The 57,671-nt window shown below is 36.0% G+C and carries 51 protein-coding genes and 1 riboswitch (2 of these 52 cut by a window edge); of the genes, 7 read left to right on the forward strand and 44 right to left on the reverse strand.

What is annotated here, in order from left to right:
* From A9178_RS15085 to A9178_RS15140, 13 genes are all read right to left on the reverse strand, one after another.
* On the reverse strand, positions 1–59 hold the 5' end (the start) of the coding sequence (locus A9178_RS15085) for a glycine cleavage system H family protein (protein WP_068676763.1). Its footprint begins 298 nt before the window's first position; 59 of the gene's 357 nt are visible here — the first part of the coding sequence; its start codon is at positions 57–59; its stop codon lies off the left edge, out of view.
* Positions 60–142: 83 nt separating this feature from the next.
* On the reverse strand, positions 143–1,849 hold the full coding sequence (locus A9178_RS15090) for a GMC family oxidoreductase N-terminal domain-containing protein (protein ID WP_068676765.1): 1,707 nt from the start codon (positions 1,847–1,849) through the stop codon (positions 143–145).
* A complete protein-coding gene (locus tag A9178_RS15095) occupies positions 1,846–2,442 on the reverse strand; it encodes a hypothetical protein (protein WP_082918225.1) in 597 nt (198 codons plus the stop codon). The genes A9178_RS15090 and A9178_RS15095 overlap by 4 nt, the downstream gene beginning before the upstream one ends.
* A 272-nt stretch (positions 2,443–2,714) precedes the next feature.
* Entirely contained in the window at positions 2,715–3,542 is an 828-nt protein-coding gene (locus tag A9178_RS15100) for a hypothetical protein (protein ID WP_068676769.1), read from the reverse strand.
* A gap of 341 nt (positions 3,543–3,883) precedes the next feature.
* On the reverse strand, positions 3,884–5,086 hold the full coding sequence (locus A9178_RS15105; RefSeq protein WP_068676771.1) for a M20 family metallopeptidase: 1,203 nt from the start codon (positions 5,084–5,086) through the stop codon (positions 3,884–3,886).
* Positions 5,087–5,131: 45 nt separating this feature from the next.
* Positions 5,132–6,649, reverse strand: coding sequence for a sodium:solute symporter family protein (locus tag A9178_RS15110; protein WP_068676773.1), 1,518 nt, complete (start codon positions 6,647–6,649; stop codon positions 5,132–5,134).
* A 17-nt stretch (positions 6,650–6,666) separates the two neighbouring features.
* Positions 6,667–6,900 carry a DUF3311 domain-containing protein gene (locus A9178_RS15115; protein ID WP_068676774.1) on the reverse strand — a complete coding sequence of 78 codons (234 nt, stop codon included), beginning with the start codon at positions 6,898–6,900 and terminating at the stop codon, positions 6,667–6,669.
* Positions 6,901–6,976: 76 nt separating this feature from the next.
* A complete protein-coding gene (locus A9178_RS15120) occupies positions 6,977–7,471 on the reverse strand; it encodes a hypothetical protein (protein WP_068676775.1) in 495 nt (164 codons plus the stop codon).
* Positions 7,468–9,030, reverse strand: a complete 1,563-nt coding sequence (locus A9178_RS15125) for a sodium/proline symporter (protein ID WP_068676776.1) — start codon at positions 9,028–9,030, stop codon at positions 7,468–7,470. Before A9178_RS15125 ends, A9178_RS15120 begins: the two co-directional genes overlap by 4 nt.
* A 35-nt stretch (positions 9,031–9,065) precedes the next feature.
* The gene (locus A9178_RS19515) at positions 9,066–9,191 is read right to left on the reverse strand and encodes a hypothetical protein (protein ID WP_255376726.1); all 126 of its coding nucleotides are present in this window, start codon (positions 9,189–9,191) and stop codon (positions 9,066–9,068) included.
* A gap of 95 nt (positions 9,192–9,286) precedes the next feature.
* Entirely contained in the window at positions 9,287–10,798 is a 1,512-nt protein-coding gene (locus A9178_RS15130; RefSeq protein ID WP_068676777.1) for a CoA-acylating methylmalonate-semialdehyde dehydrogenase, read from the reverse strand.
* A 57-nt stretch (positions 10,799–10,855) separates the two neighbouring features.
* On the reverse strand, positions 10,856–11,995 hold the full coding sequence (gene ald / locus A9178_RS15135) for an alanine dehydrogenase (protein WP_068676778.1): 1,140 nt from the start codon (positions 11,993–11,995) through the stop codon (positions 10,856–10,858).
* Between the two features lie 215 nt (positions 11,996–12,210).
* Positions 12,211–13,566, reverse strand: a complete 1,356-nt coding sequence (locus A9178_RS15140) for an aspartate aminotransferase family protein (protein ID WP_068676779.1) — start codon at positions 13,564–13,566, stop codon at positions 12,211–12,213.
* Between the two features lie 188 nt (positions 13,567–13,754).
* On the opposite strand from A9178_RS15140, the gene A9178_RS15145 reads away from it, so the two are divergent.
* Complete coding sequence (locus A9178_RS15145) at positions 13,755–15,416, forward strand: PucR family transcriptional regulator (RefSeq protein ID WP_068676781.1); 1,662 nt, start codon at positions 13,755–13,757, stop codon at positions 15,414–15,416.
* A gap of 87 nt (positions 15,417–15,503) precedes the next feature.
* Here the strand turns inward: A9178_RS15145 and A9178_RS15150 are convergent, their stop codons facing one another.
* The 7 genes from A9178_RS15150 to A9178_RS15180 form a co-directional block, all read right to left on the reverse strand.
* Positions 15,504–16,502 (reverse strand): zinc-dependent alcohol dehydrogenase family protein, encoded by a 999-nt coding sequence (locus A9178_RS15150; protein WP_068676783.1) that lies wholly within the window; start codon positions 16,500–16,502, stop codon positions 15,504–15,506.
* 136 nt (positions 16,503–16,638) lie between these two features.
* Positions 16,639–17,877: a Zn-dependent hydrolase gene (locus A9178_RS15155; protein ID WP_068676784.1), complete on the reverse strand. Its 1,239-nt coding sequence runs from the start codon at positions 17,875–17,877 to the stop codon at positions 16,639–16,641.
* A 37-nt stretch (positions 17,878–17,914) separates the two neighbouring features.
* The gene (locus tag A9178_RS15160) at positions 17,915–18,127 is read right to left on the reverse strand and encodes a hypothetical protein (RefSeq protein ID WP_082918226.1); all 213 of its coding nucleotides are present in this window, start codon (positions 18,125–18,127) and stop codon (positions 17,915–17,917) included.
* Between the two features lie 36 nt (positions 18,128–18,163).
* Entirely contained in the window at positions 18,164–19,639 is a 1,476-nt protein-coding gene (locus tag A9178_RS15165) for an NCS1 family transporter (RefSeq protein WP_082918227.1), read from the reverse strand.
* A gap of 237 nt (positions 19,640–19,876) precedes the next feature.
* Entirely contained in the window at positions 19,877–21,298 is a 1,422-nt protein-coding gene (gene hydA, locus A9178_RS15170; protein WP_068676786.1) for a dihydropyrimidinase, read from the reverse strand.
* A 46-nt stretch (positions 21,299–21,344) separates the two neighbouring features.
* Positions 21,345–22,619, reverse strand: a complete 1,275-nt coding sequence (gene preA / locus A9178_RS15175; protein ID WP_068676787.1) for an NAD-dependent dihydropyrimidine dehydrogenase subunit PreA — start codon at positions 22,617–22,619, stop codon at positions 21,345–21,347.
* A 39-nt stretch (positions 22,620–22,658) separates the two neighbouring features.
* Positions 22,659–24,026, reverse strand: coding sequence for an NAD(P)-dependent oxidoreductase (locus tag A9178_RS15180; protein ID WP_231889863.1), 1,368 nt, complete (start codon positions 24,024–24,026; stop codon positions 22,659–22,661).
* Positions 24,027–24,636: 610 nt separating this feature from the next.
* On the opposite strand from A9178_RS15180, the gene A9178_RS15185 reads away from it, so the two are divergent.
* Positions 24,637–24,951, forward strand: coding sequence for a hypothetical protein (locus A9178_RS15185; RefSeq protein WP_068676788.1), 315 nt, complete (start codon positions 24,637–24,639; stop codon positions 24,949–24,951).
* Positions 24,952–25,136: 185 nt separating this feature from the next.
* Here A9178_RS15185 and A9178_RS15190 read toward each other — a convergent pair whose 3' ends face one another.
* From A9178_RS15190 to A9178_RS15200, 4 genes are all read right to left on the reverse strand, one after another.
* Entirely contained in the window at positions 25,137–27,005 is a 1,869-nt protein-coding gene (locus A9178_RS15190; protein ID WP_068676789.1) for a serine hydrolase domain-containing protein, read from the reverse strand.
* 88 nt (positions 27,006–27,093) lie between these two features.
* Positions 27,094–27,552 (reverse strand): hypothetical protein, encoded by a 459-nt coding sequence (locus tag A9178_RS15195; RefSeq protein ID WP_068676790.1) that lies wholly within the window; start codon positions 27,550–27,552, stop codon positions 27,094–27,096.
* Between the two features lie 191 nt (positions 27,553–27,743).
* Entirely contained in the window at positions 27,744–27,869 is a 126-nt protein-coding gene (locus tag A9178_RS19410) for a DUF6254 family protein (RefSeq protein ID WP_231889864.1), read from the reverse strand.
* A 167-nt stretch (positions 27,870–28,036) separates the two neighbouring features.
* Positions 28,037–29,296: a cation:dicarboxylate symporter family transporter gene (locus A9178_RS15200; protein WP_068676791.1), complete on the reverse strand. Its 1,260-nt coding sequence runs from the start codon at positions 29,294–29,296 to the stop codon at positions 28,037–28,039.
* Positions 29,297–29,438: 142 nt separating this feature from the next.
* Positions 29,439–29,585: riboswitch (cyclic di-AMP (ydaO/yuaA leader) on the reverse strand.
* A gap of 226 nt (positions 29,586–29,811) precedes the next feature.
* On the opposite strand from A9178_RS15200, the gene A9178_RS15205 reads away from it, so the two are divergent.
* Complete coding sequence (locus A9178_RS15205; protein ID WP_068676792.1) at positions 29,812–31,260, forward strand: carbon starvation CstA family protein; 1,449 nt, start codon at positions 29,812–29,814, stop codon at positions 31,258–31,260.
* Positions 31,261–31,522: 262 nt separating this feature from the next.
* Here A9178_RS15205 and A9178_RS15210 read toward each other — a convergent pair whose 3' ends face one another.
* The 7 genes from A9178_RS15210 to A9178_RS15240 all read right to left on the reverse strand — a co-directional run bounded on the left by A9178_RS15210 (position 31,523) and on the right by A9178_RS15240 (position 38,005).
* The gene (locus A9178_RS15210) at positions 31,523–32,380 is read right to left on the reverse strand and encodes an ABC transporter permease (protein WP_068676802.1); all 858 of its coding nucleotides are present in this window, start codon (positions 32,378–32,380) and stop codon (positions 31,523–31,525) included.
* A gap of 38 nt (positions 32,381–32,418) precedes the next feature.
* Positions 32,419–33,456: an ABC transporter substrate-binding protein gene (locus A9178_RS15215; protein WP_068676803.1), complete on the reverse strand. Its 1,038-nt coding sequence runs from the start codon at positions 33,454–33,456 to the stop codon at positions 32,419–32,421.
* Between the two features lie 252 nt (positions 33,457–33,708).
* Entirely contained in the window at positions 33,709–34,722 is a 1,014-nt protein-coding gene (locus A9178_RS15220; protein WP_068676804.1) for an LLM class flavin-dependent oxidoreductase, read from the reverse strand.
* A gap of 188 nt (positions 34,723–34,910) precedes the next feature.
* On the reverse strand, positions 34,911–35,948 hold the full coding sequence (gene lplA, locus A9178_RS15225) for a lipoate--protein ligase (protein WP_068676805.1): 1,038 nt from the start codon (positions 35,946–35,948) through the stop codon (positions 34,911–34,913).
* Between the two features lie 18 nt (positions 35,949–35,966).
* On the reverse strand, positions 35,967–36,848 hold the full coding sequence (locus A9178_RS15230; RefSeq protein ID WP_068676809.1) for an SIR2 family NAD-dependent protein deacylase: 882 nt from the start codon (positions 36,846–36,848) through the stop codon (positions 35,967–35,969).
* Between the two features lie 14 nt (positions 36,849–36,862).
* Positions 36,863–37,645 (reverse strand): protein-ADP-ribose hydrolase, encoded by a 783-nt coding sequence (locus A9178_RS15235; RefSeq protein WP_068676811.1) that lies wholly within the window; start codon positions 37,643–37,645, stop codon positions 36,863–36,865.
* Between the two features lie 27 nt (positions 37,646–37,672).
* On the reverse strand, positions 37,673–38,005 hold the full coding sequence (locus tag A9178_RS15240; RefSeq protein WP_068676813.1) for a glycine cleavage system H family protein: 333 nt from the start codon (positions 38,003–38,005) through the stop codon (positions 37,673–37,675).
* A gap of 231 nt (positions 38,006–38,236) precedes the next feature.
* Here A9178_RS15240 and A9178_RS15245 point away from each other — a divergent pair, with 231 nt between their 5' ends.
* A complete protein-coding gene (locus A9178_RS15245) occupies positions 38,237–39,421 on the forward strand; it encodes an NADH-dependent flavin oxidoreductase (protein ID WP_068676818.1) in 1,185 nt (394 codons plus the stop codon).
* Between the two features lie 841 nt (positions 39,422–40,262).
* On the opposite strand, the gene A9178_RS15250 is transcribed toward A9178_RS15245, so the two are convergent.
* The 8 genes from A9178_RS15250 to A9178_RS15285 form a co-directional block, all read right to left on the reverse strand.
* Positions 40,263–41,267 (reverse strand): hypothetical protein, encoded by a 1,005-nt coding sequence (locus A9178_RS15250; protein ID WP_068676824.1) that lies wholly within the window; start codon positions 41,265–41,267, stop codon positions 40,263–40,265.
* Positions 41,268–41,327: 60 nt separating this feature from the next.
* Positions 41,328–44,030 carry a DEAD/DEAH box helicase family protein gene (locus A9178_RS15255; protein WP_082918228.1) on the reverse strand — a complete coding sequence of 901 codons (2,703 nt, stop codon included), beginning with the start codon at positions 44,028–44,030 and terminating at the stop codon, positions 41,328–41,330.
* 2 nt (positions 44,031–44,032) lie between these two features.
* Positions 44,033–45,904: a site-specific DNA-methyltransferase gene (locus A9178_RS15260; protein ID WP_068676834.1), complete on the reverse strand. Its 1,872-nt coding sequence runs from the start codon at positions 45,902–45,904 to the stop codon at positions 44,033–44,035.
* Positions 45,905–46,319: 415 nt separating this feature from the next.
* Positions 46,320–46,880 (reverse strand): hypothetical protein, encoded by a 561-nt coding sequence (locus A9178_RS15265; protein ID WP_156520780.1) that lies wholly within the window; start codon positions 46,878–46,880, stop codon positions 46,320–46,322.
* A gap of 158 nt (positions 46,881–47,038) precedes the next feature.
* Positions 47,039–47,692 carry a hypothetical protein gene (locus A9178_RS15270; protein ID WP_068676838.1) on the reverse strand — a complete coding sequence of 218 codons (654 nt, stop codon included), beginning with the start codon at positions 47,690–47,692 and terminating at the stop codon, positions 47,039–47,041.
* A gap of 941 nt (positions 47,693–48,633) precedes the next feature.
* A complete protein-coding gene (locus A9178_RS15280; RefSeq protein WP_068676841.1) occupies positions 48,634–48,834 on the reverse strand; it encodes a hypothetical protein in 201 nt (66 codons plus the stop codon).
* Between the two features lie 487 nt (positions 48,835–49,321).
* A complete protein-coding gene (locus A9178_RS19520; protein WP_255376727.1) occupies positions 49,322–49,453 on the reverse strand; it encodes an AbrB/MazE/SpoVT family DNA-binding domain-containing protein in 132 nt (43 codons plus the stop codon).
* Between the two features lie 452 nt (positions 49,454–49,905).
* Positions 49,906–50,208 carry a hypothetical protein gene (locus tag A9178_RS15285; protein ID WP_068676842.1) on the reverse strand — a complete coding sequence of 101 codons (303 nt, stop codon included), beginning with the start codon at positions 50,206–50,208 and terminating at the stop codon, positions 49,906–49,908.
* A 478-nt stretch (positions 50,209–50,686) separates the two neighbouring features.
* On the opposite strand from A9178_RS15285, the gene A9178_RS15290 reads away from it, so the two are divergent.
* The gene (locus A9178_RS15290; RefSeq protein WP_068676848.1) at positions 50,687–52,507 is read left to right on the forward strand and encodes a DNA methyltransferase; all 1,821 of its coding nucleotides are present in this window, start codon (positions 50,687–50,689) and stop codon (positions 52,505–52,507) included.
* 156 nt (positions 52,508–52,663) lie between these two features.
* Here the strand turns inward: A9178_RS15290 and A9178_RS19025 are convergent, their stop codons facing one another.
* From A9178_RS19025 to A9178_RS15310, 5 genes are all read right to left on the reverse strand, one after another.
* A complete protein-coding gene (locus A9178_RS19025) occupies positions 52,664–52,822 on the reverse strand; it encodes a hypothetical protein (protein WP_156520781.1) in 159 nt (52 codons plus the stop codon).
* 248 nt (positions 52,823–53,070) lie between these two features.
* On the reverse strand, positions 53,071–53,511 hold the full coding sequence (locus tag A9178_RS15295) for a hypothetical protein (protein WP_068676850.1): 441 nt from the start codon (positions 53,509–53,511) through the stop codon (positions 53,071–53,073).
* A gap of 89 nt (positions 53,512–53,600) precedes the next feature.
* Entirely contained in the window at positions 53,601–54,164 is a 564-nt protein-coding gene (locus A9178_RS15300) for a recombinase family protein (RefSeq protein WP_068676852.1), read from the reverse strand.
* Positions 54,165–54,421: 257 nt separating this feature from the next.
* Positions 54,422–55,216, reverse strand: coding sequence for an HNH endonuclease signature motif containing protein (locus A9178_RS19230; protein WP_068676854.1), 795 nt, complete (start codon positions 55,214–55,216; stop codon positions 54,422–54,424).
* Complete coding sequence (locus A9178_RS15310; protein WP_068676856.1) at positions 55,209–55,883, reverse strand: HNH endonuclease signature motif containing protein; 675 nt, start codon at positions 55,881–55,883, stop codon at positions 55,209–55,211. The genes A9178_RS19230 and A9178_RS15310 overlap by 8 nt, the downstream gene beginning before the upstream one ends.
* Positions 55,884–56,729: 846 nt before the next feature.
* Between A9178_RS15310 and A9178_RS15315 the strand changes: the two genes are divergently transcribed.
* Together A9178_RS15315 and A9178_RS15320 are read left to right on the forward strand one after the other, a co-directional pair.
* On the forward strand, positions 56,730–57,059 hold the full coding sequence (locus A9178_RS15315; RefSeq protein WP_068676858.1) for a DUF771 domain-containing protein: 330 nt from the start codon (positions 56,730–56,732) through the stop codon (positions 57,057–57,059).
* 313 nt (positions 57,060–57,372) lie between these two features.
* A protein-coding gene (locus A9178_RS15320; protein WP_068676860.1) for a tyrosine-type recombinase/integrase crosses the window boundary here: on the forward strand, positions 57,373–57,671 show its beginning. It continues 841 nt past the right edge of the window; the window shows 299 of its 1,140 coding nt (coding positions 1–299); the start codon lies at positions 57,373–57,375; its stop codon lies off the right edge, out of view.

The raw sequence follows: 57,671 nt of genomic DNA on the forward strand, positions 1-57,671 counted from the left end.
TTCCCTTCTTTCTGTATCCAAAAGCCGTCATGAGTGAATCTTAGGTTTTCCACAGCCATTTCCATCCTCCTTTATACTGCTACTGTCTAATATATTCTTCCGTCCCCTTGTCTCATTCTATCTATCTGAAATACCTTTCTGGTTAAAAATACTTATCTGCAATCATATCCGCTGTCCTCGACGCAAGTGCCTGTGTTGTTAAGGTTGGATTTGGTCCCCCTAAGCTATTATAATCGGCACTATTATCTGCAACATAAAGACGTTCCACTTGATATGCTTCACAGGATGAATCCACTACATAGCCCATTCGCATCGTGCTATGTATGTGTATGAAGTAACTCGGAGGCAAGTCACTGCGGTGGACCTTCTTCGCACCTGCTTCTCGTAAAATGTTCGTAGCGATTTTCGTTAATTGCTCTCTTCTCCGTTTCGACTTTTCGCTTGGTGAATAAACAATTTTTGGTACTGGCCCATGCTCATCTTTAATATTAGGGTCCAACTCAACCCTATTTCGATAAAGGGGCTCGTCATCCGTGACAATTAAAAGGGTGAGCGTCCTTCTATAATCTCTCATGGCCTGATTTAATTCTGAACCAATAAGTCTTCCTTGTTGTTCCCACAGGCTTGAATCATCTTGCTTCAAAATGTTATAGCCGTACTGACTAAATCCAAACAAAGTTTGAGCTGTTATACCTGGACTTTCCCCCATCGTTTCAATCATTCCAAGACCAGGATAGTCTAGTCGCGCTGCTGAAGTATGGCCAACAAATGGATTTAGAGATGAACTTCCTACTACATCTATTAGGGTTTTTTCATCAAACGTACCAGTCACCGTATCCATATAATGATTCGTTAAACCACGCCCCACCCATGGATTATGTGGTAAGTCTGAATTCAACCATAGACGTGGGGTTTCGAAACAACCTGCTGCCATTACTACTACTTTCGCCTGTATTTCTTCCGTTTCCCCAGTCCATGTATCACGTACTTGAACTCCGACTGCATGATGGGTTCCACTTTCATTCATTTCCGTTAATACCTTTGTAACAAAGGTATTTGGCCTAAATGTCACATTCCCTGTTCTCATCGCCAATGGGACATAGCTTACAGCTGTTGTACGTTTCGCCATCTTTTCTAAAGAGGGACCATAAGGACAACCTTGCCCACAATGTCCACTTAATGTACAACCTTCCATATGACTCAATTCTTCTAAAGAATAGTTTGGATCCATTAAATGTTTATTTGGGGGCAAAATAGCATTTGGTTGCGGCCGGTAGCCAGTATTTGTTACATCTAATGTTCGATTCTGGGTAAATCCAGATTTTTCTGCACCATAGTAAAAAAGGGCTTCCTTCGTTGTCGTTGGTGCAAATTCAACGGGTAAAGTCGCTTCTACTTTTTCATAATAAGGAACAAGATCCTTGTAATCAATAGGCCATTCCTTATCGATTGCTTCGGGAAATGCACGTGGGGAGTTGGAATAGTAATGAAGCGTACCTCCACCAATGCCTGCACTTTGCCACAGTAATGCCCGGTCCGGAATATTTCGGTGCCAAGGCGTCCGTCTACGATCTGCTGGACCCCAACGAAATTTTCCAGTAACCAAATCATCCATATCATTTTCGAGTCTAGTTATTTGGCTACGAAAAAGGGCACCATCTAAATCATTGGGGTCAGAGCTTTCTTTCGCTTCCCCGCGACCTTTATTAGGCTTTGGCCATTTTTTATTTCCATACCACGGGCCAGCATCCAGCACCAATACTCGGATCCCTAACTCACCTAGCTCTTTAGCAACGACAGGACCACCAGCGCCTGCACCAATGACGATTACATCAGGGTTTGTATTCATTTGCCACCCTCCACTTCATCTATAGTGAATAAAAATCCACGAAAATCACGGTAACCTAGAGATACACCTGGATAGCCGACTCGTTGCCAATTTATCGGAAAATATTCTAGTTTTCTGTAATCTGGTGGAAATAAACGTGTAGATCCATAAGCTGGCCATTCTGAATAATACCCAAACACAGAAAACCGATTTAAGGCATCTACTACATGTTGGATCATTCCAGCATTATTTTGAAAAGGAGATGGCAATAAATAGAGATCAATCTGAAGATTTTCTAATCTTGATAAAGTCCGTACTCGATCTTTTCTAGAAAGATGAGAAAACATTCGACCTTCTGAAAATATGGGTTGGGGCTTAGCTTGTATTAGTTGCGCATTTACTAGCTGTGTTGCGGCAGCATCTAACATAACAGCTGTGGGGTAAGCAAGAGGGACAACTTTGTGGTGCAATTGCTGTTGAATGGAAACGTAATGATTTAATCCATAGATAACATATTCATAAACCATCATATTTTGAGATCCATCATCTGGTAACAAGGCATCCGTAAGAGCTTGGAAAGTCGCCTGGACATATTCTTGTTGCTTTGCATTCACACTTATGATGTTTCGCCTCCTTCTCATTTTTACAAACTACTACTAGATGTATTGATTAGAAGCCTTTTTTATAACCCTTTTTTTTAATAAAGTCATCCTTAATTGTTTTAACAATCAAAATCACTATTACCAACTGCGGTTTCATAAGAGACAAATTAAAGGTCACTTAACCATTAGAAGCTAGTTAAGCGACCCTTTTTATTTCGAACCATAGTCAAATGTAAAGAAACAACTACATCAAGAACTGAACTCAATTCCTAATCTTCTATGAATTAATCTTTCTCACCCATTGGATACAACATATACTCCCACCGATGTGTACACTCTTCCAACATATAATACCCCCGTTCTTCATCCGCTATAATACGAGAACACTGCTGTCTTGGGATGGCGCCCTCTTCTTTATCATTCATGACATCTATCCAACTTTGGCCAGACATCTGATCATATCGTACAGTAAGACTGTTGCCATTTACTGTAATTGTTTCCCCACCCTCCTTGTTCTCCGCCTTTTCCATAAAAGCTTCAATATCCGCGGCACTAACCAAGGATTCCAGGGGATCTAAACGAACTTCTTTCATCCCCTTCCACGTCGGGAAACGAACAGTATTTTCAGTAATCCACACTTCACTCCCCACCCCGAGTGCATCTTCTGCCCCAAGCCCAGCCGGATGTTCTGTTCCGGGAATCATCATTTGAGTCGATTGATTATCGAGATGTTTCCCAATTAAGCCAAACGTGGTTTTATAAAAATTATAATAATACGTCGTTTCACCTAACGTAAAGCTACGATATTCAATCACGACTGAATGCTTATGTTGTGGCGAATGAATTTTTATGTAGCTATTATCCTCTAACCGAATGATAAAACTGTAGAAAAATAAAATAGGAATACTGATGATTAAACCAACAATCGTCCACCATTTCGTAGCACGCGAATGACGGAAACCAATGATTGCTAGAGCAATAATATTAATGGCTAGAGGGATTGTGTATCCAGTTGGTTTTAAAAATAGAATATAGTAATCTGTCAAAAACATCATGAAAAGTATCAAGTCCATGACACCTAACAGGAGCAAAGCCCATTTTGTTCTCGTCATTTTGCATTCCTCATTTTCATTGGATATTATTCAGTATTTGTTTGTAACAATCCAATATTGGTGTGCGGTAATCCGGTTTTCGTTTGTAGTATTTCGGTGTTCGCGAGCGGTAATCCGCCATTCACAAACACTATACATTTTATTTATACCTTTCTACTTACAAAGATTTTCTTGATTATTTTAACATCATCATTCCTTTTTAAACATTAGAAAACTTATGCAGGAAAAATGTTTTATACCTTTCTTTCAACCAAAAAAGATAGGATCACACTTCTCTGACCCTATCTTTCTACTACCTTACTATTCAAATTTAATGGAGGAGAGAATACACAGCGACAGGTTCACTTTCCTAAATTGTTTCTGGGACGATGAACCTGTCCCTCCGGCTCACTTACAAATGATTTGACCATCTCCAATAACACTTTCGTGCATAAATCAATTTGTTCTACCTCTACATACTCATCTATCGCATGGGCTTGGTCTAGATGTCCCGGACCAAACACTACAATATTACGATTACCAGTCCTTAGTCCAATCATGCTAGCATCGGTATATGCAGGGAATCCGGTTTTCTTTAGCTCTTTTCTTGTTACTTTCGTATAAGCCTTTTCGAATGAAGGGATTAACGGGTTATTCAAGTCTGTCTCGATTGGTGGTCGTTCCCAACCATAATGATTTACAGTTGCGTGAGTTCCCTTTACATTTGCACAACCTTCTTCGACGGCACTTGATACAATTTGGTTCGCTTCTTCCTTTGTCATGGGTGGTACAAGGCGAAAGTCAATTTCCATTCGACAAGAACCCGCTACCATGTTCGTTTTATTCCCACCTTTGATTGTACCTATCGAAACGGCAGGTTTTCCGAAGATGTCATGATTATAAGGTAAGTTTCGCACTTTTTCCTTTAATGCAACAATTATTTCTGCTGCTGCATGAGCTGCATCTGCACCTAAGTGAGCATTTCCACCGTGTGAACTTTTTCCTTCGACCATCACTTCATACCATATTGTTCCTTTATGAACCGTAGACAGTGTCGCATTGGTAGGTTCCGTCGCAATGATAAGAGCATCATCTGGAATGATTTGCTCATCTACAAGCGCATTTGCTCCTTTCATATAAGGACCTTCCTCATCAACGCTTGCAATAACATATAGATCCCTGTTCAATTGAATATTATTTTCACTGATTTGCTTCATCGTTACTAACGCACAGGCAAGGCCACTCTTCATATCGCATGAACCACGACCATATATTTCTCCGTCTATAATTTCCGCCCCAAAAGGATCCACTGTCCACTTTCCTTCTACCGGAACAGTATCCATGTGAGCGATAATCACTAATGGGGGCAAATCGGATTTCTCCCCTTTATACTTCGCAATCACATTCGTTCGACCTTCGTCTACCTCCCGTGTCATGACTTGAACATTACTTAATTTTCGCAAATAAATTTCTACAAATATAGAACATTCTCGCTCTAAACCATTTGGATTTTCTGTAGGTATTTGAACGAGCTGCTGTGTTAATCGAACTGCTTCTGACACCATTTTAAAACCCTCCGTTATTTATCATCTGAATTATGTGACAATCACTTATACCGTCTTCTCTTCCTTCTTCTTAAGCTCATCAATCAATTCAGGGTGATATTCTTTGTTATATTCATAGCGTGCATCATCGAATCGTTTAACCACTTTATGATCTGTTCGTTTTAGACTTAAGCTGATTGTAACGAAAAGAATTGCATTCACCAGTAATCCCCAAACTCCGGCATGGAAGCCAAATGGTTGACTAAACGCTGGGACGAACGTAATCAATAATACAGTTGTAATACCGGCAATTAGACCCCATAATGCTGCTGTCGGGTGAGCACGTCTCCATGTAATCGCCCCAATCGTTGGCACAATTAATTGTGCCGTTCCAGCAAGTGCTGCAATACCAATTGTCACGAGAACGCCTGGTACGACTAAAGCCATGACATAAGCAATGAGAGAAAATATAACAAGTGACCAACGCCCCACTTTAATAATGCTTTCCTGGGATGCTTTCGGATTCCCATACCTCTTATAAATATCTAATGTTACTATCGTAGACACCGCATGTATTTGCGAGTTTGCAGTAGACATCGCTGCTGCCGCTCCCGCTGCTAAAATGAGAGATGCTAAAGCAAATGGTGCATATTTCATCAGCATTATCGGTAGAATTTGGTCTGGATTTTCTACACCTGGCTCCAGAAGTACACCAGAGAAACCAGTTAACAATGAACCCATATACGCAATTGCTGCAAAGCCTAATAAGAAAGGCATTAAGTTAAATAACTTTCCACTTTTAACCGCGTACATACGCAACCAAAGCTGAGGTCCCATGAATGCCCCAATAGCGGTAACTACACATAGGGAGAACCATGCAGGGAAGCCCATTGCACCTTGAGGGCCAGGTAATGTTAAATGTTCTGGACTTGTTTCTAGTAAATTTTTAAATAAGCCTGTCGGTCCTCCTAGATTTTGAGAAACATAAATTCCCGCAAATAACATTCCAAAGAATAATAGGGCACCATAGATAATGTCTGTCCAGGCAACCGCTCGTATCCCACCAACCCATACATAAACGACAATAATAAAATAGAAGATAAGAGCAGCTAGCCAAAAAGGAATAACTCCACCAGAAGCAACTTCGATTAAATAAGCTCCGCCAGTTAACTGGATTTGTAGATATGGAATGGTGAATACTAATAAAATTCCAGCAACAAGCACTCTCAGTTTTTCGTTATTATAAAAATCTCCTAATAAATCCGATGGTGTTACATAATTAAATCGCTTCCCTAAGTACCAAACACGTTTACCGACCAAATAATACATAAGTCCGAATAAAAGATTCCAAGCTAATGCAGTTAAATAAACAGGACCATCTGTATAAAAAGTTGCGTTAGAACCTAAAAACGCAAACGAACTCCACCATGTTGCTGCAACGGTGAAGAATACTGCGATAGCCCCCATCCCACGACCTTGGATGAAAAAGTCTTCACTCGTATTTGTTGATTTTGTGGCTGCGAGGAGTCCAACCGCTAAAGGGATAATCATAAATGCCGCAATGATTAATACGCCAACCGTCATATTTATTCCTCCTACTATTATTTAGATTCTGTGTCCGTTGATTTGCTTCCCCAATTCGTTAAATAACCAATTAAGAATAGTGCAGTACATATAAACCACCATAACAATACCCAAAATAATAAAAATGGAAGACCGAAAACAAATGGCTCCACTTTATTCCCTAACATAATCATTGGCGTTTCCATCATAATGAAAAAAAGAATAATCAAGCTATATAACACTATTTTTTTTCGAGGATATTTAGAGAACATAATAAATCTCCTTCCTTTGTTTTAAGTACTAGTAGGAACAATGTAACAAGTACCTATTGGGACGATGAACCTGTTCTTACTCCACATTCAACGGATGGTATTTTCCTGATATGGAATCTACCATTAAGGTAAATCCATGTTCATTGGCTTTCCCATCGATAATCCAATAAGGACGATAAAATAAATGACATTGTTTCAGAGAAATATTTGGTGCGGTTGCTACTTTTATATTTTTGGAAATGGTACGATATAAAAATTCCTTTGCTAATTCAACCGTTTGGTTTTCTTCCAATTGGATTGGAAGGATATTTTTATTGGCAATCTTTAATGTGGTAAATTCTGGTCGTTTATCTACTAAAGCTGGAATTCCACTAATTGCATCAATTGTACAAGCGACGTCTCCTTTTAATGGAGTAATCGGATTTCCTCTTTTGAATGAAAATTCATAGAACATGTACGGATAATAGACGATATTTCGTATCGAAAAATCCGTATCTACCTCTTTTTTACCCAATGTACGAATAACTTTTTCTTCAGTAAAAAATATTTCCTGCGTTTTCACTTCCATCATTTTGATAACCCCATATTCCCTTGCATAAATTCTGTAATGTTCTTCGCTTCAGGACTAAGATCAAATGAGATATGCTTTTCAATGTTTTTCGGAATTTTCCTTGGTCCTTTCGCTTTTTCCACAATTTCTTGCATCTCTTCAGATGGGGGAGTGCCAAATCTATTTCCAATTATCATTGCTAGAATGGAAATAATTAAACCTGCTAAGAACGGATGAATTCCTGTTACGACATCAAGTGCTCCTACTGTCCAAATAATGTTTGTTGCCGCTCCTGAAATCATGGAACATAATACACCGACTTTATTTGCCGTCTTCGAATAAACCGACGCAACATATGCCACCATAAAGCTATTTCCAAGAACTCCGGAAGCGAATACAACAAGCGCAAAAATAGAAGGTGGTTGATAGATTGCCACAATAATACCGATAATACCAACTGTTAAAATACATAATCTCGAAACGAGTACCACTTTCTTTTGACTTGCATTTTTATTAAGTAGACGTTGATATATATCCCTAGATAAAATGGTTCCTGTTTGCATTAAAATGGAGTCAGATGTTGACATAATCGCCGCCATTAGTGCGGATAAAAGGATTGCAGCCATGATGCCTGGGAAGAAAGTATAAGCCAATATTGGAATTACCATTTCTGGATCTGCCAAATTAGGTAGTAAAATAATTCCAATAAAGCCCAAAATATATGGGGCGAAAATGAATATCTGGTTCCAAATGGAAGATACTAGAATAGCACCTTTTACCGTTTTCGTACTTTTCATGGACATGTGCCGAACGACAACATGAGGTAGTCCCATATAGGTAATGGCATAAATTAAAATGGCACCTAACACCATTCCCCATTGTCCATAGTAAGCTAAATCTTTCCCCCAAATACTTAAATAGGTTGGATCAATCGCAGCTAGACTAGCATTTAAATTAGACAATCCGCCAATATGGATAAGTCCCATAATAGTAATCCCAGCAATCCCAACCACCATAACGATAGCCTGGACAAAATCTGTCCAAACAACAGCGAGATATCCCCCTGTAACGGTATAAGCAATAATGACACCGACACCTAAAATCAACGCCAATTCATAACTGAGACCTGTAAGATTCTCTAATGCCTTTCCAGCAGCAATGAATTGTGCGAATACATAAGCAGATAGAAAAACAATGGATATCAACGATGCGACAATTTTAACAGACACACTCTCGTACCTTTTTTCAAGATATTCGATTGGAGAAAGAGCTCCTAGCAATTCTGACATTCTTCTCATCCGCTTCCCTAGAACAGATAAGTTAATAATCGAACCACCCGCATCTCCTATCGCATACCATATCGCGTACCATCCTTGTTGGAATGCAAGTGCAGGTCCCCCCATGAACATGTATCCACTCATCGATGTACTTTGCATCGTTAATGCGGTAACTGCTGGTCCAAGACTTCTGCCCCCTAAAATATACTCATCGACTGAATCGTTAACTTTTCTAGAAAATGATATACCCAGAATGAGCAAACCTAACATATAGACAATAAATATAATGGTATCTAGATTCATTCTCTCCACCCCTTCTACCACAGCCTCTAAAATCTCTATTCAGATTGTTCTTCTTGTAAATCTTCTTTGCGCATTTTAAAATACATAATCACCCCAGCAGCCATCCAAATAAATGGCCACGGTACTAATAACCAAAATGTCTCTGCAGGAAGGTTAAACATGGATTCACCGCCTCTTCGGTTAGATTAATTGAAAGAACTGTAATCGCTTACAAATTTAGACAAAATCCTATTGGGTCAAAACGACCCAATAAGGATTAACTACTAGGAAAATCAAAATTTGTTTCATTATCTTTTTCGTCCAAATCAAACCAACGCTCTGAAACTGTTTTCGTCTTTGTGAAGAAACGGGCGGTATCCGGTCCAAACATTTGTCCTTCTCCGTATCTGGATCCTTTCCAACCCCCAAAGTTATGATATCCAACAGGAATTGGAATCGGAACATTAACTCCAACCATTCCAACTTCAATTTCTTGTGTAAATTTTCGTGCATGGCGACCACTATTCGTAAATACCGTCACACCGTTTCCATATTGATGATCATTAATTAAGTTAATCGCTTCTTCAATAGTATCCACGTTCACAATGATGCGCGCCGGTCCAAATACTTCTTCCTTATACATGTTCATTTCCGGTGTAACATGATCAAGTAAAGTTGCACCAAGGTAGAACCCTTCATTGTTCTCTACTTCCGGATTTCTACCATCCACAAGGATATTGGCTCCTTCTTGTACCGCATCATCAATAGACTGTAAGATACTTTGTTTCGCTTCCGCACTTATGACCGCACCAAAGTCCACATGTTCATCATCGTACGTGCCGACTTTTAATTTTTCTACTTTTGCTTTTAGTTTTTCTGTGAAAACTTTAGCTGTTTTCTCTCCCACTGGCATCGCAACAGAAATCGCCATACAGCGTTGTGATGCTGCTCCATAAGCTGCACCGATAAAGGAATCCACCGCTTTGTCAATGTCCGCATCCGGCATAATGACCATATGGTTTTTTCCACCACCAAATGCATTGACACGTTTGTGGTGTTTCGTACCTGTCTCATAAATAATCTCGGCAACCTTAGTAGAACCTACAAAGCTAATAGCCTCAATGTCTGGATGAGTAATAATGGCATCAACCGTGTCTTTGTCCCCGTTCACAACGTTCCATACACCTTTTGGTAATCCAGCTTTTTCCCATAGCTCCGATATATAAAGGGCAGAGCATGGAACTTTTTCGGATGGCTTCAATATCATTGCATTTCCAACCGCGACTGCCATCGTACTCATTGCTAATGGCACCATGACCGGAAAGTTAAATGGGGAGATGCATGTCACCACACCTAATGGTTGTTTCATAGAATACGAATTAATGTCCCCACCAACGTTTACTGAATGTTCTCCTTTAAGTATATGTGGTGCGCCAATGGCTAGATCCACCGATTCAATACCTCTACCAATTTCTCCCTTTGCATCTGAAACTGTTTTCCCATTTTCTTTTCCAATTAATTGGGCCATTTCTTCCGTATGCTCCACAAGCAATTGGCGAAACTTATGAAGTACTTGTATTCTCTTTCCTACTGATGTTTTAGCCCATTCTGTTTGTGCCCTTTTTGCAAGTCTTACCGTTTCATCTACTTCTTCCTTTGTTGCATAAGCTACGGTCGCAATTTTTTGCCCTGTAGATGGACTGTAGACAGACCCATGTCGTTTATTTTTCCCTTCTACTTTTTCCCCATTAATATAATGGGGAATGGATTCAACTGTAACAGTTTTCACATCGAGAACCTCCTAGTTTTTCATTATCCACTTTGAAAAGGTATTACGATATCAGTACTACTTACTCCCAATCTTATCCTTTATTTCAAATAGATTATTTGCTTCTTTATAAACCAAACCATGCGCCTCCGCAATAGCTTTATATGTCACATGACCGGCCATCGTATTGATTCCTTTATATATTGCTTCATTATCTTGTGCCGCCTTTTGAATTCCTTTGTTAGCAATATTTAATGCATAAGGCAATGTTACATTGGTCAAACTTAGTGAAGCCGTTTTAGGAACCGCTCCAGGCATATTGGCAACTGCATAATGAACAACACCATGTTTTTCATAGGTTGGATTATCATGTGTTGTGATTCTGTCGGATGTCTCAAAGATTCCACCTTGGTCAATGGCAACATCCACAATAACGGATTTTTCTTTCATTGCTTTTACCATCGACTCTGTTACAAGTTTAGGAGCTCTTGTTCCCGGAATTAATACCGCCCCAATAACAAGATCCGCTTCAGCTACCGATTCTGCTATATTAAGTGGATTAGACATCATCGTTTGGATTTGGTTTCCAAATAAGTCATCGAGTTCACGTAAACGTGCCGGATTTAAATCAATGATAGTAACATCCGCACCTAAACCAATAGCAATTTTCGCCGCATTCGCTCCTACCACACCACCACCAATAATCGTTACTTTTCCACGACTAACGCCAGGAACACCACTTAAGAGAATACCTTTTCCACCCTTTGGTTTCTCCAGGAATTGTGCCCCAATTTGGGCGGCAATCCTCCCTGCGACCTCACTCATCGGTGATAATAATGGAAGGGAACCATCTTTTTCCTGAATCGTTTCATATGCAACACTCGTTACCTTAGAGTCCGCGAGCGCTTTCGTTAATTCAGGTTCTGCAGCAAGGTGAAGGTAGGTGAATAGAATTTGGTCTTCTCGAAAATAACCATACTCCTCTGGTAGAGGCTCCTTTACCTTCATGACCATATCCTGTGACCAAACCACTTCCTTATTTTCTTCAATCCTTGCACCTGATTTCGAATACTCCGCATCTGTAAAACCAGAACCTAAGCCTGCTCCTTTTTCAATTACCACTTCATGCCCCGCACCGACTAATGCATCTACCCCAGAAGGAGAGATAGCCACTCGATTTTCATTATTTTTTATTTCTTTTGGTATTCCAATTTTCATGTTTGTGCCCCTTTCATTCTCACGATTATCAAAGGAAGTTCAAAGCTATGCCGCCTCGAACTCCCAACACATTAGGAGACAAATTAGAGGAAGGCCGACTAAAAACAACCTTTGCGGCTAACGTCGGCACACCCCTATGAAGGGGCGGCATTGCAATAGAACGTTGCGATTTTAGCCTACTCGCTCCTCTTTATTCTCCATTCGAACATCCACTATTACATATTTTCTTTAAATACTTTCTTTAAAATCGCAATCATAAAATCAATATCATCATCTGTACTGGATAATGGTGGGCTCAGAGTTAAAATGTTATTATAACCCGCAACTGTGTCTCCGTTCTTCCCAACAATTAATCCGTTATCTTTACAAGCTGCGATAATCTTCCCAATTCTATCTTTAGATGCTGGCTCTTTCGAAATCTTGTCTTCTACCAGTTCAATTCCCACCATTAATCCAATCCCACGCAAATCTCCAACATGCGGATGTGCTTGCAATTCTCCTAACTCCTGTAGAAGTCTATCACCCAATTGAGCAGAGCGATCAAATAATCCTTCTTCTTCCATGATTTCAATGTTTTTTAATGCTATAGCACAAGCTGCAGGGTTTCCACCGAATGTATTAACATGACGAAAATGACTATTTTCTTCTCCACTCTTAAACGATTCATAAATATCCTTCCTAACAGCTGTTACAGATAAAGGTAGATAAGCACTAGTTAGTCCTTTTGCCATCGTTATGATATCTGGTTTAATATTGAAATGCTTATGACCGAAAGCTTTCCCTGTTCTACCAAATCCACAAATCACTTCATCAATAATGAATAGAACACCATGTTTGTTACAAATTTCTTGAACCTTCTCTACATATACTGGATGCGGTATAAGGATTCCACCTCCTGTAATGACCGGTTCCATTATGACTGCAGCAATTGTTTCCTTTTGTTCCCAAATTATTGTCTGTTCAATTTCCTCTGCACGTTGGATATTGTATTCTTCTACCGACATTCCTACTGGTTTACGGTAATTATCTGGTGGAGCAACATGTAAAAATCCTGAAGACAGAGGTTCATATTTATATTTTCTTAATGCCTGGCCGGTTGCTGACAAAGCCCCCATTGAACTTCCATGGTAAGCACGGTATCGTGAAATAACTTTTAAGCGATTGGGATCCCCATTTTGCTGATGGTATTGGCGTGCAATTTTAAATGCTACCTCATTTGCATCAGATCCACTGTTGGAATAGAAAATCATATAATCATCGTCAAGCATTTCATTTAGTTTTTCTGCCAATTTAATAGCGGGCTCATGACTTTGTGTCATTGGAGTATAGGCGATTTTCTTAATTTGTTCATAAGCAACTTGTGCTAATTCTTCACGTCCATAACCAACGTTGACACACCATAAACCTGCCATTCCGTCTAAATAACGATTTCCCTGTTCATCGGTAATCCATGATCCTTTTCCTTCCTGAATGACCATTGGTGGGTTCTTTTCACTGTACGGGGATATATGATGCCATACATTTTGACGATCCCTTTCCACTAATGATTGTTTCTTTTCCACTGATTCCATCCAACATCTCCTCCTTATCTTTATTCAATGAACATAATGTCCATTCCTTAAATTAATCATTTATATTTATTTGACAAAATATTGAGTATATTACATAATTTATTCTATACTAAAAAAAGGTGGTTTTCATTTTACATTGTGTTAAACCTTAGTTATTTCTCTTTTACTTTTTGAAAGGGGTTACATAAATGGATAAATGGCAGGTAACAGTAAACGATGTTCTTTCAAGAGATTTGTTTAGAAATTGTAAACTAGTAGCAGGATCTAGAGGATTAGATCGTGAAGTGAAATGGACCCATATTTTAGAGATGAGTAATTTCGAGTCTTTCATTAATGGGGGTGAATTGATTCTTACTACTGGTTCTAGTATCCATTTTGATTCACCAAAGGGAATCGACTACCTTGAAAAATTAAGAAAGAAAAATATTGCAGGTGTTTGCATCGAACTTGGAACACACGTCAAAACCATTCATCCAGATATTATCCAATACGGAAATGACCATCATATACCACTAATTACCTTTGATACTATCGTGAAATTTGTCGATATTACACAAGATCTACACACTCTCATTATTAATCACCATCATCACATGTTAAATCAAATCAACGTATTTTCCCAAAGAGTTAACGAATTATCCCTAATGCCAAACGGTATATTAAAAATTTTAAAAGAATTACATTGCCACCTAGATATTCCCGTTATTTTCTTGACAGACGATTCAAAAACATTCTATTATCCACCACAGGTAAAGGATGACATTCCATCAATTAAAACAATCATTGGACAGAATGTAACAATCACGACGCTTTTCTCTGAAAGTAATTTTTTGTTGGAAGCTGGCTATACCATTTTTCCTATTAAGATTGTTGGGAATACTTGGGGGAATTTATTTCTAAAAAGTAACACGAATGATTTAGATAAATTTTCCGATTCTTTGATTGATCGGGCGATCTTAGCTATTACACAAATTATGCTCCGGAATCGAACAATAGAAGAACGAAAACAAAATCTAGAAGAAGAGATTATTCGCAAATTACTACAGGGTAAAGATTGTGATGCTGATGATATTCAGAAGGTTTTACCTGCTCAAGCAAAGAATTTTAATTATAGATTATTCCTCATAGAAACGCCCTCCTTCGATATCGAGTTGAAAGATGGAGAGTGGGATGAAATTAAAATGCAACAATCGCTCATGATCCGGTCTTTGTTTAGAACTTATGGATTTATTCCTTCCCTGTCTGTTAATAAAAATGAAATTACGGTCATTGCTTCCTTTTTTAAACAAGAAGAAGCAAAGAAGGACACAGAAAGATTCACGAAAATCATCGAAGAGATTGGGAATATTCAAGAACAAAAGATATTGATAGGAAAAAACTGCCGATTCGGTATTAGTAATATTAAGAATGATTATACAGAATTAAACAAGAGCTATAAAGAAGCGAAAGATGTCATCTTTATTCAATCTTCTAATCTTTTACAAACATATTTTTTTGAGAATATCGGGGTTTATCGCATTCTATTGAACTTGCTTGAAGACCAAAAACTAGAAGATTATATTCATGAATATTTAGGACCTATTATTAGGCATGATCATGAAATGAAAAGTGATTTATTAGGTACGCTGTCAATGTACTTAAATTGTTTAGGCTCAAAAAAAGAAACCGCAGATCGATTATTTATTGTTCGTCAAACCCTCTACCATCGCTTGGAAAAAATCAAAGAACTACTTGGAGAAGATTATATGGAACCAGTAAACCGACAAGCAATAGAACTAGCACTAGCAGCCTATTCTCTACTAAGCTGCACGAAACCGTCCATCCAACGCACACCACAGAAAAAGGCATAGAGACACGGGGACAGGTTCATCGTCCCAAATCTTATCGGGACGATGAACCTGCCCCTTCGACTCTAAAGGTATGAAGGCATTTCAAACTTACCAACTATTTCTCAAAACTATTTTTCCTATTGCCTTGCCTGACTCCATGTACTCATGGGCTTTTGTGACTTCATCAAAGTTATAAATGTTGGAATCTAAAAGTGGATGCAGATTACCTTCCTCCACCAATCCAGAAATCTTTTGTAAAATTTCTCCATAATGTTTATGCATGTCCTCGTTTAATATCTTTAATAACATAAAGGTAACATGAAGAGATAGTCCCTTTGAATGAATTGGGGAAAGGTCATGAGTCGAACGAGTAGCAATAGCTGTTACCGTTCCATGTACCGCTGCTGCCTCAAAAGATCGATCAAGGTTTTCACCGCCTACCGTGTCAAACACGACGTCAAATCCTTTGCCGTTTGTATAATTTCGGACATAGTCGTGAACACTTTCTTCACGATAATTAATCCCTACATCAGCACCAAGGCGCATGCCAATCTTAAGCTTCTCTTGTGAAGAGGCAGTTGTATAGACCGTCGCTCCTCCCCATTTGGCTAGTTGAATGGCGATGTGCCCTACACCCCCAGTGGCTCCATGGATTAATATATCTTGTCCAGGTATAAGCCTAGCACGATTAAACAATGCTTCCCAAGCAGTAATAGAGACTAATGGTAAGGCTGCAGCTTCTTCCATCGTCAAATTTTTCGGCTTATGAGCAAGTAAATCAACATCAGCTAGCATAAATTCTGCAAGTGCACCGCCGCTAGTTCCCTTAAAACCACCGGCGCATCCAAACACTTCATCGCCAATTTTAAACTTAGTTACTCCCTCACCTACTGCAGACACCAATCCTGCCACATCTCCATGTAATACCGCTGGAAACTCAGGTGCAACTGCTGGAACTGCACCAGCACGAACTTTCGTATCAATAGGGTTTACACTTGTAGCCTTCACTTCAATAAGTACATGTCCTGGTTTTAGTTCAGGTTTTAACATCTCTTTCAATTGAAATACAGATGGTTCACCAAAAGATTGAATAACTTGTGATTTCACTTTAGTCACTCCTTTTATTTTTACCTAAAAATTTAAAATACTAATCTTATTATATAAATTATTAGAATAGATTGATATCTTTCAGCTTCACGAAGTTCGAATTTCAGGATGCTTTCCCCCAAAAAAGGGCATAGAATCATCTATGCCCAATCAAATCCAATATTGTTTGTAGTACAACGTTAACGCCCTTTTCACAGTCTTCCCAAGATGTTAGCTCATCTTCAGCATGGCTTTTTCCATTAACACTTGGAACAAAAACCATAGCAGCTGGGATATACGTGGCAATAAACTGTGCGTCATGACCAGCACCGCTCGGCATACGTTTGAAACTATATCCTAATGATGTACAGGAATTCTCCAATGATTCTACAAGTTCATCCTGAAACCAAACCGTATCACGGTCCCACAGCTTTGTCGCGGTCACTTCGCATTTTTCCTTGCCTTCTGATTCAGTAAGACCTTGGATAATACCCTCTACTTGTCGAATCGTGTTTACTTCTTTATGGCGAGCCTCGATTGTAAATACAACCTTATTTGGAATAACCGTATGAATATTAGGACTTACATCCATTCTTCCAATTGTATAAACGAGGTCCGAATCCAATTTACTCATTTTTTCACGGATTTCATTGATTAAGTTATTTGTAGCAAAAAGAGCATCCCTTCTCATGGACATTGGAGTTGTTCCAGCGTGGTCCGAATCTCCTGTTACTTCAATTTCATAACAGCACATCCCTACCACACATTCAACTACTCCAATGTCCGTTGCTTCATTTTCTAATACAGGACCTTGTTCGATATGGAGTTCGATGAATGCTTTAGCTTCCTGTAATCGATTCGCCTTGTCTCCTTCATAGCCACTTGCTTTCAGTGCTTCTCGAAACGTGATACCCGTTTTATCTGTAGATTGAAGCATCGCACCTTTATAGAAACGCCCCGACATGACACCAGACGCCATCATGGAAGGCTCAAATCTTGCTCCCTCTTCATTCGTAATATTAGCAATAACAATTGGTACTTGTGGTTTAATATTATTGTCAACAAGTGTACGCACAACCTCTAAGCCTGTCACAACACCAAGGACACCATCAAATCTTCCACCCTTTTCCACTGAATCTAAATGGGATCCCATCACAATTGGAGGTTGATCATTATCTACTCCCTCTAGTGTTGCATACATACTCCCCATGTCATCCCACTTAACCGTCATCCCTAGTTCTTCACATACAGATTTAAAATAATTTCTTGCTTGAATATCGATATCAGTTAACGCCAACCGGGTTACCCCATTGCGTTCTGTTCTTCCAAAGTCAGCAAACGCCTCCAACGTATCTTTCAATCGTTTCCCATTTATAAGCACTTTTTGTTTCTGCATGATTCTCCCTCCATCTATAAACATTACTATCTTGTTTTTATGATTGGCCTTTAATCAGTATCGTTGTCACATATTTTCTACTATCAGGATTGGTTAAACGAATGGACTTTCTCGAAGCGGTTTTGCCTAATTTTTCAAATTCAACTACATCGCCTTCCAAGGTTCCATTAATATTTTTAATGACATAATTTTGTTTTACCATTTCATCAATAACTTGCTTCTCTTCCATAAACTCTTCATAGTTTGACAATTTCTATCCCCCTCCTAGATTATCAATTTGGTTTTATTACTTCACTTCATTACCCGCATGACCTTGATTGGTTTCGTGGTCAATAAACCAATCCCGTCCTACCGTTATTCCTAAATAGTCATCATCACTCGGATTAGAGATTTCAGCTTGTGGGAATTTCCTAAAGTACCAATATTTCGACAATACATAGTAGATGACCGCTGCAATCACAAAACCAATGATAAAGGAATACGTCATAAATATTGTTGCAATCACACCACCAATAGCCCAAGAAATAAATCCAACAATATTTACTCCCCCGTTAAAACGATACTGCCCTTCCGTATCAAAAAGTTCGGGAACATTTACTCTTCGTTTCCGTAATAAATAATAATCAGCAAAGAGAATTCCACTAACAGACGATAACACGGCACCAATAATTAACAAAACTTGGGTCAAAATTTCATAGACACTCCAAGGCTGTATAGCCGTACCCACAATCCCTACGACAAAAACAGCAATCGCATGGGAAACCTTTGGCCCCAACACATTGGAGAATATAGCGGCAGCAGGTAAAACATTAGCTGCAGTATTCGTAGACCATTGCGTTAATACAATCATCAGAAGTAACATTGCCAGCATCCAACCAGATGCAGTCTCTTGAAGAGCCGTTACCGGATTAGAGGTACCCGCCACAACAAAAGCAGCCGCACCAATCATAATCATAAATGCTTCGGTTATTGGCATAGCTATAAGACTGCCGATAAGTGTTGTTTTATTTCGTTTGAACCAATTCCTTTCATACTTAGGTGCTTTAAAATGACGTGAAATGGTCGGAATATCACATCCTAACGTTGCCCAAAATCCCATATTTGCAAAAATGACAACCATAAATGCAGTAACAGCAGCCCCTCCAGTAACTGGACTCGCCACCCAGTCCCAGACATTACTGCCTTGTCTCGTGATTTCCGTAGTTAGTGTTTGATAGATAATTAAAGAAAGAATGATAATGATTGGAGCCGCCAAATCTGCAAATCGCTCCACCCATTTAATACCAGATGCCGTATTAATCAATTGGAATAACGCGAACACAATATAACATAAAAGCCAATTATCAAAACTCGGATTCATCGTATTCAAAATCGCATTGATAGCAGTTGATCCAAAATACGTATTCAACCCAAACCAAAAGGAAGCTGTTACTGCTCTTGTAACTGACGGGATGTGTGTCCCCACTGTACCAAACGGCGCCCTCATATAGACCGGGAATGACAATCCATGTTCTACCCCGATATCACCAATGATAGATATGAAGGCACCGATAGCAACACAACCTATTAGCGTTGCCAACACAACCCATGGCAAAGAAATACCTTGTATACCTGATGCACCAATGTCGAAGGTTGCCAGCAGAATCGCCATCCCAATCCACATCATAAAGAATCCCCTAACACCTATCTTTCTTTCATTATGGTGGATTGGGAGCAAGTCTTTTGACTTCAAGTAAGAATTACTCTTCTTTTTTTCCTGCAAGACAATCGACCTTCTTCCCATATATTTTTTTCTTAGGCAGAAAGTAGAGATCTTTCCGCCTAAGCGGAACTACGTCATTCACTGAAGCTAAAAGGGAATGTGCCACGTTTTCCAAACCCGCCAATTGTTATTGTTTCATCGCGGGTGAAGATCAGGGTAGCTACTCGGTCAAATTTCAATGGGTATGCAACGAATAGTATGGGATGGTTTTAAGATAACTTACTTTTAAAAAGCTATTTATCTACTTATTGCTGTTTCCTCCTGTTGCTTAATGACATTGGAATTGTATTTGGCACGTTTTAAAAACTTGCCTGATCCAGGTTTACCTACAAACTCCTTATCCTTCACGACATACTCACCACGAGATAAAACAGTTACAGGTTCGCCTGTGACTTTCATTCCCTCTAGTGCACTGTAATCAACAGCCGAATGATGTGTATTTACAGAAATGGTACGCTCCACATTTGGGTCAAACAAAACAACATCGGCATCTGCTCCCGGAGCAATCGTACCTTTATTCGGAAATAAACCGAATAGTTTTGCGCTTTGAGTCGACACCATATCGACAAATTGATTTAAAGAAATACGTCCTTTCTTCACTCCTTCTGAGAATAAAACACTAAAACGGTCTTCTACAAATGGTCCACCATTGGGAATTTTCGTGAAATCCCCCTTCCCTAAATCTTTTTGTCCATCAAAATCAAAGGAGCAATGGTCCGAACCAATCGTTTGAAGCTGCCCACTCTTTAGCGCATTCCAAAGCACTTCTTGGTTGGATTTGTCTCGTAATGGGGGAGACCACACATATTTCGCACCTTCAAAATCGGCTTGATCCAAATAACTTTGATCAAGCACTAAATATTGTGGACACGTCTCTCCGAACACATTAAATCCTTTACTACGAGCCTTAGCAATTTGTTCCACCGCTTCTTTACAGGTAACATGCACTACATATAATTGTGAGTCAGCAAGCGCTGTTAGTTTCGCAGCACGTCCTGTCGCTTCACCCTCCAATTCAGGTGGACGGGTTAACGCATGATAAATAGGTTCGGTATTTCCATTACTCAAAGCTTCCTTTGTTAAGTGTTCAATCACATCGCCATTTTCTGCGTGAACCATCACTAAGCCGCCATGTTCTTTCGCAGTAATCAATGTTTGATATAACGTTTCATCGTCAGCTTGTAATACATTTTTATAAGCCATAAATACTTTAAAGGAAGTGACACCATCTTCTTCAATCACAATCGGGATTTCGTTTAAAACGCTTTCATTAGCTTCTACAATTTGCAAGTGAAATCCATAATCGATAACCGCTTTGTCTTTCGACTTTTGATGCCACTTATCAAGTGCACCCTTTAGTGATTTACCTTTTTCCGTTAAGCAGAAATCAATAATCGTTGTTGTTCCTCCATGTGCTGCCGCAATCGTTCCTGTTTCAAAGTCATCCTTTGTTACTGTTCCACCAAAAGGCATTTCCATATGGGTATGCGGATCAATTCCTCCCGGGAATACATACAACCCTGAAGCATCAATTACTTCCGCGTACACATCACTTAAATCCTGTCCGATTGCTTTTACCTTTTCATTCTCTATCAAAATATCGGCTTGGTACGTATCCGTTGCTGTCACAATGGTTCCATTTTTAATAATTTTCTTCATCTATGAGTCCTCCTTTAATATCGCTTCAAAATGAATTCACATCGAATTACGAATCAGCATTTTGTAACATTTGAATCGCTGATTGGCGATTATTCCATGACATTGGCGGTTCTGTTGGTGTTAAGTCAATCATATCAATTGCCCCATCTACAGGACAAACAATGGAGCAAAGATTACATCCTACGCAATCATCTTCTCTTACTTTTAGATAATCATTTCCGTTCTCATCTGTTAATATGTCAATACATTGATGTGAGGTGTCCTCACAGGCAATATGACATTTATTACAGTTAATGCAAATATCATTGTTAATACGGGCAACCACCTTATGATTTAAATCTAAATCACTCCAGTCGGTGTATTTCTCAACAGAAGCCCCGATAATATCGCTTAATGAATCAATTCCTTTTTCATCCAAATAATTCGATAATCCTTCTGTTAAATCCTCGATGATTCGGAATCCATGATGCATGGCTGCAGTACAAATTTGTACTCCCCCTGCTCCCATAAGCATAAATTCAACGGTATCCTGCCAAGTTGAAATTCCACCGATTCCTGAAATAGGGATATTAATTTCCGGGTTTCTGGCACAATCTCCGACCATATTTAATGCAATCGGCTTCACAGCTGGACCACAATACCCGCCATGTGCCCCTTGCCCATTGACATTCGGTACTGGATTCCATGTATCTAAATCAACACCAACCAGACTGTTAATCGTATTAATCATACTAACCGCATCTGCACCACCGCGAACTGCTGCTTTTGCGGTTGCCCTAATGTCGGTAATGTTCGGTGTTAATTTCGTAATAACAGGAACTTCTGCAGCTTCTTTCGCATACATTGTAGTCATTTCTACTAAGTCAGGATGCTGTCCAATAGCTGAACCCATTCCGCGCTCTGACATACCATGCGGACAACCAAGGTTTAACTCAATTCCATCCACCCCAACATCCTGTACCTTTTTCACAATTTCATGCCACTTCTCTCGTTTCGGTTCTACCATTAATGAAGCTATAATGACGTGATTAGGATACATTTTCTTTGTTTCATAGATTTCCTTTAAGTTCACTTCTAGGGGACGATCTGAAATTAACTCGATATTGTTAAATCCAGCTACACGCTGACCATTAAAATGATGTGCACCAAAGCGTGAGGTAACATTTAATATCGGTTCTCCTAATGTTTTCCATACCGCCCCACCCCAACCTGCTTCAAATGCACGCTGGACTTGATATCCGGTATTTGTCGGCGGTGCCGATGCTAGCCAATATGGATTCGGTGATTTGATTCCAGCAAAATTAATACTAATATCAGCCATATTCATCCTCCTATTTAGGGATTCTATATTTAAATTTTCTCAAACACGCTCTGCCAAAGTTTCTTTAAAACGTTGGTGAATGGATAATGCCGTTTCTTTCCCCTGTTGGGCTGCAGAAACAACCATCGCCTCTCCAATCCCTTTACCAAAAATAACATCCCCAGCAGCATATACTTTTGGATTAGAAGTTATCAATGTGTTCTCGTCTACTTTTACAACTCCCCCATTATGTTCTAAACCAAAACTTTCAATCATCTTCATATGTCTCGTTTGACCAATTGCTTTTACAACGATATCAACATCCATCAAAAATTCTGAACCTTCTACTTCAACCGGTCGTGGACGTCCATCACTCTCAGCGGATTGTAATTCCATCCGGACACATTCCATTTGTTTGACATGCCCATTTTCATCGCTAATTAGACGTTTTGGATTAGTAAGCCATCTAAACTCCACACCATCTTGTTTAGCAAATTCATATTCAAAATCATAAGCCGTCATTTCCTTCTCTGTTCGGCGATAAAGAATCTTCACATTCTCCGCACCTAGTCTCACAGATGTTGTTGCTCCATCAATCGCAGTATTTCCTGCACCAATTACTGCGACCCGCTTACCAATAAATTCTTCTTCATAAATTCCATTTTTCGTACGCTCCACAAGGTCAATTGCATCGTAAACCCCATCTAAATCTTCCCCTTCAATGCCGATCATCGGTACCTTGGACATTCCAATTGCAAGTATGACAGCATCGTAGTTCTCAATAAGGTCATCTGCAAAAATATCTTTTCCTACTTCCATATTGGTGCAAATGGTGACACCAAGCTTTTCCACTTGTTCAGCTTCCCAAAGTGAAATTTCTTTTGGAAGACGGAATGGAACAATTCCAAATGTATCCAGTCCACCCGGTTCACTTTTTCCCTCATAAATGGTAACCTCGTAACCTAAACGGGCCAATTCACGAGCAGCGGATAATCCTGCTGGTCCACTACCTACAATAGCAATATGTTTTCCGTTTTTTTCTCCAGCTTTAAATAATACTTGCTCATTTTTAATCGCCCAATCCGTTGCATACCTTTGTAAATCACCAATTGGAATGGCTTTAGTGGAATGATTAAGTACACAAGCACCTTCACACAACTCTTCTGTTGGACAAACCCTAGCACAACTTGCACCGACAGGGTTAGCCTCCATAATAGTTGTTGCCGAACCCTTCATATTTCCAGATGCAATTTTTTTAATGAAACTTGGGATGTCAATACCAGTAGGACAAGCCGTAATGCATGGTGCATCGTAACAGTACAGACAACGGTTTGCTTCATCTAATGCCTCTTGAGAATTAAAACTTGGTTTCGCTTCTTCAAAATTCTTATGGCCTACTGATATAAGATTTTTTAACAAATCACTCAATGGAAAACCTCCTTTAAGCATTGATAACAAAATCCATGGATAATACAAAATCTTATAGAGAATACAATACCTAATGGTAATCATGACCACCTTATTCTTTTGTTAAGTGTGTGGATTTAGTTTAGTTATTAAGTACTTAGAGAAAATGAGGTAGGACGAGAAATAAAATAAGATGGTTTCATATTACTACAATATATATGCAGCATCATTCACATTAGGATAACTTATCAAATATTATAAAATTTTAAATATTCATATTCATTTTACAAACTGTAATACAATAAGCATTTCATTTTACCAATGTGTAAAGTAAAGAGACGAGGGGACAGGTCCATCGTCCCAAAAATTCGCTGGACTGATGAATCTATGACTTCATCCCACCGGAGAATGTTACAAATATATGAATAAAATAATACAACCCTCCGCCCATTCACCCTCATAGAACATGCATATTGACGGGCCTCAAAATGTCTAAAACCTAATAATACTTCTTCCAGCCTTTGCCATATTTTTGTTATTAGGTTGTTATTGCTTTAACACAGATTTTTTACAATGCTTTGTTATACTTTGGGAGAAGTTAAAAATCTGAGACTGAGAGAGGAGACCTGAAATGAAATTAAAAAAAATCATGGTAGGTGCAATTTCTATCGGTACTGCATTGACTTTAGCTGCTTGTTCAGGAGAAACAAATGAGGAAGAAAATATGGATGATATGGAAACCCCACCGGAAACGGAAATGAACCCCGGTACAGAGGAACCAGATTCTGGATCCGAAACAGATCCTGGATTAGAATCCGAACCAGAACTGGAGGATCCTGCACCTGGTTCAGACCTTGAGTCAGATTCAGAAGATCCAAGTTCTGATTCAGAACCAGAATTGGACCCTGAGAACCCTGATTCTGGATCCGATTCTGAATTAGAATAAGAGTAATTATAATAGAATACTAGAACATAAGTACCTCCCACTTTCTTTAAAATAGACTGTCTACAAAAATGTAGGCAGTCTATTTTGAATAAATCTTCACCTTTACAAAGATAATAGCCCATCCGATAACCCGGTAACTGGCTGGGACGATGAACCTGTCCCCCTGGCTCTATGTCCCCCTGGCTCTAAAAATAAAATTGCCAATAAATGAGTAATGCTATTAGAAGCAGACTACTTAGCATGGATATGATGTAAAGAATAGCACGTAATCTTGTTACAGCCTCTCTTCTCCAATTCCAAATAACAAAGAACACAGAAAGAATACTAGTAAAAGTAAAAGTGTAGTTTAAGATAAAGTGAATGATAATTTCAGAATAGGCACGATTACTATTCGCCAACATCCGAACCATAAGTACCATCACATTCACAACTAATGCCATCCCTGATAAGTGCAATATAGAATTCCACTTCACCATAGTTGAAAAAGCCTTTTTCTTCCGCCAACGTAGAAGACCACGAACCATAAGAATAATAGTTGAAACAAGAAAAAATACGATACAATATAGAAATAAAATGCCATGTGTTGCAAGTCTTTCCCCTTTTTTATCCATCGGTAGAAAATCCGAATAAGCTGTAGATATTTGGCTTACCGCTCCTTCTTCCACCTGAAAATATAGGGTCTGCATCGGAAGGAAGCCGGAATCTCCATTGACAAATCGATACGTATAAGGATCTTCTTGTATATAATTCCCTTTCATTCCCATAATGCTGATTTCTATTTCATCCGCATTCAAAGATTTCACTTTCAAAGGTGTTAAATAATAATAAAGATGTAGAAATCCACTTCCCATTTTACGTGCACTTATATACGTTCCTTCAATGTCAGTGGAATTCGGTGCATCTGATACAGGATGAAATACACTCTCACCAATTAATGCTTTCGTTAAACCAAACATAATATCCGCTTCCGCAGCTTGATTCGTTAATACAATCACAGCAAAGTTTTCCTCTGGTACAATATGAAAGTTGCTGGAAAAACCAGATGTATTCCCTGAATGAGCATAACCTCTCTGTTTTCCATCCACTTCCCAAAATCCATGAGCAATGCCAGGTACATTCTCTTTTACGGAGTAACTAGTAGATAGCATTTGTTCTAACGTATCTTCTTTTTCAAATAAAATACCTTTTTCATCCCCCTGTGGCATCAAGGCTCTTGCAAACTTTGCTAAATCTACAGCTGTACCATTCATTCCACCACTCGGATACATTGATATGTAAAATGGAGTGGATTCTTGGAATTCCCCCAGCCCACGTAGTACATACCCCTCAGTTACATGTTGAATAACCTCTTCTCTATTCTCCTCTGGCAAATGAATCGTCGAATGATCCATATCCAATTTTTCTAAAATATTCTCCGTCACGTAGTCATAAAATTCCATCTCCGTTATTAGTTCGATAATGTAAGCAGCAAGCGACGTGGAAAAGTTAGAATAAGCAACAACCTCACCTGGACGATAAATTTGATTTGGTTCAGCCATTTTCAATCCCTCTTCTAAAGACTTCACCTTTTCTTTAGAAGCATACCCCAAGTCAAAAATCCAATCCTCAAACCCAGCAGTATGATTCATTAAATTGAGCATCGTTATCGGTTCATCATACGTCAATTTTGTTAAAAAACCTTGAGGTAAGTAATGGCGAACATCTTCATTCAAATCTATTTTCCCTTGTTCAACCAATTGCATAACTGAAACCCAAACAAACAACTTAGTTACAGAACCCCATTCCAAAATAGAAGTATCCGGATTCATTGGAATTTTGTTTTCAATATCGGCATATCCATATCCTTTTGATAAAACAATTTGGTTATCTTTGATAACAACAATATTCGCACCGGCCGTTGTCACGCCAATATATTCCTCCACATATTCATCTACATAACCTTCCAAATCCTTAAGCGGAATCCCTGATGGTGTTAAATTTTCATTTGCTGATACGATTCCCGGAACAAATAGAGCACAGTATAGAATTACTACTATGACGGTTAATTTTCTCATCAGTAACCTCCCTTAATAGAGACATAGGGACAGGTTCATTGTCCCAAAGCCTTACCGGGACGATGAACCTGTCCCTCCGTCCCTTTCTTTAGCGAATATTTACCAATGGTGACTCAAACAATTTATCTGGAAAAGAATTGTGCCTAAGCGTTCTTTCTAAAGTTCTCGTCGTTCCTTTTACATGCATCGACCCACCAGTTGGAACTTCTACAATAATATATTGATTTTCTGCTGAATTTAAGTTTATTAGATTCCTAAATTCACCTTTATTTAACGCACAGATTGTTTCCTGACCACACACTAAGCATAAGAATACACTAGTCGATTCTCTCATTATAAGTTGAATCGATTGCATTTCAGAAACACTGAATTTAAAGTTCCATGGTGAAGATTTTTTCGTCAAATATTTCACAAATAATCTAGTATCCTGATTGACTAAATAATGACCATACTCTGAATCCACTTTTTTCAAAGCATGAAAGGAAGGATGCTCCGAAATTTGCGAAAGTACCGCTCCATGATATAAATCTTGTATTTGAATTTTCATTATACTCCCCTCCCCTTTCCAATGATAGATTATTAGAAAACTTGGCATCTGCCGAGTATACACACTCCAAAAATTGTACCATAAATGTTTATTTTTGCAGTAAGGAATCTATCTGGAATAAGGTGGAAAAGTAATATGAATAAAGACAGGATTTATCACCCTGTCTTACAAGTCAGATCATGCTTCAACTTTCACTTGCTATCATTTTTCCCCGCTTCATCAGCTAATTGATCAAAAGATTTCACTTGGCCATGTGGGTTCTGCGAATTTTTTCTCCCTCTCCATTGCCTCTCTTTTCGTGATTTTGGTCTATTCATAGAAGTTCGTACCCCTTTATAAAGTATTCATTGAGGTTAATAGCTAATTCCTCATTCTTTGTTATTATAAGGAGAGAATAGGGAAATATACGTACTACAACTAAAAAACACCCTCAAGTATTGATTTAATCAATATTTGAGAGTGTTTTTATTGGAATTAATTGTTTTTAAGATGCCTCTTGTACTGTTTCTTCAACTGGAGGATTAAACTGTCCTTCCCATTTAGCTACTACAAGAGCCGCTAATGAATTACCAACCACGTTAACTGCTGTACGTCCCATATCAAGAATACGGTCGATACCCGCAATAAACGCTAAACCTGCGGCCGGTAATCCAATCGTACTGAATGTAGCTAATAAAACGACAAACGATACACCTGGAACCCCTGCCATGCCTTTAGATGTCACCATCAAGACTAGCATTAGTGTAATTTGCTGCCAAACACTTAATTCAATACCATACATTTGCGCAACAAACAAGGCAGCAATCGCTTGGTATAAAACAGATCCATCTAGGTTAAAAGAATAACCGGTAGGAATAACAAAACTTGCTATGTGTTTTGGACTTCCTGCCTTTTCCATTTTGTCCATAATTCTTGGAAGTACTGTTTCAGAACTTGAAGTGGAGAATGCCAAAAGTAATTCCTCTTTAATCATCTTCAATAATTTAAAGATATTAATTCCAACAATTTTGGCCATGATCCCTAAAATGACGATAACAAAGAAAATCATCGTTCCATAAACCGTAATAGCTAATTTTCCTAATGGGATTAGTGACTCATAACCATATTTAGAAATGGTTACACCTATTAAGGCGAATACCCCAATTGGAGCATATTTCATAAATAGGTTCGTCACGTAAAACATAGCATGTGCCATACCTTCGAAAAATTTTAGAACAGGTTTCCCTTTTTCACCAATTGCTGCAATTCCTAAACCGAATACGACAGCAAAGAAGATAATTGCAAGCATATCCCCTTCAACCATAGCTTGAATCGGATTGGTAGGAACAATGTGAAGAAGAGTATCCGCTATGGATTTACCTTCTTGTTCTTCAGAAGTATTTACGTAACTTGAAATATCACTTTGCTGAAGCTCGTCCATATTTAATCCCGCACCAGGTTGGAAAATATTAGCAGAAATTAATCCAACTGCAATAGCAACTAGAGTCATACCTATAAAATAAGATAATGATTTAACCCCAAGCTTACCAACTGACTTTATATCCCCAACACCTGCTATAGCAACGATAATACTTGATAAAACAATGGGAACGACAATCAATTTAATCAAACGGATAAATAAATCACCAAATGGTTGTAAAACACTTTGTGCCGTTTCACTTCCATAAAAAATTCCACCAACGATAATACCTAATATAAGACCAATTAAAATCTGACTAGCCAAACTTAATTTAAACCTTTTCATAAAAACCCTACCTTCTCGATGATTTTGATAAAAAATTAATGTATAGGCAAGGAGAACAAGATGATTCTATTAATTTTTTTGGGATTAAAAAAAGACACCTGTGTGTCAAGCTATTATATAATCTCAAAGTATATTTCTCATTTTGTTTCCTCTTAAACGCTGACGAGGTTAGCTTTCGGGTTAGGACTAAGAGAAAAGAGAAGCCCTTCCTTTAAAGGATTCACCCACACGGATATATCCGTAATTAATTGGGTCCCCCGCTCTGAAAAAGATTTAGCGATAATATTACCGACTCTACTATGATACCTTAACCAACCTATTATTGTAAATAGTAGATTATTTCCATAATAATGGAAGAAACAAAATATAATAAATTTCTAGTTTATAGAATATGTGTTATTTCAACATAAATCCCTAAAAAATTGCTCCTACAACATAAAGTTATTGTATTTTTTTATGAAACGTTATAAAATAGCACTGAAAACGTTTGCACTAGGAGCAAAGGGGGAGTAAAATTGATTACATTTTTAATTGCTATAACATTATTGGTTGTTGCTTATTTCACTTATGGAAAATATGTTGAAAAAGTATTCGGACCTAATGAAGACAGAAAAACACCAGCTTATGTGAATCAAGATGGTGTTGACTATTTACCAATGAACAAACAGAAAAACGCATTAATTCAATTATTGAATATTGCTGGAACAGGGCCAATCTTCGGTCCAATTATGGGGGCATTATATGGTCCGGTTGCCTTTTTATGGATTGTGATAGGTTCTATCTTTGCAGGTGCTGTACATGATTACTTAACTGGCATGATTTCAATTCGAAATCGCGGTGCCCACATTCCAGAACTTGCTGGGAAATTTTTAGGGAAAGTTTCTAGGCATTTAGTAAACGTTTTTGCCTTACTTTTATTATTGCTAGTTGGTACCGTATTTGTTACTACACCGGCATCATTATTACACAATTTGATAGATGGAAAGATTGCCTTAATTGCTATTATATTAATGATTTTCGTGTATTATTTCTTATCTACTATTCTACCAATTGATAAAATTATTGGACGAATTTATCCGTTCTTTGGGGCGGTTTTATTAATTGGTACAATTGGGGTTGGTATAGCATTAGTATTCTCAGATTATACGATTCCCGAATTATCTTTCACTAATATGCACCCTGCTGACTTACCTGTATTACCAATATTATTCTTAACGATTACTTGTGGTGCCTTATCTGGCTTCCATGCCACCCAATCACCACTTATTTCCAGAACAACCCAAAATGAGAAACAAGGGCGTTACATTTTTTACGGTATGATGGTTGCAGAAGGTGTTATTGCAATGATCTGGGCAGCTGCCGCTATGAGTTTATTTGATGGACAAGGACTTCAAGGGTTAATTAATGAAGGTACGGCTTCTCTTGTCGTTAATGAAGTTTCCATGACCTTACTTGGTGCCATCGGCGGTACCATTGCCGTTCTTGGTGCGGTTGTGTTACCAATAACATCTGGAGATACTGCATTCCGTGCAGCACGTAATATCATTGCGGATTATATCCACATCGATCAAGCGAAAGTTGCAAAACGTTTAGCGATTGCGATACCAATGTTTGTGATTTCTTATTGGCTAACAACCATTGATTTTAATATTTTATGGCGTTACTTCTCATTCGCTAACCAAGGAACCGCTGCACTTGCTCTTTGGATTGGTACTATGTATCTATTTGTTAAGAAGAAAAATTACTTCATCGCTCTGATACCAGCACTATTCATCACGGATATGGTGTTAACCTATATCTTATATGATAGCAATCTCGGTTTTGGATTACCTTATCATGTATCTCATATTGGTGGAATCGTCATGACCATTCTAATTACTGTTTTATTTTACTGGAAGGGTAACAAGAATCGACGAGAAAACCTTATAGTTGATATAGAACTAAAATCCGATGATGCGGCATAAATATTAGACTACTCAGGTAGGAAAGTTCTGATACTTTCCTACCTGCAAATAAGAAACTCCCCAAAATGGTAATGAATTTTAATATTTTGGGGCAGTTTTCATTATCCTAAATATTATCCAAAGGCATTTTTCTAATAGGTTTAGGTATGACTCTATCAAGTTTATTCAAATCTTCATCTGTCAGTTACATATCTACTTCCAACCATACATCAGTATTCATTAAATTTCTGAATTATTGCACCAGTAGAGTAGAGTGATATAACTACATTAAGTTCCTATTTTGTCCTCTATCAGAAATTGCTAGTGTTAATCGATCAATGATAATTGCGATAAATACGATACTAATTCCTGCTTCAAATCCATTCGCCACATCAATTCGATTTAAAGCTGATAACACTTCTAAACCAAGACCTTCCACTCCTACCATGGAGGCAACAACAACCATTGCAAGTGTCATCATCGTTGTCTGGTTCACACCAGTCATGATAGTTGGTAGCGCCTGAGGAATCTGCACCTTTCTCAGTAATTGCCATTTCGTCGAACCAAATGCTAAACCAGCCTCTACTATTTCACGCGGAACCCCACGAATCGCCAAATTCGTAAGACGCATAATTGGTGGTAGTGCATAAATAATCGTAGAAAACACACCTGGAACGAGTCCTAAACCGAAGAAAAAGATTCCCGGTATAAGATAAACAAACGATGGCATGGTTTGCATCGCATCAAGCAACGGTTTAGTTAAGGTTTCAAAACGATTACTAGAAGCCATGATAATTCCAAGGGGTAACCCAATAATGATGGTCAAAACCATACTCGCAATGACAATAGTTAATGTATACATCGTCGCTTCCCATAATCCAAACATACCGATTAAAAATAAAAAGGCACTATAAAGAATACCCGACCCAACTGATTTATATTGGCTAGCGAGTAAAAAAACAACCAAAATAACGTACCACCAAGGAACCCATAAGAGAAAGTCATTCAAATGGACAAACACCCATAAAAGTCCCGATTGAATGGCATCAAAAAATCCCGCCCAATGAACGGTTAGCCATTTGACAAGAATATCTATATAATTTCCAATATGGAAAGTTAGTTTTTCTGGAAACTCAAACATCCGTAAACCTTCACCCTTCTTTCCTGCTTATTAGAAAACTAGGCATCCGCCAAGGTCAATCCTGATAATGCAGATTTTACTTTTTTAGCAATGGCTTCTGGAAGCCATTCCGTCCATACTTCTTCATTATTTTCTAAGAACCATAAAGCTGCTTCCTCTGGTGTTGCCTCATTTTCCTGCATATAAAGCAGTGCTTCTCCAGTCAGAACAGTCGAAGTCTGATAGTTACTTAGAAATTCGGTAACATCTGGTGCCCGCTCTATAAATTCTGCATTCGCTACAATATAAGCTGGATTTTCAGGGAATGCAGTACCAAAATTTTCATTAAAAATTTCCTCATTATACGCAGGTTCTTCGAGTCGAGTCATATCATACTTCGTCACTGTCCATGTTGGGGACCACTGATAACCAACCCATGCTTCATTATTCATAAACGCTTTCTCTATCGATGCAGAGACTGCTCCCGCAGAGCCAGGTGTAAAATAATTATAATACTCATTGAGACCATATGTATTAACCTTCTCCTCTAAAACATCATGGATAACTGTTCCAGTGGGCGCACCTACAATCACGCCTTTCGATGGATCTGAGGGATCTTTAAATAGCTCTGGATACTTTTTCAAATCCTCCACCGTTTTTAAATCAGGTGCCATTGGTTCAATGCCTTTCTCTGGATCACCTTCAATAACAAATGTTGGTACAAAGAATCCTTGGTCATCGGTTACAAGATTCGTAGAAAGTTCGACCACTTCACCCGCAGCCACTGCTTCCAAATACGGTTCCTCCATGTTGTTGTACCAAAGTTCCATATAAACATCAATTTCACCTGTTCTGAGTCCTGTAAATGTTGCAATAGAAGAACCATTTATAAAGTTAACAGGATAATCATAGCCATTTTCAATAATGAAGGCTGCGATAAAATTATGTACTTGCATACTATCCCATCCCCCATCAGCAATAGAAATCACTTGATTCTCAGAAGACTTTGTCCCGTCTCCTGAAACATAACTATATATCCCTAATCCAATTAATAGAACAAACATAAAAGACCAAATGTATCTCCATTTTCTTACCATTTTCTCTCTCCCTTCTTTAGTAAGAATATCATCTGTCGTTAAAATGAAAGTAAAAACCATAAGTTTATGTAAAACGAATCATTTCTTATAGCCAATGGAAAAGGTAAGGTAATTAAAAACGCTCCAATCCTTATGTATCAAGGGTTGAAGCATTTTTAAACATTACCTAGTAAAACCTCTTTTGAACAATATCATAATAGTATAAATGATTGATAACCTTATGTTAATAACTTCTAATGAGGTCCCCATGAACTAGTCCCTTAAAAATTCTCCAGCCAACAATTCAATTGCTTTTTTGCGGGCTTCGAATCCTGGCATAAGTGGTACTAACAGGACTTCATCCGCTTTAAATTGGGTAATCAATGTATGTAATTGTTCTTTAACACTTTCTATATCCCCTACTACCATGCGGTTTCGATTCGCTTTCATAATGGCGGTTTCCTTCTCTGTACAGGCATATTCTCGAGCTGTTTGAACAGATGGAAATTCCTTCAAATAACCAAAATTATTTTTTCCAAGTAACCAGAAATCTAAAGCTTCTGCGTATTCCTGCGCCTGCTCATTTGTTTCAGCAACGACAACAAACGGGGCAATCGATACTTTTGATTTTGGCATGAAACGAGAAGGTTTAAATTCATTACGATAGGTCTCTGCGGCCTGGATACCAATCGGGAACTTGTCCATACCTGCTATAGGAAATAATCCAAATGTATAACCAATTCCTAATTTAGCGGCCATTTTCGCATTTCGGACACTGGTGGACAATACCCATATATCAGGCACCGTAGAAATAACAGGATTAGCAGTGATCCCAGAGAAGCGATGGTTTTCATCAACTTGATCACTCAAATAATTGGTTAAATCCGTTATACTCTGCTCATAATTGAGTTTTCCTTTTTTATTCTCATTTAACACCCGGTTCACAATGGCCGTTCCTACTGTATTGCCAATTCCCAAATCAATTCGACCGGGATGAAATGCTTCAAGAATCCGAAAATTTTCAGCAACTTTATAAGGACTGTAGTGTGGAATCATCACACCACCCGATCCAACACGAATCCGCTCCGTGGCATCCGCTATACGCATCATGAGGAGTTCTGGTGAGCTACTGGCAAAAGCGGGAACGTTATGATGTTCTGCCATCCAAAACCGCACGTAACCTAATGATTCAGCTAACTGTGCTAGCTCAACGGAATTCTCTAATGCTTCTTTAGCACTAGTGCCTTCATCAATTTGAGCGTAATCCAAAATTCCTAATTTAACCAATGTAATCCTACTTTCTAATATTGCTTATGCTATAGGGCATGTTCAAAAAGTCCGGTAAAAATGACACTTCGAATTTCTTCGTTGGCTTGCTTTTCCGTTCCTCACGTATTAAGTGCATACGTTCCGGTACTCAAAGCTACGCCGCCTCGAACTTCTCGGTCCTTTTTATCCTCCTTTTGAACACTCTATTATTCCTTTTCACTTAAGATAAAGCTAATAAATTCTTCTTTCGTTAGATTTCCAAAGTAATTTTTCAAATCCAACGGCTCTAACGCAGTTAACAAGTCTTCTTTTCTTAAACGTACTCCAATTAAAACTTCTTCTATTTCTTTTACATCTTTTGTTCCGAAGAAGTCACCTGTAATCTGGATGGCAGCAATTTTAGCATGTACAATCGTCAAGCCTACACTAACCGTCCCTATTGGAAAACGTTCTGTTAAATGATATTCAAACTGTTGAAAACGGCCATAGTTCCAGTCCCAGTTGTTGTATTTCTCAGCGGCAATTTTATCAACACCCGCCCAATCCTCTGGCGTTAATTCATAGCGTTTTGCTTCACTTGCATCATCAATGTCGAGCAACTGACAAATCATATAATCCGTAAAATCCCAGACCGTCATTTCTTGGTATTCTGGTGCTAAGTAAGGACGAATGGATCCTACTCGACTGCGGACGGATTGAATACCATGAGATTCAATCTTTTTAAGGTTTGGATTCAAAACGGATACCATTGCTTCATAATTTGGATCTAATAGTAGCGAATATCCACAGTAAACGCGACCTTTTTGCACCGTCATTGCTGCACCGGAAATTTTCTTGCCATCTAAAACTAAATCATTACGACCTTTTTGGCTCAAAATAGTTTCATCTACACCTAAATTTTTAAGTGCTTGAATAGCCGGTTCATATAAACGTGCATAGTTTCCATACCTATCATGTGTACCATTAAACAAGAAACAGAAACTCATATTACGGTCATCAAGATAAATCGCACCGCCACCAGATTCACGGCGTATCATTTTAATCCCCTGTTCATCCATATAAGGTTGATTAACTTCCTCGTAAGCATTTTGGAATTTTCCGATTTGAACTACGGGATGCATCATGTATGGGAATAAAACATCATCATCTAAGAAAATATGATCTTTTACATATTCTTGTAAAGCCATGGCAGTTCCTGGGTCATAAACCCATTCTCCATTACGCTTCGATTCAATTAAATACATTTGTTAACCCCCAACTTTTCACTTGTTGTTAGCTAGATGTAACACTTCCTCAATGTCTTCATCGATTCGAACCGTTCTTGGACGAATATTTCGTGGAGTGAAATATTCTTTTTGATTCATGGTCACAAATAAAGCTTTTTCATTTTTTTCCGTCATTTGTTGGAAAGGATGTTTAATATATTGTGGGGTCGTATGTCCCACACCAATTTCTAAGAAAAGTATTTTTTTGTCCTCGTTTTCTTTTAAAAATTGTTCATAACGTTCTTTCTGTTCATAGAAATGACCATCTTCCACCATTCCCTTATCATCTCGTTTGTTAACTTCTAAAGTGGCTCCACATTTCGGACAATACGGAATTAAATCTCTAGGAATTTTCATATCGGATTGCTTCTCTACCATTTCACGTATTAAAGCCTCATTCTGATAGGTTTGTTGGTGACAGCGTTGTGAGCATTGCAACAACCCATATTCCCCTTGAATTCGAAACACTTTATCCATATCAAACTCCGCTGCATAAAACGCATTATCGGCATTCGTTGTAATTATGTGGTAATCTTTTCCTTCCAACATGTCTTTCAAATCAACATACGCTTGACCAACAGGTTGATCGAAGAAATTCAATAAACAGAAGCGACTTTGAAAGGCCCAATATTCTTGTGTATCTTCAAATTGAAATAAACTAGCTTGTAACATGTCCAAAAGACCATATTTCTCAATAAAATCAGGAAAAGCGTCTGTGAACCTTTTTCCGATATATGTAAATCCAGTTGCTGCAGACATTCCTGCACCAATACCGATAACAATTGCCTCCGCTTCATCGATTAGATGGTTTAATAAATCGGCTTGTGACAAGGATGACGCTTGCATCGATGTTTGCCAATATCTATTAGGCTGTAGCATAACAATCTCCTATTCTAGTTTTCTAATAATGACTGATAGATTAATAAATCCTTCTCTTTAAACACATTAAAAATAACTTGAAGGTTGGATTGATTCTTATTTATATATTCTTTCACCGTCTGAATTGCAATTTCGGCTGCCCTTTGATTTGGAAAATTAAATTCACCGGTTGAAATGCAGCAAAAAGCAATGGTACCTAACTGATGTTCGTCTGCTAATGCTAAACAGGAACGATAAGACGAAGCCAACAATTGCTCTTTAAACGGTGAGACACCTCGTTCATCAATAAACGGCCCAACAGTATGTATGACATAGTTGGACGGTAAATTGTATGCTTTTGTCATTTTCGCTTTCCCCATAGGCTCTTTGCGACCTTGTGCAGTAATCAAGTCATGACACTCTAACCGTAATTGCACACCTGCACGAGTATGAATGATATTGTCAATACAGTTATGATTCGCTCTTAAGCAACCTAAAAATTTACTATTGGCTGCATTTACAATCGCATCCACTGCTATACTTGTTATATCACCTTGCCATAAATAAAGTTGTGGCCGGGCAGGTTCCAAATCCTTTAATGAAATTATGTTCCGCCCATGATTCCACTCTTTCAAGAAAGCATCTTGAATCTTCATAAATGGCTTAGTGACCGATTTCGGTTCTCGAATATTACACAATCCCCGGAACAAGGTGATTTTTTCTTCTACCGTATCCAGTTTATCCATCCATTCTTTTGCATCCGGATTTTCATCCAGTAAATAATCAATTAAATAATCTAATCTAGCTTCTTGATTCATATCCTGCTCCCCGTTAAGTTAAATAACTTAAGCATCTTCTAGTTGATTAAATGCTTCTTCATCCACATCGGTTAATTTTACAATCCAGTTTTCTTCCGTCTTCGCTGAGTTTAGTAGAGTTGGTTCACTTATTGCTGCTTCATTGCGTTCCACAATTTTACCAGCTAAAGGAGAATCGATTTCATGTACCGTCTTGGAAGCTTCTAAGTTTAGAATTGGATCATCTACTTTAAGCGTATTCTCATTGCTGTATTCAATAAATCCTACAGTGCCAATATCATCTTGTAATTCAGGTGTCAAGCTAAGTGTATAAATATTGTCTTTTTTTTCTATAAATAAGAAATTTCCTCTTTTTTTCATCACTAAAACCTCTTTCGTTTTTATTTCAGAATATAAAATTTAGTATAACATATTATTAACTTTAAAATCTTCGTTTAAGTATTAAGTAGAAAACTCCTTCAACTTATGATACGTTTAGTTGGTACAATTGATTGTTATACTAAAAATATAATATATAGTGATACAGCTTAGCAATCTGTCAGCTCAGTATTAACAGTAAATATACTAGATGGAGGGTATTAAACATATACAATGAAGACTTCAGAACAGTACAGAACCTTATTTAAAAGTTTCGCTCTACCCAATGGCATAGAATTAGAAAATCGCTTTGTTCTTTCTCCAATGATTACAAATTCTTCAACAATAGAGGGCTATGTTACTGAAGAAGACCTAGCTTATGCAGAACGACGTACGGCTTCTGCACCTCTACAAATAACAGGCGCTGCGTATATCGAGGAATATGGACAATTATTTGAATACGGTTTTAGTATCGATGATGATCGTAGTATTGAAGGTTTGAAACAACTTGCTCAAGCGATGAAAAGAGGCGGCGGTAAGGCCATTGTTCAACTAACACATGCCGGTCGCTTTGCTAAAATAGCTCTTAAGGATTTTGGTGTCGTTTACGGGCCAAGTAAAATGAACTTGAGAAGTCCCGTGGAACATACCGTCTTACCGATGACGAAACGTAAAATCGGGCATGTCATTACCCAATATGCGGACGCAACCCGCCGTGCAATCAAAGCTGGTTTTGACGGTGTTGAGATTTCAAGTGCTCAGCGCTTATTAATACAAACATTCTTTTCCAATTTTTCCAATCAGCGTGACGATGAATATGGACCGCAAAATCTTGAAAACCGCTCACGTTTTGGTATCGAAGTAATGAAAGCTGTTCAGAATGTGATAGATGAAGAGGCACCTTCTAACTTTATTCTTGGATTTAGAGGCACACCTGAGGAAACGCGTGGCAGTGAAATTGGCTACAGCGTTGAAGACTTCCTTTATTTCATGGATAGAATTATGGAGGTAGCCAATATCCAATATTTAGCTACTGCAAGTTGGGGAAAGAACATCTATAAACAAACGATTCGTCAAGGGAAATTTAAAGGGGAATTCATGAACCGAGTGGTGTACGACCATATAGCTGGTCGCATTCCGGTTATGGCCACTGGTGGCATCAACTCACCAGATAAAGCACTCGAAGCATTGCAATACGCTGATTTAGTCGGCATGTCTACACCTTTTGTGACTGAACCTGACTTTGTAGCTAAATTAAAAGAAGGCCGAGAAAGCGAGATAAATTTAGGCTTTTCAAAAGAAGAACTAGCCGATTTAGCAATTCCAGAAAGAGCCTTTAAGGACATTGTTGAATTAATGGATATTGGCGGATCGCTTTCGGAGGAAGCCCGCCATGAATTTCGTAGCTTATATAAATAATGCTAATCGCAAAGTAGCTGGGAATAACTAGCCGGAATAACTGAAAAATGGTTCCGAACATCAGGTTTTGATGATTGGGACCATTTTTCTTTGGATGAATTTCATGATCTACTGTTTGATTTTCTAATACGAATTCACAATGAAAGTGTACTCGGGGACACCTCTTTTATTTTTGGCAGGAATCAATATATTTGTGAAAAAATGTGCAAATTGATTTCAAATCTTATCTTTTTCATCCTTTTTTCCCAAAAATAAAAAACACCACAAACATTGAAATATCAACATTTGCGAGTGTTCTATCGTTTCTTAATTTGTCTCGTTTATACCTAGAGATACCGGTGGTCGGGGTCGATATAGCGCTTGAAACATTGATATATCAATGTTTTTAAAGTGCTACGTGTAAAAATTGTGTAAAAGTAAACCTCTTCCTTCAAAGAAATGAAAAGTCATAAGCTTCTACTGTAAAATATATTGGTCAATAAATCCTTAATATGATTAATGTTTTGAGAAATATACAGATAAACTCTAAGTGTACCTAATCCATTGAAGACCATTTATATCAATAAACTATTTAATAATAAATGGATAAAAGTGTATAAAAAAGTATTGAAAATGATATTACTTGAACCAATTTGAACCAAAATGATAGATGTTAGTTGAATACACTTACTTTTGAAAAACGCATTTTCTTCTGGTCTTTAATCTAGATTGTAAATTAATTTTCTTAATAACATTGAAATTAATGTTTACAACAGTGAGAGTTGAACACAGAATATCAAAAATCGAGAGGGGTTTTGATAACTTCTTTACGTACTGAATAAGTGTTAATAAATGGTATAAATCATTCTATATAATATTGTCCAACACGTTCCATGTGTGAACAATGAGGACAAGTGAATAAATAATCATAAATAAATTCCTTTAACACACCATTTTTTAATTCATACTTTCCTAAACATTCATCACAAGTAAATGATAAAACTTTAAATAATTCCATATAATTTTCAGAATTAAATTCATTTGAAAAGGTTAAATCATACTTAATATTTCTTATAAGACTATTGAATGTTTTTGTATTCTCGTCTGCATTATATATTTCTTCAAACAAAGCGATTGATACTTCTATCATAAATGTCATTATAAAGGTGATTTTATCATAATATGTTTTCCAATGTTCCTGCCAAACTTTTTCATCAGAGAAAATAAAATTTAAATTCCCTACACTTGTTGGGTATCTTTTGTTCGCTGTAATTATATGTAAAGACTGATCCCATATCCTAGATAATCCCTTTGGAGAATTTTTATTATATATTACATCGACTAAAAGATCTGTATCAATTGGAAATTCAATTTTTTGACCCGCTTTTCTAAAAATATCTTCTTTCATTTCAATGCCAATTCTTGACACATCGAATGCTTGCGGTTTCTTATAAAGAATATTTTTAATCAATTCTTCTGAATCAACTAATAACCAACACAAATAGAACAAGTTGTCTTTTAAAGGTTTTCTACTGACAGAAAAGGCAACCGTTATTTTGCCTCTTTCTGAACAGCTAAAAGATTCATGCATATAATATATAAAGTCAGTTAAAATACTAAAGAACACATGAGCTTTTGTAGAGTCATAAGCAATTCTTTTATATCCATTCTCTATAAGCCAATCTAATGGACTATCCATAGAGTCTGGTAAAACTTTATTATTTTCTATATCTATTTTTTTTGAAGACAGATCATATTCATCTGCTTTTATTAATATGTCAGCAATTATATCATTAAAAAATAATAACAATTTATGTTTAGGTATAAACTCCTCAGGTAAAATTGAAGAGATAAACGACTCTGCCAATAGAATTTAACCTCCTTAAAGTATTTATGTTTTTTAACTGATTTACCACATAGCTATGTTTTATACTTCTTCAACACTCAATCCTTTAAATTCTTTGCCAAGTGCTATTTCACCTATTTGTTTAATCGATCCTCTACCATCATTCATAGTATAAAACTTAACACCTTTTATTTTTACATCTTCTGTTTCATCTTCAAAAATAATTTCAGCTTTATGTTCATTTATATAGATGAGTAAATCTTCTTTCCATTGTTCCTCTTCAATATTTCTTCCTTTAGGTTCGATAAATATTTGTACGAGGAAATCAGTATTTTTTAGAAATAAAATAAAGTCTGGTTGAAATCCTTCTAATTTTATTTCTTCATGATCATATCCAAATTGATGCAATTTTAATTTTTCATTTTTTGCAGACTCACGATGCATATTTTCATCCATTCTAATTAAATAGACATCTGAATAGTCTTCTTTTAATTCTTCAATTCTTTCAGCAATTCGATCAATTAATTGCTTCTCCGTCTGATTTATTATTGCTGAATCATATACAAAATAATCTTCTTTAATTTCATATCTCTTCACATTTTGTGGATTATTATCTGTTAATAATCTTGATGTATCATAATTAGGCACTCGTTTACGATAGTTCGAAATATACTCTTTTATTGGATATCCAATAAATTTACCTGTACCACGACGCTTACTGTAACCATGTTTAATTTGCTTAGCAACCTCTAAAAAGTACCTCTCTATTATTAAGAGCTTATCACTAGGTTTTAATATATTTCTCGTCATTGTACTAGGCACAGTTACATAAATCGTACGATTATAAATGTTTAACCAATCTTCACCTAAAAATTCTTCCCTTGATTTCAGTAACGGAATATACTTTTTTAAATTACTAAAATGATAAAATGAAATACGATTCATAACCTTTTTTAAATAACGTCGATCAAATTCAACAGCTAAATTATAAGCATTATCATAATTCTCTTTAATTTGATCATCCCTATAACTTAGTTCTTGGAGCGAAGAAATATATGGAATGACAATATTATTTATATTATCAATACCGTATTTATCTAGTGAATTATAATAATCCTCTTTTACTTCTACGGTTTCGTTATAGTATACTTTTCCATACCTCCATATGGCTGTCTGTTTAAATTTATTCTTCACTTTAACATCTATTAAGGGGTTCCTCTTATCCTCACCAGACGGTAAATTCATTTCATCTAGTGCGTTCACTAAGTTTTTCAAGTATTGTGGCTCATTAATCGTATGATAATGTATTGTTTCCAATATCAAACTATCCTCACCATCGTCTTCAAACCTTCTTTTATAAGAGCGTTCACCCTCTAAAAGAAACGGGTTATATCTCGCACCTCTTCCAATTAATTGCGCTTCTGACATTGTTGTTGCCTTTGTACCCGAAACTTTTGGATCATCACTCAAACGAACAATGTCGTATAGATTCAGAACATCCCATCCCTCAGTTAATTTAGCAACAGCAAAAATCACTCGATATAGGTTAGAAGGGCTTTCTAAGCTGTTTAATGCTTCATATTGTCCTTTTTCTAAAATTCCAGATTGCGCCGTATCATTTGCATTTATAATGCGATTAGGTGCAAATTCCCGTTTCATCTCACGTATAATTTCTGGTAATTTATCTTCATTATCTCGGTAATATTGATGTGCTAAAGCTAGCGTTTCACTATCTTCTACTCTCGTAACATGCGCTTGTCTATCTAAAAGTCCTTTCAATGAATCAACAGATAATGACTCTATTAAATTATTGAATTTTTCATTTGCTTCGTTTGATGCATCAATTCGCTGCGACTTAAACATAATAACTGGTTTAATATAGGTACCATGCCTTTCAAATGCATATCTTCTTCGGTACTCACTTAACAAGATTACATTCATCATGTTAGACTCATCTGTATTACTCGATTGAATTCTTTTTACTTTTTTAGAATATTTATCTTCAATGAAACGGTCGAGAGTATAACGATATAACACTTTATCTTTATACTTCTCATAAACTTTCTTATTCTCAAGATCAATAGTCGCCGTAAATTCTAACAAACGATTATCTTCTCTCGCATTTAATATTGTAAAAATTGCTTTTTCCCATGATTGTTCTGTTTCTTTTTCTAATTTTGTTGACGCAGAATAATGATGAGCTTCATCTCCTAAAATAACAACTTTATTTCTCGCATAATCTTCTTCGCCCATCGCATTTTCTTTTTGCGTATAAATATCTGAAGCAACACTTTGAACAGTCGATAACTTTAAATATATTGTATGTTTACTTTGATTTTTAGGGAAAGATTGCACTTGTTTTATATCAATTCTGTTCCCATCAATATCTATTTGTGGTTTGTATAAATACTTATCCGAAACTTTGTTTGTTAAGTTATCAATTGTTTTATTTAAAACACCGTTTGTATTAACTAAAAATAAAAAGTTTTGATAGCCATGCTCTTGATATAAGTATAATATCAGCCCAGCCATTAAGTCTGTTTTCCCACTTCCAGTCGCCATATTAAACAAGACATGATTAATATTCCTAAAACGAAATTCCTTTGCTACTTGAGAATAGTGGAAAAATCTAAGTGCTCCATCTTGATAATACCTATATTTATGTTTCATATTCTCAGTAATATAATCAGGAGTTTCCCAAGCACCTTCTTCGTTAAAGATATTTACGTTTAACTCTTTAACTTCTTCATATAAAGGTAATGAAAGTTGTTTCTTCTTAGACAAGATTATTCACCACTTTCTTCATAAAAACTTTTATTGAAAGCATAGTCATTATCGGAAATTAAATCACGAACATTTTCGTCGTCTATCTCTGAATAATTATAGTAGAGTTGGTTTTTATCTATGATTTTTATTAACGTTCGTTTCTGGTCATCTAATGATAATTCATGTAACGTCTCTTTTACTTTTTCTAAATCAACTTTAAAATCAATTTCTGCTTCTTTAAGCATAAATTCGAATACTTCACGCAATTGATTTTGATTTTCTGCACCCCTAATAGAATTTAAAAAACCTCTGTTTTTCTCTATTAACTCAACATAGACAAAACTTTCGCCACCCTGCCAATCAACATCTTTTGAAATACCACCTTGTTCACCTTCAATTACTTTTTGAAGACGCGGAACGGAAACGGTGTTAATATAGTTCATTTGCTCAATCCCTATATATTGACGGTTCATTTTATGTGCAACCGCTTGTGTAGTCCCTGAACCCATAAAGAAATCTAATACTATATCACCTTCGTTCGATGCTAATTGGATAATCTTATGTATTAATTTTTCTGGCTTAGGAGTTGAAAAAGTAGCTTTTCCAAACAATGATTTTAATTCTTGATTTGCTTCTCGAGTTGTACCAGATTCCAACCAAATATTTTCTGGAGTTCTTCCGGATTGATTTTTTAAGTAAATTTTACGAATAATCCCAGTATTATCTGACTTAAAAATAATTTCTCCCGTTTTAATTTTTTCCTCAATTGATTCTTTTGACCATCTCCAACCATTTTCTGGTGGTGAAATTCTTTTCCCATCAGGGGCAATAATATCAAACTTTAATGTTTGACGTAGATTGGGACTTCTTACATCTCCAGCTCTCCATAGTCCATTAGGGTCACTATCTGGATTTTTATAATTCTTATTATCTTCCTCAGTACGTGGAGCTTGGAAATTACTCAAACTTTCTTTACTTTTAGCATAAACTAATAGGTGATTATAATGTCTAGAAAAAAAACGCTCATCATTTTTGCTTTGTTTTGTATGATTCCAAATTACATCTGCTATAAAATTATGTTCATCAAAAATATTATCTAGTAATACATTTAAATAGTGACTTTCATTACTATCTATATTGATCCAAATACTACCTTCATCCATTAATAATTCTTTTGCTACTTCTAATCTATTTTTCATGAAAACCAACCATGCAGAACGATTAAAATTGTCATTATAATTAAAACTATCGTTTCCTGTATTATATGGTGGATCAATATAAATTAATTTCACTTTCCCTGCATACTTTTCTTTTAACGTATGTAGGGCTAAGAGATTATTCCCTTTAATAATTAAATTATCATCATTGTTAAAACGATCAACTTCTTCCATCCTGTCTCGACTATACTTTTTCGCATTAACTAATACTTTTTTATCTAGTAAGACATCAATCTCTTCTTTTGCAATCATTTCATTTAAAAATGGTTCATTCGGCTTTAAATCGTCTTTCTCCGTATCTTCTTTTGACATGCTCGCTTTTAAAACAGTATCTTTATATGGAAAATCTAATACGACATCTGCCGATTCATCAATGAATTTACCGTTTACTGTTAGACCAATTTTTTTCGAGTACTTTGTATAAGAATCTTGCCAGTATTCATCTGCTTCAAATAACTCAATTAGTTTATTCGTCTGCAAGACAATATTACCTTCGATATCAATCGTGAAATTTTCCTTTATTTTTTCGTTATGAATGAATTCTCTTAACAAATGTTTTTCATACCTATCTAAGTCTTGAATGACCTTACTTTTATTTACATTGTCTTCAATAAAGTATTTATCACCGAATTTTTCTAATGTACTTCTAATTTCTTTATTAATTCTTGTCTCCATATTGTTTTCACTCCTTAAAGCAATTTAATTTATAAATGAGCATTATTAGTTTCAATTATATTAGTAACATATTTGAATAAATCGTTTTCATAGCATATCTTTCTGCTTTTATTCTATCACAGTAATATATCTTGAAGAAAAAATGGGAGTTATTTCTCCCTTTTAAATATAACCTCTTTCTTTCAGGCATTATTAAGTACTGCTGATTTAATTACCTCGCGTGCGTGGATGAATGAGTGAGGCATTCCAACATGACAATGATGAAACAACATTATTTTAAACACATAACAAAAAACACTTCACAATCAATAAAGCGAGACGCCATCTTTACTCCGTCTCCTGGGCTTCAACATCTTGTTACTTCTAATCTTATCCCTTACTATACGACTGATGATTATCTCGTTATGACATGTCATCACAACGTCATCTTGCTGTCAACATCCTTTTGCTCAGCTAAAAATTGACGATATAATCGGTCAGTCAGATTACTCATTGTCGTACCGTGTTGTCTGCAATACGACTGGATATCTTGTTTAAGGATTGGATCTAATCGCATACTGGTCATCACTTTGCGATAGTCTCCAACAGTATTATTTTTCTTCTTGTTTTTAAGAGGATCGAGATAATTAGCATTCCTAAATATAATTGCAAAATATGGACTTTGATTCCCCATCTTATCTTCATATACGTTCTCTTTTATATCAGCTTTATTAAAATTACCCAATAACTCTCTGAAAACAGCCTTTTTTAATCCTCTTGAGATTGTCTTTTTTCTTTGGTCATTAATTTTATAATTTCTATCTATGGTAGTCATATATTGATATAAGGTTTGCGTATTAACCAATACCTTTTTTTGATTATTGCTGTAAAAATACTCCTCTGCATTCTTTCGCATCCTCTTAACATCTATATCAACTACCTCTCTCACAATTAGTGTGGGATTATCGGTATTTGTATATTTTTTTTTATTTCTCATAGTTTTCACCCCGTAATGTATTAACAAGTATTTACTTTTTATATACATTTGTATTTGCATTAACAAATCTTTTATCATTTTCCTCTAAACTTCCCTATCTACTTCCTACCAATCTTCCCTATCTACTTCCTACTAATCTTCCCGTCCTACTTCTATTGTCAATCTACCTCAATCTTACCTGCTATAATATCTATCAACACCTGATGTACTATATTACTCACCGTCACCCGTCTATCCTTTGCTATATCATTAATCTTATTTTTTAAATTTCCATTGAGTCGTATATGCAAATAATTATCTTTTTTAATGCTTTGCAACTCTCTTAAATCTACACTTAAAATATATGATTTTAATTTATTCTCTACTTTTTTAACATGCGCCTGTTTCGCTTTTTTAGGAGGTATGTGGGCTTTTTCGACCCGACCCTTCGTTTTGCTACTAGGACTACTAAAATATAATTCTAATCCTTCATTTTGACCTCTTCTGATATCGAAATACTCATCTGCATGACGTGCATCCGTCTTAGCCATTTTCAATCTTATTCTATTAGGATAAACGTATAACCTTACCCTATTAGTCTTATTATGACTGTCTTGTACCTTTATCAATGCTTTTAACATCGCTTTATGATAATCCTCGCAACTAACTCCATAAGTTTCGTCATGTTTCTGTCTTACCTTATAACGTTTAGTAATATATGCCACATCTTTAGATTGACTCTCGCCTGTCTCTACCTGCTTAATATATTCCTTCATTTTTCTCTTAAAGTGCTTAACATCTTCATCTATTATCATATTTAATTTATTTACCATTACAACCATCCTCTATTGTCAACACACATTGTAACAGTGGTGTGTATTAATATACTCTGTCCTCACTATTATTTAATACTTTCCTTGCCAAATTACTTTCCAACATAATGTTCTCAACAATGTTTCGATTGATCTACCAATTTCCTTGTAATACAATGTCCATCAAAATTGCCGGACATAAAAAGGAGACTGATATAAATAGAAAAAGCTAAAATTGAAAGAATTTCACTGTAGTAAATTTGGTACATTATTAGTATCACCATTAAAGCCTAATAAAGTTTTTGGTAACAAAGTCTATGATACTCTTAAAGACTTCTTGTTCAATTTTATGTAAGTTCCTTATGTATTTAAAAAACTGATTGGATGAAATTATGTTTACTGTTTGTTCGTCTGATACTTTACCATCTTTTTGTATGTTGATTGTTAGTAGATAGTTAGTTTCTTCACTTTTAAGATCGTCTACAATCATATAAGCATTTAAAACAGTGATATCAATTTGTTTATATATGTCTTTATCTAATGGTACATCAGAAAAGACACTCAGCATTAGTTGAGTGTCCTATATTTCAGCTATATGTCTATTAACATCTTCAGTATAATATTTACTATACTTTCTCTTTTTCCTGGGCAATATACTTTTTGTTACTTCCAACTGTTGTATGTTTATTCAATTTATCGTTTGCTTAACCTGATATATCGGATTTGATTTTATGTTTAATAATGTCATTATAATCTTTTTGATTTAACCCATTTCGTTCAACCTCCCCCCTCCCATACCGCTTTTCACACCGATTTTACTTTCAACTGAATTTTTTTATCTATATAAAGTTGTCGGGGAAAAATACATACAGAAAAAAGTTACTATTATCAAATTTCATTACCTTCTGGTTTAACCCAATCAATTTCTTAATAAATGTTTTTGACATCAGTGTAATCTTGCCTCATCCATTTTTCAGCTCCCTTATCACGGTTTGAATGATATGCTCATCCACGCCGTTAAAGAAGGAAAGTTCAAGGCTGCCTGATTTCACCGTACAAACAGGGACAGGGGCTTCCGGGGATTCTAGCGGGATTGCTAACGTTGATTCTTTCTTTTCGGGATGGAGTGTTACCGGGACAATGATCAGTTCTTCATGAGACATAGAAAAGCACCTCCTTCAATTGATATTTCTATCTTAGCAGGAGGTGCTGGATTCTTGTATGCGTTGTTTGATTACGGGCTTACTGATTATGCTCATCTTGAACCTGTCTCATTTCACTTAGCATCGTCCTATCATAGTCCTCCTAATTAACTCCCCTTGTCTTTTCCTAATCCTGTCTTGCTTTATATCGCTTAGATATATATTTACTACTCTTTGACGACAACTCACCTGACTGACTCTATCTGCTATACATACTCCTCCATTTTATTTTTAAAATACTTAACATCTGTCGCTATCATAGTATTTATTTTATTTGTCACTATACAAATCTTTATCTAGCCTCAAAAATCTTCCTTCTAAAAACAAAAAAGGAGCACAATTAAATGTCCTCCTTGATGGTCCCGTTTTAGTTATAAAGTGTAATCTCAATATTTCTATCTCCGCATTATTGCCTAATTCTACCACTCCAGCTTTATATTATATGTTTTTACAACAATTCTTTTCCCATTGGCCTGCTAAAATACTCTTCATGACGGCTTTCGTCTGTACATTTAGCTAATAATTCTTCTAACGTTGGTTCTCCGGATTTCTCTTTATTACCGTTGTTTTCTTCTGTCATATGTGACACCTCCTGTCTTCTCCTAATTTTTCTGTATATATATTTTTTTGGATTAGCTCCTACCTTTTTCCCCTTACTCTCTATTTTCTCTAACTAATCTAAATACATTTAATTAATCTCTATTCGAATTGATTTGAATTAATATTAATTGTGATTTATTCCTCCCTATTACTATTATACCCACTATATAAGTTGATTCGATATATTTCTTATCCATCCATTTCTTCTTTGGTTTTAAACTACTACGTACACCCTTTAATCCCCTAAAACATTATAACCCTCTATCAACTAACTCCCTTCCCTTTTCTTATCCAAGTCTTATTCCCGCCCCTATATTTACATATATATCCCCCTGCAAAACCTTAAACAAATCATTAATTGGTCAGAAAAATGGACTGTTAAAAGGAGAGCTTTCAATAAAAAAGACTAGGAGATTTCTCCCAGCCACTATCTTACGCTTCAATTTCTGCTAAAAATTGCTCCACTCTCCTATTTACTTCTTTATGTAGCATATGAATTGCTTCTCTTTTACGCATTTGTCGGTTTAAATTAGCATAAACTAGATTTTGTAACTCCGGGTAGTCCATAATTAAATATGCCCTTACCGACTTCCCTCGCATATGGACGACCTTATACTTGCCGTTTTTGTTAATCACTGAGATGTTAAATCCCTTTCTGTTCTGTCTACGATACATTTTCAAGGCAAGGTTGTATATCTCTTCTGCATATTCTAATGTAATTTTGATTTTCTTCATGATAATATCTCCTCCCTGGTCTATTACTGCTTGTTATGTATCCTTTTTTCTGTTCACAACCTCTTTCTCCCCCTTAGGGTAATTCTTTTCCAATCAGATTTACTTTCCCTCCTACTAACTTTCTCCTACTATTTTCATTTCTTTTCCCAACTACTAAATATCTACTCCATCTCTACTATTTATTCTTATTGACTTATTCTTAATCCTTATTAATTTTTCGATTTGTTTTCTTAATCACTTAAATTCACTTGTTCTAAACTACTACTTACAACCCCAAAAGACCTCAAATACATTGTAGATTATAACTTTTAAGATTCTCCTCTATTTCTTATCAAACACTAAATTTTTGTTGTTTTTCCACCCAAAAATCTATATCGGATAGACTAACCATCCTATATTGTTTGAGAATTAGTCTAAATAGTGGACAAATAAATAGAGATTTCAGTACTATAAGTAGGTTGGCTTAGGAGTGTTCAATTTGAGAAAAAAATATGATAAATCATTTAAGATTTATGCGGTAACAGAAGTATTAAACGGAAACAAAAAGGTAACTGAGGTTGCAAGGGAGTTAAATTTAGTACCCCAAACATTACATAAATGGGTACAAGCTTATAAAACTGATAAAAACAATGCCTTTTTAGGAAGTGGCAATAGAAAAAATACAAAAAATAGATATATTCAAGAGCTTGAAGAAGAAAATGCCATACTGAAAAAAAGTATACATTTATCTGATAATAAAAACAAAATCTATGATTTTATTCATAAACACAAGGATGAATTTCCTATAAAAAAAATGTGTGATCTTTTAAAGGTTTCAAAAAGTGGATATTACTCGTGGGAAGGAAGATCACAGAGTGACCAGGAAAGAAGAAAAAAATATCTTACATCCCAAATAAAACAAATATATCTAAAAAATGATGGGAGAATTGGTAGTCCAAAGATAACTAATCTTTTAAATAAAAACGGGACTAAAGTTTCCCAAAAAACAGTTTATCGTATACTACTTGAAAATAAAAATAAATGGATAAACAATTACACTGCATATAGTCATGATATTGGGCTTGCAAGCGGGGGAAGATATCTTAAATCCAATACAAATGTTGTTTTAGACTTCCCATTTAAAGATTGTACCTTAAATAATTCAAGTGATAGTTTTCTACATAATGTGATTGCAAAAGATCAAATTGACGATATACTTGCACCTAAGGTTTTTAATAACATCAAAAGATATGACGTAAATGGAGTACATGAAATATCATCATTTAAAGAGACTGACAATTTAATCGTTAAAGGAGATAATTTAATCGCCTTACATACTTTAAAAACACGCTTCAAAAACAAAGTAAAGCTTGTATATATTGATCCTCCATATAATACAGGAAATTATCATCTAAAATATAATGATTACTTTTCACATAACGAGTATCTAGTATTCATAAAAAATAGACTCGATGTTTCAAGAGAATTGCTAAGAAATGATGGTGCTATTTACATACATTGTGACGATAAAGAACAGGCTTATTTAAAAGTTCTCTGTGATGAAATTTTCGGAAGGGAGAACTTTGTTACACAAATAGTTTGGAGACGTACAGAAAGTCAACAAAACACTTCACAAATTGCTAATGTTACAGATTATATAATGATTTTTGCCAAGGATAAAAGGAAATATAGAATTAATAAGATGCCCTTATCTGAGGATGCTTATAAAGCTTATAAATTTGAAGATGTAAACGGAAAATTTCGTCTAGATAAAGTTTTAGACCGTTCGGGATATTATACATATGGTGTTCTAACACCCAAGGGGAATAAATTACATGGACCATGGGTTTATAAGGAGTCTACATTTCGTAAATTAAATACTTCTGGAAACATATATTGGTCAAAAGCAAACGAAGTTCCATATAAAAAGGGTTATTTAAAAGATGACGTAAAACAGATTCCAATTAATTTTTGGGGAACAGAGTATGGAACAAACCAGCAAAGTTCTAGAGAGATAAAAAATTTATTTGGTAAAAGAGTATTCATTTATCCTAAACCAGAACTACTCATGTATCATATATTAAAAATAGGTAGCGATGTAAACGACATTGTTTTGGATTTCTTTATGGGATCCGCAACAACACAAGCTGTGGCTCACAAGATGAAACGTCAATATATCGGGATTGAAAAGATGGATTACATTAATACAGTATCTGTACCAAGATTACAAAAGGTTATTGAAGGAGAACAGGGTGGCATCTCTAAAAAAATAGAATGGCAAGGTGGAGGTAGCTTTGTTTATGCTGAATTAGATGAATAATTTTGAAGCAAAAAAAGAGCAGTGGATCAGCTACCCTTTTCCACTCAATTTATTTTCAATCTTTTTTTAAAAGTCCGTGATAGTACAGTAATGTAGAAAATTATTACTGCATTATTTCTAGATTAAATCATCAATTAATTGAGATTAATTGATGATTTAATCTGTTGATTCCTTCCATTTATCAAGAATTTTTCTAACGAAATCTCTTCGTTCTTCTTTAGAAAGTGCATTGTAGTTATGGTAGGCATCTGAAACTTTTACTTCCGTTTTAGGAGCATTAATGATTTTAAGTGCTTCTTCTTCATTTAGAGTCAAGGTCCTAGACTGTGTAGGTATATTTTCTTCTTTCTTAAGATATAATAAAAAAGACGATGTGCTGATAACACATCACATTAGCGGTAACTTCATCGCTCGAAGCGGGAGGTTGCTCTTATATGTTATTTGATAGAAGAACCACCCGTGCTTTTGGTTGAGCGATTTCGGGTGGTCCTTTTTTTGAATTTTTTCTCATATTACTTTATTAATTGATTCAATACCGTAGTTCATCTTCCATAATCCGCCTGTTAATTAGACCTTCCCAAGTTCTCTCTTTTTTGATTTTCCGTTTTCTCCTTATAATTTATAAAAATTCCATCTATACCATTCAGTTTTACGATTATATTTTCAATAGTGGCATTTACTAAATCTGATATTATTTCATTAATAAAATTATCAAACTCATCCTCGCCTTTAGCTAATATCTCCTGAATTTCTGAAATTTCCTCTACTGCTATAGAAATAACATTCTCCATTTCTACTATAGGAATCCAATCTATTTTAATAGGCTGTCTATTGCTTAATGTTCCTTTGACGAAGTGCTCTATTGTATGTTGTTCATTTACATACTCTTTTAAAAACGGATGATCTTTAATCAAATCGGATTCATCATTCTGGTGATACAAAATTGCTTTAGCATTTGGATAATAATATATTCTCTCGTCATCATATAATTTATTAAATCCCAATTCTTTATATTCTCATTAATATATTTGTACATTTTATTCCTCCCCAATTAGTTTAACCTTTGCTAGATCTCTTTTGCCTTGAAAGCCTTTTACCGTTTCCTCTCTTTCAGCTTTCTCTTTGCACGGATCAGCGTACTCTTACTAATTCCAGTCATTGCCTCTACTTGTTTATATGAGTTCATTTCTAATAGCTTAAGAGCGTGTTCTATTTGCTTTTTAGAGTATTTATTCGGGCGCCCCTCTCGAAAATCTGGTTTTTGTCTTGCTATAGCTTTTCCTTCTTGTGTTCTTTCCACGATCATATCACGTTCAAACTCAGCAAACCCACTCATAATCGTTAATATAAGGCGTCCGGTAGGTGTGTTTTCGACTAGACCCATGTTTAATACGTGAACCTTCACGCCACGTTCAAATAGCTCTTTAATGATACTTATACCATCCTCTGCGGATCTAGCGAATCTATCTAATTTAGTGATAACCAACGTATCACCATCTTTTAACACGTCCAGTAATTTAGTAAATTCAGGTCGTTCCTTTTTCGTCCCAGTAAACTTCTCTTTATAAATAACCTCGCAACTTTCCTTTTTTAACTGTTGTACCTGTGACTCTAAATCTTGATGGACTGTACTTACCCTTGCATATCCATATTTCATATGAACCCCCTTTTCCGCAATTCACTTATGGTCATAAGTTGCAACACCAGTAGACACCCCGATATTACAACAACGCTGATGTGGTGTCAATACTTTTGAGTTATGATACCACACTTTTTAAATGAAATAAAAAGTCGGCACTTACAATAGGTTTTCATCAGTCTTTATTCAACTAAAACCTCGGATAGTTCGGGTGTACTTTCCACAATCTTTAATATCCATTGATAATTTCAGCTAAAAGTTACCAGATGTTTGTTCTAATGACGATTTATTATTTCATCTATAAACCAACTCGACGTTGTATTTGTTTCCCTTTTGAACTCTTTCCACTCACTCATAGTCATATCAGCTTTTGCTCGATTTTCAAACCATGTTAAAAATTGCAGATTATCTAAATCGTACGTTCCCCCTCTAGACGAGGGTACAATATGGTCTAAAGATAACCTTGTCCATATTATTTTTCCTGTATCTATCCATAAATCATAAATTTTATTAAAAGCTTCATCTTTATAAAACTTCTCTAAATAGGCTAAGTATTTCTTTTTATTAAAGTGTTTTTTAACTCGATCCCTATATAAAGCTTTATTTAATGCTTGTAATCTCTTTGTATCTCCATATTTCTCTATATCTCCTAAGGTAATATCAAATTTCATATGATTAATCATATTTTTACGATTTGACTTATCCGGCATTTTTTTATCTTTCCAAAAACCAGGCTGGCCTTTTTTAGATTTACTAATTTTTTGTTTATGTTCCTCTGAAAATGCCCTTAACCTGTTCGACCTTTTTATATATACCCCAAGTTCATATAAAACTTCTCTCACTACATGGCGCTTTAACTTCAATTCTTCTACAATCATGGGTATAGTTTTATCTTCTTCATATAATTCTTTTACTTTTAATTTCATTCCTACGCATAAATTAACTTTTAAAACACCTGATTGAAGTAATATCCTCCGAATTTTAGAAGGACTTGCACCTAACCTTTTTGAAATCGTTCCAATCTTTAATTCTTCCTCTGAATACAATTTTACAATTAATTCTCTATTCACTTTTTTCACTTCTATCAGCGAAAATATTTTCTATAAATAAATCAGATTGAACATTACCAAGCTTCTTACATTGTTCCCATTCTTCTACATTCATATCTACTTTCATTCGATTTTCAAACCAGGTTAAAAATTGATAGTTATTCAATTCCCACTCTCCACACTTTGAAATTGGTATTTTATGATCAAAAGACGGATACATCCACTTATTATAATCACTTTCTAGCCATAACTGATAGATAGCATTAAAATTTTCATCATAATAAAAGTGATCTAAAAAGACTTTTCTTGTCTCGTCATTATAACCTATGTATTCCCGATGTTTTCTTAATAACTTCATTAAGACTTTTAACTTTTCATAATCGCCATATACAGAAAAATCTATATCAGACCGTAGTTTGGTTTTAATTTGTTTATATATTATTTCTTTAGGCAAATTCTTTCCTTTCAACCAACTACTTCTACCTTTTAACGATTCACTCAACTTTTTTTTATGCTCTTCTGTTACTGGTTTGGAACGCTTTTTCTTTTCAATCTTCACTCCATGTTTTACTAAAATCCTTTTTACTCTGTGGTGGTCAATCCCTACAATTTCCCCAGTATGCCTTAATGTTTTATCTTCTTCCACGTACAACCGAACTACTTCGTTCTCGTCAACCTCTTTTGACATATTATCTACCCCCTATAATTAGTGCTTTAATTATAAGTTTTTCCAAATTATAAATGATTATTAAGGAATGTACATTTTTGATTATATAAGAATTCACACTTTTAATTGTTTACCCTTTTCTGTAAAAGCTGCTATAACCCAACAAAACATCCCTTACTGTAGACTAAGAATTACTCACACAGCTATCTTTGTCATCTGAATAATTCTTTTAATTTATATCGCTCATTCCTTTTAATGAAATCAAAAAGCGTACATTTTCAATCCACTTTTATATGTTCCTTATATCTTTCAATTAGTTTCAAATTAACTTCTCAATTTTACTTGTCCACTTTTTAAACTAATGCTAGTTAAAAAATATTTTAAAACACGTAAAATACTTTAAGGTATAACAGAAAAAAAATAAAAGTTTATCAAACCTTTATGTATCAACCTTTAAATCAAAAGTAATAACTTCCTTTTCCCATAAAAAACCACTCCCTAAGATATTTTCCCTATTTGGATAAGTTTTGGGGCAGAATCTTAATTCTTATAAGTTAAAGTAATAATAGTTTCAAATTTGATCTTATAAATCTAAATTGGGGGTAGTTGTATTTATGGAGAACAACGAGAAAGTACAAGATTTATCGTGTCTATTACACGAGAACAAGCATCTCGTTTTCCGGGCATAGACCCAAAATCATTTGATAAATATATTCGACCACATAGAGAACTTGGTCGTTTCATGATTGGTCAATAAAAAGATAGGTATCTATCCATTTACAACCATGACGGCATGATCACCTATATCAATCGTACTTGTATACTATCAATTTTAAAATATATGTTGAAAGGAAAGATTATTCTAATATGGTAGATTCATTACAAAAATTACACTTAGATATTGAAATATTAGTACCAAAAGATTCAATTCTGATTAAAAAGGTTGAACTGTTAGAGCTAAAAAAACAATCATTAACCGGGGTTTACTGGACGATGAAAGATCTAGAAAATCGAATTAACAAAAAACAACATTGGATAAAAGAAAATATCTTATACAAACCTAAATTCAAAACGATTTTAGACTCTACAAATGGAGGATTTGTCTATTATCCAAAAATCCAAGGTCAGACATGGTCATTTCAAGCAATAAAGATGGCTGAATTCCTTGATAAAAATTTCAATGAAATATTTAGTTAGGTTAGGGCGCTAAACTATGGCAAGCTATCATTATATTTTTTTGATAGAAAATCTCTCCATCTAATAGGGAAGAAAATAATAAATTAAAGATTGCAGAAAGTAGAGTATTACAATTTTTATATTTCTTGATCTAGGAGTTGATAGAGATGAAGTAAACGCAATTTCTTATCTTCTAAGCTTCGCATGATTAACAATGAATATATATTAATCCAATACTTTCAATTATTAACAAAGCTATACAAAAATATATAATATGTTTATGATAAGGTGGACCCAAAGACCACCTTATCTAAAATTAAAGAGGTGGAATATAATGGCAAGTATACAAAAAAGAGGAAAGACATTTCAATATACTGTAAGTTACACTGTAGGTGGAAAACAAAAACCAATTAGAAAAGGAGGTTTCCGTACTAAACAAGAAGCTAGGATTGCTGCTGCTGAAGTAGAAGTTCAATTAGGAAAAGGCATAATCCCCACATTGAAAAAGATATCCTTCAATGAATTCCTTGAAAATTGGATTAATCTATACAAAAAGCCAAAAGTAAGTGCCGTGACATTAGAGCATTATAAGTATTCGTTAAAAGCAGTAAATGACTTTTTTCAATACAAAGC

The sequence above is a fragment of the Oceanobacillus sp. Castelsardo genome, from assembly GCF_001659985.1.
In the GTDB taxonomy this organism is placed as follows: Bacteria; Bacillota; Bacilli; order Bacillales; family Amphibacillaceae; genus Oceanobacillus.

Excerpts from the sequence above, each read along its gene's own strand:
- A9178_RS15100 (WP_068676769.1), bottom strand. The coding sequence starts at position 3,542 with ATGACGAGAACAAAATGGGCTTTGCTCCTGTTAGGTGTCATGGACTTG.
- A9178_RS15200 (WP_068676791.1), bottom strand. The coding sequence starts at position 29,296 with ATGAAAAGGTTTAAATTAAGTTTGGCTAGTCAGATTTTAATTGGTCTT.
- A9178_RS15270 (WP_068676838.1), bottom strand. The coding sequence starts at position 47,692 with ATGGTAAATAAATTAAATATGATAATAGATGAAGATGTTAAGCACTTT.
- A9178_RS15125 (WP_068676776.1), bottom strand. The coding sequence starts at position 9,030 with ATGAATCTAGATACCATTATATTTATTGTCTATATGTTAGGTTTGCTC.
- A9178_RS15195 (WP_068676790.1), bottom strand. The coding sequence starts at position 27,552 with ATGAAAATTCAAATACAAGATTTATATCATGGAGCGGTACTTTCGCAA.
- A9178_RS19515 (WP_255376726.1), bottom strand. The coding sequence starts at position 9,191 with ATGTTTAACCTTCCTGCAGAGACATTTTGGTTATTAGTACCGTGGCCA.
- lplA (WP_068676805.1), bottom strand. The coding sequence starts at position 35,948 with ATGTATTTAATTGAATCGAAGCGTAATGGAGAATGGGTTTATGACCCA.
- A9178_RS15155 (WP_068676784.1), bottom strand. The coding sequence starts at position 17,877 with ATGCAGAAACAAAAAGTGCTTATAAATGGGAAACGATTGAAAGATACG.
- A9178_RS15185 (WP_068676788.1), top strand. The coding sequence starts at position 24,637 with ATGAAATTAAAAAAAATCATGGTAGGTGCAATTTCTATCGGTACTGCA.
- A9178_RS15280 (WP_068676841.1), bottom strand. The coding sequence starts at position 48,834 with ATGTCTCATGAAGAACTGATCATTGTCCCGGTAACACTCCATCCCGAA.
- A9178_RS15105 (WP_068676771.1), bottom strand. The coding sequence starts at position 5,086 with ATGGTGTCAGAAGCAGTTCGATTAACACAGCAGCTCGTTCAAATACCT.
- A9178_RS15245 (WP_068676818.1), top strand. The coding sequence starts at position 38,237 with ATGAAGACTTCAGAACAGTACAGAACCTTATTTAAAAGTTTCGCTCTA.
- preA (WP_068676787.1), bottom strand. The coding sequence starts at position 22,619 with ATGGCTGATATTAGTATTAATTTTGCTGGAATCAAATCACCGAATCCA.
- A9178_RS15115 (WP_068676774.1), bottom strand. The coding sequence starts at position 6,900 with ATGTTCTCTAAATATCCTCGAAAAAAAATAGTGTTATATAGCTTGATT.
- hydA (WP_068676786.1), bottom strand. The coding sequence starts at position 21,298 with ATGAAGAAAATTATTAAAAATGGAACCATTGTGACAGCAACGGATACG.
- A9178_RS15140 (WP_068676779.1), bottom strand. The coding sequence starts at position 13,566 with ATGGAATCAGTGGAAAAGAAACAATCATTAGTGGAAAGGGATCGTCAA.
- A9178_RS15210 (WP_068676802.1), bottom strand. The coding sequence starts at position 32,380 with ATGTTTGAGTTTCCAGAAAAACTAACTTTCCATATTGGAAATTATATA.
- A9178_RS15265 (WP_156520780.1), bottom strand. The coding sequence starts at position 46,880 with ATGAGAAATAAAAAAAAATATACAAATACCGATAATCCCACACTAATT.
- A9178_RS15090 (WP_068676765.1), bottom strand. The coding sequence starts at position 1,849 with ATGAATACAAACCCTGATGTAATCGTCATTGGTGCAGGCGCTGGTGGT.
- A9178_RS15190 (WP_068676789.1), bottom strand. The coding sequence starts at position 27,005 with ATGAGAAAATTAACCGTCATAGTAGTAATTCTATACTGTGCTCTATTT.
- A9178_RS15120 (WP_068676775.1), bottom strand. The coding sequence starts at position 7,471 with ATGATGGAAGTGAAAACGCAGGAAATATTTTTTACTGAAGAAAAAGTT.
- A9178_RS19520 (WP_255376727.1), bottom strand. The coding sequence starts at position 49,453 with ATGACAGAAGAAAACAACGGTAATAAAGAGAAATCCGGAGAACCAACG.
- A9178_RS15310 (WP_068676856.1), bottom strand. The coding sequence starts at position 55,883 with ATGTCAAAAGAGGTTGACGAGAACGAAGTAGTTCGGTTGTACGTGGAA.
- A9178_RS15235 (WP_068676811.1), bottom strand. The coding sequence starts at position 37,645 with ATGAATCAAGAAGCTAGATTAGATTATTTAATTGATTATTTACTGGAT.
- ald (WP_068676778.1), bottom strand. The coding sequence starts at position 11,995 with ATGAAAATTGGAATACCAAAAGAAATAAAAAATAATGAAAATCGAGTG.
- A9178_RS15300 (WP_068676852.1), bottom strand. The coding sequence starts at position 54,164 with ATGAAATATGGATATGCAAGGGTAAGTACAGTCCATCAAGATTTAGAG.
- A9178_RS15230 (WP_068676809.1), bottom strand. The coding sequence starts at position 36,848 with ATGCTACAGCCTAATAGATATTGGCAAACATCGATGCAAGCGTCATCC.
- A9178_RS15145 (WP_068676781.1), top strand. The coding sequence starts at position 13,755 with ATGGATAAATGGCAGGTAACAGTAAACGATGTTCTTTCAAGAGATTTG.
- A9178_RS15315 (WP_068676858.1), top strand. The coding sequence starts at position 56,730 with ATGGTAGATTCATTACAAAAATTACACTTAGATATTGAAATATTAGTA.
- A9178_RS15285 (WP_068676842.1), bottom strand. The coding sequence starts at position 50,208 with ATGAAGAAAATCAAAATTACATTAGAATATGCAGAAGAGATATACAAC.
- A9178_RS15215 (WP_068676803.1), bottom strand. The coding sequence starts at position 33,456 with ATGGTAAGAAAATGGAGATACATTTGGTCTTTTATGTTTGTTCTATTA.
- A9178_RS15110 (WP_068676773.1), bottom strand. The coding sequence starts at position 6,649 with ATGACGGTTGGCGTATTAATCATTGCGGCATTTATGATTATCCCTTTA.
- A9178_RS19410 (WP_231889864.1), bottom strand. The coding sequence starts at position 27,869 with ATGAATAGACCAAAATCACGAAAAGAGAGGCAATGGAGAGGGAGAAAA.
- A9178_RS15260 (WP_068676834.1), bottom strand. The coding sequence starts at position 45,904 with ATGGAGACAAGAATTAATAAAGAAATTAGAAGTACATTAGAAAAATTC.
- A9178_RS15240 (WP_068676813.1), bottom strand. The coding sequence starts at position 38,005 with ATGAAAAAAAGAGGAAATTTCTTATTTATAGAAAAAAAAGACAATATT.